The 56,191-nt window shown below is 73.0% G+C and carries 49 protein-coding genes (1 of these 49 only partly in view); 15 read left to right on the top strand and 34 right to left on the bottom strand.

Annotated features, from left to right (window positions below; translation table 11 throughout):
• Positions 1-800, top strand: partial view of an Mrp/NBP35 family ATP-binding protein gene (locus tag ACZ7RU_RS04545; protein ID WP_387694902.1) — the 3' portion only. It extends 361 nt beyond the left edge of the window; 800 of the gene's 1,161 nt are visible here — the last part of the coding sequence; the start codon falls outside the window, past its left edge; its stop codon occupies positions 798-800.
• A gap of 93 nt (positions 801-893) precedes the next feature.
• Here the strand turns inward: ACZ7RU_RS04545 and ACZ7RU_RS04540 are convergent, their stop codons facing one another.
• The 4 genes from ACZ7RU_RS04540 to sigE form a co-directional block, all read right to left on the bottom strand.
• A complete protein-coding gene (locus ACZ7RU_RS04540) occupies positions 894-1,562 on the bottom strand; it encodes a hypothetical protein (RefSeq protein ID WP_470339466.1) in 669 nt (222 codons plus the stop codon).
• Positions 1,563-1,794: 232 nt separating this feature from the next.
• Positions 1,795-2,229, bottom strand: coding sequence for a sec-independent translocase (locus ACZ7RU_RS04535; protein ID WP_470339465.1), 435 nt, complete (start codon positions 2,227-2,229; stop codon positions 1,795-1,797).
• A 125-nt stretch (positions 2,230-2,354) separates the two neighbouring features.
• Complete coding sequence (locus tag ACZ7RU_RS04530) at positions 2,355-3,245, bottom strand: zf-HC2 domain-containing protein (RefSeq protein ID WP_470339464.1); 891 nt, start codon at positions 3,243-3,245, stop codon at positions 2,355-2,357.
• A gap of 122 nt (positions 3,246-3,367) precedes the next feature.
• Complete coding sequence (sigE, locus tag ACZ7RU_RS04525; protein ID WP_470339756.1) at positions 3,368-4,099, bottom strand: RNA polymerase sigma factor SigE; 732 nt, start codon at positions 4,097-4,099, stop codon at positions 3,368-3,370.
• Positions 4,100-4,387: 288 nt separating this feature from the next.
• Here sigE and ACZ7RU_RS04520 point away from each other — a divergent pair, with 288 nt between their 5' ends.
• The gene (locus ACZ7RU_RS04520; RefSeq protein ID WP_207809516.1) at positions 4,388-5,020 is read left to right on the top strand and encodes an O-methyltransferase; all 633 of its coding nucleotides are present in this window, start codon (positions 4,388-4,390) and stop codon (positions 5,018-5,020) included.
• Positions 5,021-5,155: 135 nt separating this feature from the next.
• Here ACZ7RU_RS04520 and ACZ7RU_RS04515 read toward each other — a convergent pair whose 3' ends face one another.
• Entirely contained in the window at positions 5,156-5,323 is a 168-nt protein-coding gene (locus tag ACZ7RU_RS04515) for a DUF3117 domain-containing protein (RefSeq protein ID WP_014137929.1), read from the bottom strand.
• 297 nt (positions 5,324-5,620) lie between these two features.
• Here ACZ7RU_RS04515 and ACZ7RU_RS04510 point away from each other — a divergent pair, with 297 nt between their 5' ends.
• Positions 5,621-6,421, top strand: a complete 801-nt coding sequence (locus ACZ7RU_RS04510) for an enoyl-CoA hydratase-related protein (protein ID WP_470339463.1) — start codon at positions 5,621-5,623, stop codon at positions 6,419-6,421.
• On the opposite strand, the gene ACZ7RU_RS04505 is transcribed toward ACZ7RU_RS04510, so the two are convergent.
• Both ACZ7RU_RS04505 and ACZ7RU_RS04500 read right to left on the bottom strand, forming a co-directional pair.
• The gene (locus ACZ7RU_RS04505) at positions 6,418-7,017 is read right to left on the bottom strand and encodes a DNA-3-methyladenine glycosylase I (protein WP_470339462.1); all 600 of its coding nucleotides are present in this window, start codon (positions 7,015-7,017) and stop codon (positions 6,418-6,420) included. The two genes, ACZ7RU_RS04510 and ACZ7RU_RS04505, sit on opposite strands and share 4 nt — an antisense overlap.
• Positions 7,014-7,454, bottom strand: a complete 441-nt coding sequence (locus ACZ7RU_RS04500; RefSeq protein WP_470339461.1) for a DivIVA domain-containing protein — start codon at positions 7,452-7,454, stop codon at positions 7,014-7,016. The genes ACZ7RU_RS04505 and ACZ7RU_RS04500 overlap by 4 nt, the downstream gene beginning before the upstream one ends.
• A gap of 181 nt (positions 7,455-7,635) precedes the next feature.
• On the opposite strand from ACZ7RU_RS04500, the gene folP reads away from it, so the two are divergent.
• Positions 7,636-8,448: a dihydropteroate synthase gene (gene folP, locus ACZ7RU_RS04495; RefSeq protein ID WP_470339755.1), complete on the top strand. Its 813-nt coding sequence runs from the start codon at positions 7,636-7,638 to the stop codon at positions 8,446-8,448.
• A gap of 19 nt (positions 8,449-8,467) precedes the next feature.
• Here folP and ACZ7RU_RS04490 read toward each other — a convergent pair whose 3' ends face one another.
• Both ACZ7RU_RS04490 and dapE read right to left on the bottom strand, forming a co-directional pair.
• Positions 8,468-9,277: an LOG family protein gene (locus ACZ7RU_RS04490; RefSeq protein WP_401114092.1), complete on the bottom strand. Its 810-nt coding sequence runs from the start codon at positions 9,275-9,277 to the stop codon at positions 8,468-8,470.
• 111 nt (positions 9,278-9,388) lie between these two features.
• The gene (gene dapE / locus ACZ7RU_RS04485) at positions 9,389-10,465 is read right to left on the bottom strand and encodes a succinyl-diaminopimelate desuccinylase (protein ID WP_470339460.1); all 1,077 of its coding nucleotides are present in this window, start codon (positions 10,463-10,465) and stop codon (positions 9,389-9,391) included.
• Positions 10,466-10,680: 215 nt separating this feature from the next.
• Between dapE and ACZ7RU_RS04480 the strand changes: the two genes are divergently transcribed.
• The gene (locus tag ACZ7RU_RS04480; protein WP_470339459.1) at positions 10,681-11,718 is read left to right on the top strand and encodes a VldE C-terminal domain-containing protein; all 1,038 of its coding nucleotides are present in this window, start codon (positions 10,681-10,683) and stop codon (positions 11,716-11,718) included.
• 304 nt (positions 11,719-12,022) lie between these two features.
• Positions 12,023-12,829 (top strand): hypothetical protein, encoded by an 807-nt coding sequence (locus ACZ7RU_RS04475; protein ID WP_470339458.1) that lies wholly within the window; start codon positions 12,023-12,025, stop codon positions 12,827-12,829.
• 81 nt (positions 12,830-12,910) lie between these two features.
• On the opposite strand, the gene dapC is transcribed toward ACZ7RU_RS04475, so the two are convergent.
• Together dapC and fdxA are read right to left on the bottom strand one after the other, a co-directional pair.
• Entirely contained in the window at positions 12,911-14,059 is a 1,149-nt protein-coding gene (gene dapC / locus ACZ7RU_RS04470; RefSeq protein ID WP_470339457.1) for a succinyldiaminopimelate transaminase, read from the bottom strand.
• 20 nt (positions 14,060-14,079) lie between these two features.
• Positions 14,080-14,406, bottom strand: a complete 327-nt coding sequence (gene fdxA / locus ACZ7RU_RS04465; protein WP_030061559.1) for a ferredoxin — start codon at positions 14,404-14,406, stop codon at positions 14,080-14,082.
• Between the two features lie 130 nt (positions 14,407-14,536).
• Between fdxA and ACZ7RU_RS04460 the strand changes: the two genes are divergently transcribed.
• Together ACZ7RU_RS04460 and ACZ7RU_RS04455 are read left to right on the top strand one after the other, a co-directional pair.
• Complete coding sequence (locus tag ACZ7RU_RS04460; protein WP_470339456.1) at positions 14,537-15,550, top strand: GNAT family N-acetyltransferase; 1,014 nt, start codon at positions 14,537-14,539, stop codon at positions 15,548-15,550.
• 125 nt (positions 15,551-15,675) lie between these two features.
• Complete coding sequence (locus tag ACZ7RU_RS04455) at positions 15,676-16,548, top strand: transglutaminase family protein (RefSeq protein WP_401114076.1); 873 nt, start codon at positions 15,676-15,678, stop codon at positions 16,546-16,548.
• Between the two features lie 52 nt (positions 16,549-16,600).
• Here ACZ7RU_RS04455 and ACZ7RU_RS04450 read toward each other — a convergent pair whose 3' ends face one another.
• Positions 16,601-17,230 (bottom strand): response regulator, encoded by a 630-nt coding sequence (locus ACZ7RU_RS04450; RefSeq protein WP_470339455.1) that lies wholly within the window; start codon positions 17,228-17,230, stop codon positions 16,601-16,603.
• Positions 17,231-17,313: 83 nt separating this feature from the next.
• Between ACZ7RU_RS04450 and ACZ7RU_RS04445 the strand changes: the two genes are divergently transcribed.
• The gene (locus ACZ7RU_RS04445) at positions 17,314-18,258 is read left to right on the top strand and encodes a MerR family transcriptional regulator (RefSeq protein WP_470339454.1); all 945 of its coding nucleotides are present in this window, start codon (positions 17,314-17,316) and stop codon (positions 18,256-18,258) included.
• Complete coding sequence (locus tag ACZ7RU_RS04440) at positions 18,252-18,743, top strand: GNAT family N-acetyltransferase (protein WP_470339453.1); 492 nt, start codon at positions 18,252-18,254, stop codon at positions 18,741-18,743. Before ACZ7RU_RS04445 ends, ACZ7RU_RS04440 begins: the two co-directional genes overlap by 7 nt.
• 129 nt (positions 18,744-18,872) lie before the next feature.
• On the opposite strand, the gene ACZ7RU_RS04435 is transcribed toward ACZ7RU_RS04440, so the two are convergent.
• From ACZ7RU_RS04435 to ACZ7RU_RS04420, 4 genes are all read right to left on the bottom strand, one after another.
• Positions 18,873-20,123 carry a sensor histidine kinase gene (locus ACZ7RU_RS04435; RefSeq protein ID WP_470339452.1) on the bottom strand — a complete coding sequence of 417 codons (1,251 nt, stop codon included), beginning with the start codon at positions 20,121-20,123 and terminating at the stop codon, positions 18,873-18,875.
• An 8-nt stretch (positions 20,124-20,131) separates the two neighbouring features.
• Complete coding sequence (locus tag ACZ7RU_RS04430; protein WP_470339451.1) at positions 20,132-20,854, bottom strand: ABC transporter permease; 723 nt, start codon at positions 20,852-20,854, stop codon at positions 20,132-20,134.
• Positions 20,851-21,801 (bottom strand): ABC transporter ATP-binding protein, encoded by a 951-nt coding sequence (locus ACZ7RU_RS04425; protein WP_470339450.1) that lies wholly within the window; start codon positions 21,799-21,801, stop codon positions 20,851-20,853. Before ACZ7RU_RS04425 ends, ACZ7RU_RS04430 begins: the two co-directional genes overlap by 4 nt.
• A 210-nt stretch (positions 21,802-22,011) precedes the next feature.
• Positions 22,012-24,165, bottom strand: a complete 2,154-nt coding sequence (locus tag ACZ7RU_RS04420; protein WP_470339449.1) for a S9 family peptidase — start codon at positions 24,163-24,165, stop codon at positions 22,012-22,014.
• A gap of 314 nt (positions 24,166-24,479) precedes the next feature.
• Between ACZ7RU_RS04420 and ACZ7RU_RS04415 the strand changes: the two genes are divergently transcribed.
• The 5 genes from ACZ7RU_RS04415 (at position 24,480) to ACZ7RU_RS04395 (ending at position 30,515) form a co-directional block, all read left to right on the top strand.
• Positions 24,480-24,674 carry a DUF2304 family protein gene (locus ACZ7RU_RS04415; protein ID WP_188296382.1) on the top strand — a complete coding sequence of 65 codons (195 nt, stop codon included), beginning with the start codon at positions 24,480-24,482 and terminating at the stop codon, positions 24,672-24,674.
• Positions 24,675-24,702: 28 nt separating this feature from the next.
• Positions 24,703-25,611, top strand: a complete 909-nt coding sequence (gene mshB, locus ACZ7RU_RS04410) for an N-acetyl-1-D-myo-inositol-2-amino-2-deoxy-alpha-D-glucopyranoside deacetylase (protein WP_470339448.1) — start codon at positions 24,703-24,705, stop codon at positions 25,609-25,611.
• The gene (locus ACZ7RU_RS04405; RefSeq protein WP_470339447.1) at positions 25,608-26,066 is read left to right on the top strand and encodes a DUF6113 family protein; all 459 of its coding nucleotides are present in this window, start codon (positions 25,608-25,610) and stop codon (positions 26,064-26,066) included. Before mshB ends, ACZ7RU_RS04405 begins: the two co-directional genes overlap by 4 nt.
• Before the next feature lie 244 nt (positions 26,067-26,310).
• Positions 26,311-28,677 (top strand): peptidoglycan binding domain-containing protein, encoded by a 2,367-nt coding sequence (locus tag ACZ7RU_RS04400; protein ID WP_470339446.1) that lies wholly within the window; start codon positions 26,311-26,313, stop codon positions 28,675-28,677.
• 119 nt (positions 28,678-28,796) lie between these two features.
• Positions 28,797-30,515 (top strand): ABC transporter family substrate-binding protein, encoded by a 1,719-nt coding sequence (locus ACZ7RU_RS04395; RefSeq protein WP_470339445.1) that lies wholly within the window; start codon positions 28,797-28,799, stop codon positions 30,513-30,515.
• Positions 30,516-30,544: 29 nt separating this feature from the next.
• Here the strand turns inward: ACZ7RU_RS04395 and ACZ7RU_RS04390 are convergent, their stop codons facing one another.
• The 18 genes from ACZ7RU_RS04390 to ACZ7RU_RS04305 form a co-directional block, all read right to left on the bottom strand.
• On the bottom strand, positions 30,545-31,594 hold the full coding sequence (locus tag ACZ7RU_RS04390) for an ABC transporter ATP-binding protein (RefSeq protein WP_470339444.1): 1,050 nt from the start codon (positions 31,592-31,594) through the stop codon (positions 30,545-30,547).
• A 155-nt stretch (positions 31,595-31,749) separates the two neighbouring features.
• A complete protein-coding gene (locus ACZ7RU_RS04385) occupies positions 31,750-32,835 on the bottom strand; it encodes an ABC transporter ATP-binding protein (RefSeq protein ID WP_470339754.1) in 1,086 nt (361 codons plus the stop codon).
• Positions 32,836-32,860: 25 nt separating this feature from the next.
• The gene (locus ACZ7RU_RS04380; protein WP_470339443.1) at positions 32,861-33,913 is read right to left on the bottom strand and encodes an ABC transporter ATP-binding protein; all 1,053 of its coding nucleotides are present in this window, start codon (positions 33,911-33,913) and stop codon (positions 32,861-32,863) included.
• A gap of 16 nt (positions 33,914-33,929) precedes the next feature.
• A complete protein-coding gene (locus ACZ7RU_RS04375) occupies positions 33,930-34,844 on the bottom strand; it encodes an ABC transporter permease (RefSeq protein WP_470339753.1) in 915 nt (304 codons plus the stop codon).
• A gap of 76 nt (positions 34,845-34,920) precedes the next feature.
• Positions 34,921-35,847 (bottom strand): ABC transporter permease, encoded by a 927-nt coding sequence (locus ACZ7RU_RS04370; RefSeq protein ID WP_470339442.1) that lies wholly within the window; start codon positions 35,845-35,847, stop codon positions 34,921-34,923.
• A 115-nt stretch (positions 35,848-35,962) separates the two neighbouring features.
• Positions 35,963-37,588, bottom strand: coding sequence for a peptide ABC transporter substrate-binding protein (locus ACZ7RU_RS04365; RefSeq protein WP_470339441.1), 1,626 nt, complete (start codon positions 37,586-37,588; stop codon positions 35,963-35,965).
• A gap of 200 nt (positions 37,589-37,788) precedes the next feature.
• The gene (locus ACZ7RU_RS04360; RefSeq protein WP_470339440.1) at positions 37,789-38,805 is read right to left on the bottom strand and encodes an ABC transporter ATP-binding protein; all 1,017 of its coding nucleotides are present in this window, start codon (positions 38,803-38,805) and stop codon (positions 37,789-37,791) included.
• Entirely contained in the window at positions 38,798-39,847 is a 1,050-nt protein-coding gene (locus ACZ7RU_RS04355) for an ABC transporter ATP-binding protein (protein WP_470339439.1), read from the bottom strand. Before ACZ7RU_RS04355 ends, ACZ7RU_RS04360 begins: the two co-directional genes overlap by 8 nt.
• Positions 39,848-39,866: 19 nt before the next feature.
• Complete coding sequence (locus tag ACZ7RU_RS04350) at positions 39,867-40,811, bottom strand: ABC transporter permease (protein ID WP_470339438.1); 945 nt, start codon at positions 40,809-40,811, stop codon at positions 39,867-39,869.
• Entirely contained in the window at positions 40,804-41,730 is a 927-nt protein-coding gene (locus ACZ7RU_RS04345; protein ID WP_387749811.1) for an ABC transporter permease, read from the bottom strand. The genes ACZ7RU_RS04350 and ACZ7RU_RS04345 overlap by 8 nt, the downstream gene beginning before the upstream one ends.
• A 140-nt stretch (positions 41,731-41,870) precedes the next feature.
• A complete protein-coding gene (locus tag ACZ7RU_RS04340; RefSeq protein ID WP_470339437.1) occupies positions 41,871-43,517 on the bottom strand; it encodes a peptide ABC transporter substrate-binding protein in 1,647 nt (548 codons plus the stop codon).
• A 432-nt stretch (positions 43,518-43,949) separates the two neighbouring features.
• On the bottom strand, positions 43,950-45,854 hold the full coding sequence (typA, locus tag ACZ7RU_RS04335; RefSeq protein WP_470339436.1) for a translational GTPase TypA: 1,905 nt from the start codon (positions 45,852-45,854) through the stop codon (positions 43,950-43,952).
• Between the two features lie 334 nt (positions 45,855-46,188).
• Positions 46,189-47,997: an ABC transporter family substrate-binding protein gene (locus ACZ7RU_RS04330; protein WP_470339435.1), complete on the bottom strand. Its 1,809-nt coding sequence runs from the start codon at positions 47,995-47,997 to the stop codon at positions 46,189-46,191.
• A 93-nt stretch (positions 47,998-48,090) separates the two neighbouring features.
• Positions 48,091-50,691: a SpoIIE family protein phosphatase gene (locus tag ACZ7RU_RS04325; protein WP_470339434.1), complete on the bottom strand. Its 2,601-nt coding sequence runs from the start codon at positions 50,689-50,691 to the stop codon at positions 48,091-48,093.
• 228 nt (positions 50,692-50,919) lie between these two features.
• A complete protein-coding gene (locus ACZ7RU_RS04320) occupies positions 50,920-53,667 on the bottom strand; it encodes a SpoIIE family protein phosphatase (RefSeq protein WP_470339433.1) in 2,748 nt (915 codons plus the stop codon).
• Positions 53,668-53,806: 139 nt separating this feature from the next.
• Positions 53,807-54,400 (bottom strand): NUDIX domain-containing protein, encoded by a 594-nt coding sequence (locus tag ACZ7RU_RS04315; protein WP_470339432.1) that lies wholly within the window; start codon positions 54,398-54,400, stop codon positions 53,807-53,809.
• A gap of 32 nt (positions 54,401-54,432) precedes the next feature.
• Entirely contained in the window at positions 54,433-54,624 is a 192-nt protein-coding gene (locus ACZ7RU_RS04310; RefSeq protein ID WP_470339431.1) for an SPOR domain-containing protein, read from the bottom strand.
• Between the two features lie 168 nt (positions 54,625-54,792).
• Positions 54,793-56,169 carry a DUF4190 domain-containing protein gene (locus ACZ7RU_RS04305; protein WP_470339430.1) on the bottom strand — a complete coding sequence of 459 codons (1,377 nt, stop codon included), beginning with the start codon at positions 56,167-56,169 and terminating at the stop codon, positions 54,793-54,795.
• Positions 56,170-56,191: the final 22 nt, after the last annotated feature.

Raw genomic sequence — 56,191 nt, 5'->3', positions numbered from 1 at the left:
GGGTCTACGCCGTCGCCTCCGGCAAGGGCGGCGTCGGCAAGTCCTCGGTGACCGTCAACCTGGCGGCCGCGATGGCCGCCGACGGCCTGAAGGTCGCCGTGGTGGACGCCGACATCTACGGCCACAGCGTGCCGCGCATGCTGGGCGTCGAGGGCCGGCCGACCCAGGTCCAGGACATGATCATGCCGCCGCAGGCGAACGGCGTGAAGGTCATCTCGATCGGCATGTTCACCCCGGGCAACGCCCCGGTCGTGTGGCGCGGCCCGATGCTGCACCGCGCGCTCCAGCAGTTCCTCGCCGACGTGTACTGGGGCGACCTGGACGTGCTGCTGCTGGACCTGCCGCCCGGCACCGGCGACATCGCGATCTCGGTGGCCCAGCTGGTCCCCAACGCGGAGATCCTGATCGTCACCACCCCGCAGATGGCCGCCGCCGAGGTGGCCGAGCGGGCCGGCACCATCGCGGTGCAGACCCACCAGAAGATCGTCGGCGTGATCGAGAACATGTCCGGCATGCCGTGCCCGCACTGCGACGAGATGATCGACGTCTTCGGCACCGGCGGCGGCCAGACCGTCGCGGACGCGCTCACCCGCACCGTCGGCGCGACCGTCCCGGTCCTCGGCTCGATCCCGATCGACGTGCGGCTGCGCGAGGGCGGCGACGACGGCCGCCCGGTCGTGCTCGCCGCGCCCGACTCCCCGGCCGGCGCCGCCCTGCGAGCGGTGGCCGGCAAGCTCGGAGGCCGCCAGCGCGGACTGTCCGGGATGTCGCTGGGCCTGACGCCCAGGAACAAGTTCTGAGGCCGTGACCTGTCGGAGGGCCGGGTGGGCGACCACCCGGCCCTCCGCCGTACCGTCACGGCCCGTACCGCCGCGGGCCGTCCGCCTCGGGCGCTACGGCCGGGTGTAGGCGGCCAGGTCGGGGACGGTGGAGAAGCCGATGCCGTAGGCGCTGACGCCGCGGCCGTAGGCGCCGAGCAGGACGCCGGGGGCCTCGCCGGCCAGCACCCAGCCGTACTCGGACTCGCGGTAGCGGAAGGGCTGCGGCAGGCCGTTGACCGGCAGGCTGAGCGTGGACCAGCCGGGGCCCGCCAGGTCGTCGGCGAGGTCCCAGGCGAGGCTGCTCTGCTGGTCCAGCCAGTCCTGGCGCAGCGCCCGGTCCAGCTGACCGGGCCAGGTCCCGGCGAGCAGGCCGGAACCGGCCAGCCAGGCGGCGGAGGAGGCGGAGGTCGCCTCCAGGGTGCCGGTGTTGTCGGCGCTGCGGCGGCTGTCCCGGCGGGCCACGGTGACCACGACGGCGAACTTCCGCACGTCGCGCGGCTCGTACCGCTGGGCCGGCTCCTCGCCGTGGCCGAGCGAGCCGTAGTCGACGCTGCCCGCGGTGCGGGGGCCGGCGCCGGCCTGCACCAGGTAGCGACGGCCGGTCCAGCCCTCGTCCAGCCCGTACCAGGGGAAGTCGGCGGACAGGTAGGGCACCAGCGGGTCCGCCGGGCCGGCCTGTCCGCCGACCACCGGGCCGCCGGCCGTGGCCGTCGCCCCTCCCGTCTGACTCGTCGCGTCCATCCCCGGGCCTCCTCAAACACACGTTTGCCTGCCGTGGCGCGCTCCCATGGTGGCGCACCGCGGCGCTCCCCGGGGCCGTTCCCGGTCCGCGACGGGCGCGGAGTGACGGACGGCTCAGCGGGAGCAATCAGCACAATAGCGGCGCACACGCCGCCGCCCCGCTCAGCCGGGTGGCCGGGCGGGGCGGTGGCGCGGCGCCGGGACGCCGAACGCGGTACGGACCGGACGCGGATCAGGTGGCGTCGGGGTCGAACGGGGGACGCTCGCCGGGCGCCAGCGGGGCGCCGGTGGAGGCGGGGGCCGGGTCGGACTTCTCGAAGCTGACGCTGCCGCTGCGGCCGTTGACCGGCCCCGTCGGCTTGTCGTCCAGGACGGAGCGGAGGTCCAGCGAGTCCTTCATCTCCTTGAGGCCCAGCGGGTCCTCCTGGCCGCCCATCAGCTGCTTGCGGACGAAGGTCTTGGGGTTGAGGTCCTCGAACTCGAAGTCCTGGAACTCGGGGCCCAGCTCGCTGCGGATGTCCTCCTTCGCGTTGTCGGCGAAGGAGCGGATCTTCCTGATGAAGCCCATGGTGTCCTGGATCAGCTTCGGCAGCTTGTCCGGACCGAAGATGATGATCGCCATGATGACGAGGGTCAGGAGCTCCAGCCCACCTACGTCGCTGAACACCTTTGCTCCCTAGCTCGTCGGACGACGGTTCCTACAGGGTAATGGCCACCGGCGAGTCCCTGGTCCACGCTGGGATGAAGCCGTGGTAAAGACCTGCCGGTGGCCGAGGACCGTCGAGGGCGGCTCTAGCGGATCTGCTGGCGCAGTGCGGCGACGCCCCCGGGGAAGCGCTCCGGGGAGCCCGACGGGGCCGCGTCACGGGTCACGGCGACCGGGCGGCCCGGGAAGTCCACCGGGACCTGCGCGTTCATCGGGACGAGGCCGCCGCGGCCGGTGCCGGGACCGGTGCCGGGGCCGGGCGGGCTGACGGTGGTGCCGTGGCGCTCCTCGCCCTGCGTGCTGAGCCCGCCGACGCCGCCGAGCGTCACCGCGGCGACGGAGAAGGCGCCCGCGGCGGCGAACACCAGCCGGCGGCCCCGCGCGGCGGGGCGGAGGGCGGCCGCGGACGGCTGCGGCCGGGCCGGGACGGCGGGCTCGGGGCGGGCGGTGCGCCGGCCCATCAGCGGCCGCAGCACCGCGCCGCGCCCGAAGGCGCGCGGGTCGACCCCGGGCAGCGGGGCGCCGGCGCCGAGCGCGCCCGCGCCGAAGGAGGCCCCGGCGCCGCGGCCGAAGGAGCCGCCGTCGAGCCGGCTGCCGCCGAGCGTGCCGGCGGCCGCGACCCCGCCGCCGGGCAGGTCGTCGTCGTCATCGCGGCGCCCGCGACCGGCCGGCCGGTCGCGGTCCGCCGGGGCGTCGTCGGGGAGGTTGCCGACGGCCATCAGGCGGGCCATCAGCGCGGAGGACGGGCCGGGGGTGCCGGTGCCGCTCAGCAGGTGCTTGACGGCGCGGCCCTCGTCGGCCTCGGCGAGGCACTGCGGACAGGTCGCCAGGTGGGCCTGGACGCGGTCGCGCGAGTCGTGGCCGAGTTCGCCGTCCAGGAAGGCGGAGAGGCGCTCGCCGAGGTGGTGCTCCTCGGCGGCGGGCGCGGCGGGACGGACGGGAAGCGCGTGCAGCGCCGTGTCCGCGGGCAGTGCCACCGCGGAAAGCACGGGCTCACCGGGTTCGTCGCCTCCGCGACGGCCCGGCAGGGCCCAGCCCCGTCGGCTCGGAGGCCGGTCGGACGCGTCCGACCGGTCCGAACCGGACCGGCTGGTTCCGCTCACGATCGCCTCCGTCCGCGCCCACCGGGCGCGACCGCGGCCTCGACCGCGCCGACGCCCACCGGCACCGGCTCCTCCGAGCCGCCGCGGCGCTCACGGCCGGGGGCCGAGCCGGGGGCGCGGTGCTTGAGCGCGGCGCGCAGGTGCGAGCGGCCGCGGTGGATGCGGCTGCGGACGGTGCCGAGCTTGACGCCCAGCGTGGCGGCGATCTCCTCGTAGGACAGGCCCTCGATGTCGCAGAGCACCACGGCGGCACGGAACTCCGGCGCGAGGGTGTCCAGGGCCTGCTGCACGTCGGCGTCGAAGTGGGTGTCGCTGAAGTGCTGGGCCGGGCTGGGCTCGCGGGAGGCGAGCCGCTCGGCCGCGTCCTCGCCGAGCGCGTCGAAGCGGATGCGCTGGCGGCGGCGGACCATGTCCAGGAAGAGGTTGGTGGTGATCCGGTGCAGCCAGCCCTCGAACGTGCCGGGGGTGTAGGTGGACAGCGAGCGGAACACCCGGACGAAGACCTCCTGGGTGAGGTCCTCGGCGTCGTGCTGGTTGCCCGTCAGGCGGTAGGCCAGCCGGTAGACCCGGGCGCTGTGCGCCTCGACGATCTCCTCCCAGGTGGGCGGAGTCCAGGTCTGCGCGTCGGGACCCTCGGTGAAGGTCGCGAGGGCGGGGGCCTCGGTGGCACCGGCGGCCGGCGTGGCGGCCCCGGGCTGGTCCAGGTCGGAGTGCGCAGGCTGGTTCATCACGGGCTTCGGCGTACGGGCCGACGAGGTGCCGCGGAAGTGCCGCCGCACGGGGACGTCGCCCTCGGCCACACCTCCTCGGTCGGCTCTTCTGCCCAGCAGGGCCACCACCATATCCACCTCACCCGTCAAGCCCGGATAAAAGTGCCCGGGAGGTCTTCCGTACCCGGTCCGACATGACAACGGCCCGCCGCCGTACGCGGTTCCCGGTCGGCCAGTAATCTGTGCCAGGAAATATCGACATCCCTCGGCACCGGGCCGTCGCCCGGGGCTCCGAAAGAGGCAGCCATCAGCGAGTTCGGGCCCGCACGCGCGGCCCTCGCCGACACCTACGTGGGCGAGGACGCCGTGCTGACCTACGCCCGGGCACAGTCCGCGCGGACCGGGATACGGGCGATCGGGCCCAGCGGCGGGGCCTGCCTGCGCCTGCTGGCGGCCGCGCTGGACGCCAAGGCGGTGGCCGAGATCGGCACCGGCACCGGGGTGTCCGGGGTCTACCTGCTGCGCGGGATGCGGCCGGACGGCGTGCTCACCACGGTGGACTCGGAGCCGGTGCGCCAGCAACTGGCCCGCGAGGCGTACCAGGCGGCCGGGTTCGCGGCCAACCGCTCCCGGTTCATACCGGGCCGGGCACTGGAGGTGCTGCCCCGGCTCGCCGACGGCCAGTACGACCTGGTGTTCTGCGACGGCGACCCGGCCGAGTCCCGCGAGTACCTGCTGGAGTCGCTGCGACTGCTGCGGCCCGGCGGGATGGTCTGCTTCGAGGGGGTCTTCCAGGAGGGCCGACTGGCCGAGCCGGAGCTCCAGGACCCGCAGACCGGAGCGGTCCGGGACCTGGTCAGGGACGTGCGGGAGAGCGAGGCTCTGCTGCCGGCGCTGCTGCCGGTGTCGGACGGGCTGCTCTGCGCCGTCAAGCGCTGAACCCGGCGCCCCTCGGGGCCCCGGGCCGCCGGCCCGCGGACCCGGGCCGGGAAAACGTGCGGACCCGGGCCGACAGGACGTCGTACCCGGGCCCGGCAGCGCATCTCCAGGAGATGGCGCGAGCACCTGCTGCGGTCAGCCGCAGGCCTTCTTCAGGGCCTCGCCGAGGGCGTCGGCCTCGTCAGGCGTGAGCTCCACCACAAGGCGTCCGCCGCCTTCGAGCGGAACGCGCATGATGATGCCCCGCCCCTCTTTGGTGACTTCGAGCGGGCCGTCACCCGTCCGCGGCTTCATGGCCGCCATGCTCGTTCCCCTTCCTGCAACCGCTCAGCTACGCACCGGCAGTCCGTCCACCGCCGGTATCGAACGCATTGATCGGAAGCCATTATCCCGCATGCCACGGGCTGATGACCAACATCACTCTCGGTGCAACCACGACCGGACCGCCCCCAACCGCCGCAATTCATGTCATAAGCCCCGGCGTGGCGGCAGCGCGGAGACCACCGGAAGGTGCGATACCTCACACTCCCCAGGTCCCCGTGTGCTCCGGCATCCTGACACACACGACCGACACCGCCTCGACCCCGGGAGCCCTCACCCATGTCCGATTCCGTGCTGTACGACCTGGACGGCGGCCTCGCCGTCATCACCATCAACCGCCCGGAGGCGATGAACGCCCTCGACGTGGCCACCAAGGTCGCGCTGCGCGACACCGTGGCCGCCGCGGCCGAGGACCCGGCGGTGCGGGCCGTACTGCTGACCGGGGCGGGCGAGCGGGCGTTCTGCGTCGGGCAGGACCTGAACGAGCACCTGGCCATGCTGAAGCGGGCCGAGGAGACCGGCGAGGGCGCGCTGCGCACCGTCGCCGAGCACTACAACCCGCTGGTGCGGGCGCTGGCCGGGATGCGCAAGCCGACCGTCGCCGCGGTCGGCGGGGTGGCGGCCGGCGCCGGCGCCTCGCTCGCCCTCGCCTGCGACTTCCGCATCCTGTCCGACCGGGCCGGCTTCAACACCGCCTTCGCCGGGATCGGGCTGACCGCCGACTCGGGCGCCTCCTGGACGCTGCCCCGACTGGTCGGGCACGCCAAGGCGACCGAGCTGCTGATGCTGCCGCGGACGGTGAAGGCCGCCGAGGCGATGGAGCTGGGCCTGGCCACCAAGGTGGTGCCGGCCGGGGAACTCGCCGCCACCGCACGGGTCTTCGCCCGCGAGCTGGCCGAGGGCCCGACCGTCGCCTACGGCGCGATCAAGGAGTCGCTGGCGTACGGCGCCTCCCACTCGCTGGACGAACTCCTCGACAAGGAGGACGAGTTGCAGACGCTGGCGGGCGAGAGCGAGGACCACCGGATCGCGGTGCGCGCCTTCATCGCCAAGGAGAAGCCGAAGTACCTGGGCCGCTAGGGCAGTTGCCCGGCGGCGGAGCGGACGTGGCAGTCCGCCAGGTGGTCGTCGACCAGTCCGCAGGCCTGCATCAGGGCGTAGGCGGTGGTCGGGCCGACGAAGCGGAAGCCCGCCTTCTTCAGCGCCTGAGCCAGCGCCGTCGACTCCGGCGTGACGGCCGGCACCTCGCTCAGCGCGCGGGGGGCCGGCCGGCCCGGCTCGGCGGCGAAGCGCCAGATCAGCGCGTCCAGGCCGCCCTCCAGATCGCGGGCGACCCGGGCGTTGGCGATCGCCGCGTCGATCTTGGCCCGGTTGCGGATGATGCCGGTGTCGGCGAGCAGGCGCTCCCGGTCCGCCTCGCCGAACTCGGCGACCCTGGCGATCTCGAAGCCCGCGAAAGCGGCCCGGAAGCCCTCGCGGCGGCGCAGGATGGTCAGCCAGGACAGGCCGGACTGGAAGGCCTCCAGGCAGACCCGCTCGAACAGCGCGTCGTCGCCGTGCACCGGGCGGCCCCACTCGGTGTCGTGGTAGACCCGGTAGTCGGCGGTGGAGTCGCCCCAGCCGCAGCGGCGCAGGCCGTCCGCGCCGAGCACGGCGCCCTCGACGGCGTCCGTCACTTCTCCGTCCCCGGCTTCGCGTCCTCGGGGGCCCGGTCCGCGGCCGGCTGGGCGGCGGGCACCACGGCCGGCTCGACCACCTGGGCGAACTCCTCCAGGCCGGGCAGCGGTTCGGCCGCCGGGTCGGGGGCGCTGGTCGCCTCGACCGCGCCGCGCAGGTGGGCGGCGGCCTCCAGCTCGGCGATCCGCGCGTCCCGGTAGGCGAGTTCGGCGCCGAGGCGGTCCAGGACGTCGTCCACCTCGTCCATCCGGTAGCCGCGCAGCGCCATCGGCAGGCGCAGTTCGTCCACGTCCGCCTTGCCCAGCGGGCGGTCCTGCGGCAGTCGCGCGGAGATGCGGTCCGGTGCCGCCTCCGGCATCGAGCCGCCCCCGCCGAGCGCCACCAGGGCGGCACCGCCGACCACCACGGCCATGGCGACCACGATCACCCAGAACACGAGCTGTCCTCCCGAACTCCCGGCCGGTCCGCTATGTGGTGGCAGGTAACCACACTGATCATGACAGCATGGTCCCTTAGTGAGGCCGGGGGCCATCATCGCACCCGTAGGAGCTGTGGAGGAGACATCGGTGGCACTGCGCCTGGGACCGCGGGAATTCGGTGACGACGAGCTGGTGATCATGGCGATCGTCAACCGGACGCCGGACTCGTTCTTCGACAGGGGCGCGACCTTCGCCGACGAGGCCGCCTTCGCCGCCGCGGACCGGGCGATGGCCGAGGGCGCGGCGATCCTGGACATCGGCGGGGTGAAGGCCGGGCCGGGCGACGAGGTCACGGTCGAGGAGGAGCTGCGGCGCACCGTGCCCTTCGTGGCCGAGCTGCGCAAGCGCCACCCCGGGGCGGTGATCAGCGTGGACACCTGGCGGCACGAGGTCGGCGAGGCGGTCTGCGAGGTGGGCGCGGACCTGCTGAACGACGCCTGGGGCGGGGTGGACCCGAAGCTCGCCGAGGTGGCCGCCCGGTACGACGCCGGGCTGGTCTGCACCCACGCGGGCGGCGCCGAGCCCCGTACCCGGCCGCACCGGGTCGGGTACGAGGACGTGATGGCGGACATCCTGCGGGTGACGGTCGGCCTGGCCGAGCGCGCGGTGGAGCTGGGCGTGCGGCGGGACGCGGTGGTCATCGACCCGGGGCACGACTTCGGCAAGAACACCCGGCACTCGCTGGAGGCCACCCGGCGGCTGCCGGAGATGACCGCGACCGGCTTCCCGGTGCTGGTCTCGCTCTCCAACAAGGACTTCGTCGGCGAGACCCTGGACAGGCCGGTGAACGAGCGGCTGCTCGGCACCCTGGCCACCACCGCGGTCTCGGCCTGGCTGGGCGCCCGGGTCTACCGGGTGCACCAGGTCGCGGAGACCCGCCAGGTGCTGGACATGGTCGCCTCGATCCGGGGCACCCGCCCCCCGGCGGTCGCCCGCCGGGGGCTGGCGTAAGGCCCGGGGGCCTCTGGCCTTAGATCTCGCCGGCGGGCCGGCGGGCGTCGGCGAGGATCTTCATGACCTCGTCGATCTCGTCGGTGATGTGGAACAGCTCCAGGTCGTGCGGGGCCGCCTTGCCCTGCTCGACCAGGGTGTTCTTCAGCCACTCGTAGAGCCCGCCCCAGTAGGCGCTGCCGTAGAGGATCACCGGGAAGCGGGTGACCTTCTTCGTCTGGACCAGGGTGAGCGCCTCGAACAGCTCGTCCAGCGTGCCGAGGCCGCCGGGCAGGACCACGAAGCCCTGCGCGTACTTCACGAACATCGTCTTGCGGACGAAGAAGTAGCGGAAGTTCAGTCCGAGGTCGACGAACTCGTTGAGGCCCTGCTCGAAGGGCAGCTCGATGCCGAGCCCGACGCTGAGGCCGCCGGCCTCGGAGGCGCCGCGGTTGGCGGCCTCCATCGCGCCGGGGCCGCCGCCGGTGATCACCGCGTAGCCGGCCTCGGCGAGGGCCCGGCCGATGGCCACGCCCGCCTGGTACTCGGGTGAGTCGGCCGGGGTCCGCGCGGAGCCGAACACGCTGATGGCGGGCGGGAGTTCGGCGAGGGCGCCGAAGCCCTCGACGAACTCGGAGGTGATCCGCAGCACCCGCCACGGGTCGGTGTGCAGCCAGTCGGTGGGACCGGTGGTGTCCAGCAGGCGCTGGTCGGTGGTGCTGGTACCGACCTGGTCCCGGCGCACCAGCACCGGGCCCTGCTGCTTCTCGGGCCAGGCCTTCTTCTTCCGCGGCACCCCGACCTGCTCGGGACCGTGACCGTAGTGCTTCTCGTCTCCTGTGCCTGTCATGACGAAACCCTACGCCCGCCCTCCCCCGTTTTCAGGCAACGGGGGAAGGTCGGTTGAGCAACCGGAAGGTGGCGTTCGGCCGTTGATCGGACGATCGGCGCGGTGCCCGGCTCAGCTGGTCAGCCAGGCGCGTAGCCGCTCCTCGACCTCGGCGATGGCGCTCAGCGAGCAGTGCTCCTCGCGCTTGTGCGCCAGGTTCGGGTCGCCGGGGCCGTAGTTGACCGCCGGGACGCCGAGCGCGCTGAACCGGGCGACGTCGGTCCAGCCGAACTTGGCCCGGGCCTGGCCGCCGGTGGCCGCCAGGAAGGCCTGGGCGGCCGGCTGGGCGAGCCCGGGCAGGGCGCCGGCGGCGAAGTCGGTGACGGTCAGCTCGAAGCCGTCGAAGACCTCGCGCACGTGCTTCTCCGCGTCCGCCTCGCTGCGGTCCGGCGCGTAGCGGAAGTTGACGGTGACGACGCACTCGTCCGGGATCACGTTGCCCGCCACGCCGCCGTCGATGCGGACCGCGTTCAGGCCCTCGCGGTACTCCAGGCCGTCGATCTCCACCCGGCGCGGCCGGTAGTCCGCGAGCCGGGCGAGCACCTCGGCGGCGTGGTGGATGGCGTTGTCGCCGAGCCAGCTGCGGGCCGCGTGGGCGCGCACGCCGGTGAGCCGCACCTGGGCCCGCAGGGTGCCCTGGCAGCCGCCCTCGACCATGCCCCCGCTGGGCTCCATCAGCACCGCGAAGTCGCCGGTCAGCCACTCCGGGCGGTCCTTGGCGAGGTGGCCCAGGCCGTTGCGGTGGGCCTCCACCTCCTCGCAGTCGTAGAAGACGAAGGTGAGGTCGCGGTTGGGCTCGGGGAGCGTGGCGGCGAGGCGCAGCTGGACGGCGACGCCGGACTTCATGTCCGAGGTGCCGCAGCCGTAGAGCAGGTCGCCCTCGACGTACGAGGGGAGGTTGTCGGCGATCGGCACGGTGTCCAGGTGGCCGGCCAGGACGACGCGCTCGGACCGGCCCAGGTTCGTCCGGGCGACCACGTTGTTGCCGTGGCGGTCCACGGTGAGGTGCGGGTAGCCGCGCAGCGCGGCCTCGACGGCGTCGGCGAGGGCCTGCTCGTCGCCGCTCACCGAGGGGAAGTCGACGAGCCGGGCGGTCAGCGTCCCGCCGTCGAGAGTGAGGTCCAGGGGCGTCGGATTCGGGCTGCTCATGGGGCCAGCCTAGGGCCTGTCCTCGGACTCCCGCCGTCCGTCCGGTGGGCTCGCCCGGCGCCCGGGCCGGACTCGCCGGCCCGGGCGCCGGGAGGCGCGTGGACGGACATCGGCAACCGGAGGGCGCCGCACATCCGTCCGAGTGGGTACGGTGTCGCATTCAGGGAGCAGGCGCGAGAGGGGCGACGGTGGCCAGGAGAAGGAGCAGCGAGGAGTTGGGCGACGAAGAGGAGCCCACTCGCCGCCGCGGGCCGCTGCGCGCCCTGCTGATGGTGATCGTCGGGCTGCTCGGCCTGGCCCTGGTCGCCGGTCTGGCCGTGGTCGGGATCTGGTGGTTCGGCTTCAAGCCGGGCGCGTCCGAGGAGTGCTCGGTGAAGACCGCGGCCGGCAACGGCACCCTGGAGCTGCCGCAGGCCGCCAACGCCGCGACGATCGCCGCGGTGGCGCGCTCGCGCGGGCTGCCGGACCGGGCCACCACGATCTCGCTGGCGACCGCCATGCAGGAGTCCAAGCTGCGCAACCTCGCGGGCGGCGACCGGGACTCGATCGGACTCTTCCAGCAGCGGCCGTCGATGGGCTGGGGCACCCCGGCGCAGATCGCGGACCCGGTGTACGCGACCAACAAGTTCCTGGACGGCCTGGTCAAGGTCCCCGGCTACACCCGGATGCCGCTGACCGACGCCGCACAGACGGTGCAGAAGAGCGGCTACCCGCAGGCCTACGCCAAGCACGAGACCAAGGCGACGCTGCTCACCACGGCGCTGGCCGGGCGGGAGCCCGCCTCGTTCTCCTGCGTGGTGCACGACTACGCCAAGCCGGATCCGGCGGACTCCGCCTCCGCCTCCGCCGCCCCGGGCGCCACGGCGACCCCGGCCGCGGCGCCGGACCGGGCCCAGGTGCTGTCCGAGCGGGTGCGCCGGGAGTTCGGCCGCACGGTGACCCCGGCGACCGGCTACGCCTCGACCATCAAGGGCGCCGAGAACGCCGTCTCACTGACCCCGGACCCGGCCACCGCCGCGCTGACCTCCTCCTCCGAGTCGGGGGCGGACGGCGGGGTGGGCGCCGAGCGGGCGAGTGGCTGGGAGGTCGCCCACTGGGCGGTCGCCCAGGCCCAGCAGCTGGGCATCGCGACGGTCGCCTACGACGGGAAGATCTGGCGCAAGTCCAAGTCCGAGGACGGCTGGCAGACCCAGACCTCGGGGACCTCGACCAAGCTCGTCCAGGTCACGCTGGCCCCGGCCGACAAGGGCTGACGCACTGGTGTTCGGGTTGCCGCCGGTCGGGTGATTCCGGTCAACCCCGGTGGACCGGCCTCCCCCTCCGGCGAACCGGGGTGGAGAACCGTCACTCCCCTTGGCCGGGGCCGGTTCGACGACGTCCGACCGGGCCCGGCGGACGGCCCCACTGCGGTCGTACGATCCGATGGTCGGTCAGGAAGTTTCCTTGCACCGGCCGAAACCTTCTGGCTTCTCAAGCGGTAACAACGTCGTCCGCCCGGTCGTCCACTCCCGGTCCCTAGGGCGGACGGGACGGACCCAGACCCCTTCGAGGAGCCCCATGTCTCACCCCCTCACGCGCCGGATCGCCCAGGCCGCGCTCATCGTGGCCGCCGGAGCGACCCCGCTGGTCGCGGCCGGCTCCGCGTCCGCCCTGGGCGGGGACGCCCTGCTGCCCAAGAGCGACCTCGCGGCACCACTGGGCCAGCTGACCAACAACGACACCGGTTCCACCCTCCAGCACACCACCCACCAGCTCGGCCAGGCCGCCGGCACCACCGGCGCGGCCACCGTCGCCGCGGGTGTACCGGCCTCCGCCGATGCCGCGGGCAACATCGTCGCCCAGCAGCTTCCCGAGGCGAACGAGAAGGCCGGCTCGCTGACCGCTCCGGTCGACCAGACCGCCGCGACCGCGGGCCAGCTCTCCTCGGTCACCCCGAAGGTCGCCTCGGCCCTGGCCGGCAAGCTCGGCGAGGCCGTCACCGGCCAGAGCACCGGCACCCGCAGCGCCACCGCCGACAGCGGCCCGCTCGGCGGGCTCACCCAGGCCGGCTCGGTCACCCAGGCCGTGCCGGGCGCCGAGACGCTCACCGGCGCCGTCCCCGGCGGCACCGCCGTTGCCGACGCCCTGCCGGTCGGCGCGGTGCAGCGTGCGCTGCCGCTCGGCTCGGTCGAGCGCGCCCTGCCGGCCGACCTGCCCGCCACCGACGTGCTCGGCCTCGCCGAGCACGGGTCGGCCAACCGCCTCGGCGGCGCCGACCTCGGCTCGAACAACCCGCTGTCCGGCCTCACCGGCGCGCTCGGCCCGCTCGGCGGCCTGCTGGGCGGCCTCAACGGCGGCAACCTCACCGGCGGCCTGCCGCTGTAACCCCCGCCTCCCCGGAGAAGCCCGAAGGGGGCCGGTGTCCGTGACACCGGCCCCCTTCGCCGTACGGTCCCCCGGGTGCGGTCAGCGCGCCGCGCCCAGCCGCTCCACGGCCGCGGCGACCCGCTCGTCGGTCGCCGTGAACGCCACCCGCACGAAGCGGTCGCCGGCCGGCCCGTAGAAGTCGCCGGGCGCCACCAGGATGCCCAGGCCGGCCAGTTCGGCCACGGTCTCCCAGCACGGACGGTCCTGGGTCGCCCACAGGTAGAGGCTCGCCTCGGAGTGCTCGATCCGGAAGCCGTACGCCTCCAGCGCCGCCCGCAGCGCCGAGCGCCGGGCCGCGTACCGCTCGCGCTGCTCGGCCACGTGCGCGTCGTCCGCGAGCGCGGCGACCGTCGCCGCCTGCACCGGCGCCGGCACGATCATGCCGCCGTGCTTGCGCACCTCCAGCAGCTCCCTGACCACCACCGGGTCGCCCGCCACGAAGGAGGCGCGGTAGCCGGCCAGGTTGGAGCGCTTGGAGAGCGAGTGGACGGCCAGCAGGCCCTCGTGGCCGTCGCCGCAGACCTCCGGGGCCAGGACCGACACCGGGTCGGCCTCCCAGCCCAGCTCCAGGTAGCACTCGTCGCTGACCAGCAGCGCCCGATGCTCCCGGGCCCACTCGACGGCACGGCGCAGCTCGTCCGCGCCCAGCACCCGGCCGGTCGGGTTGGACGGCGAGTTCACCCAGAGCAGGCGCACCCGGGAGCCGTCCAGCTCGTCCACCGAGTCGTACTCGACCGGCTCGGCGCCGCACAGCCGGGCGCCCACCTCGTAGGTCGGGTAGGCCAGCCGCGGGTAGGCGACCTGGTCCCCGGGGCCGAGGCCGAGCTGGGTCGGCAGCCAGGCCACCAGCTCCTTGGAGCCGACGGTCGGCAGCACGGCCTGCGGGCCGATCCGCGCGCCGAGCCGGCGGTGCAGCCAGCCGGCGATCGCCTCGCGCAGCTCCAGCGGGCCCCAGACGGTCGGGTAGCCGGGGGTGTCGGTGTGCCCGGCCAGCGCCTTCTGGATCACCTCGGGGACCGGGTCCACCGGGGTGCCGACGGAGAAGTCGCAGAGTCCGCCGGAGTGGGCCAGGGCGGTCTTCTTGTACGGCTCCAGCTTGTCCCAGGGGAAGACCGGAAGCTTGTCCGAAACGCGGCGCGCCGCCCCCGGGTGGCCCGGGAACGGCGCGCGCGTGCTGTTGGTGCTCACAGCTGAATTGCCACCGATCGTCAGTGGTCGGCGTTCTGCGGCGGCAGAGCGGCGATGAACGGGTGGTCACGCTCGATCAGGCCGAGCTTCGAGGCACCACCGGGCGAACCCAGGTCGTCGAAGAACTCGACGTTCGCCTTGTAGTAGTCCTTCCACTCCTCCGGAGTGTCGTCCTCGTAGAAGATCGCCTCGACCGGGCAGACCGGCTCGCACGCGCCACAGTCGACACACTCATCCGGGTGGATGTAGAGCGATCGCTCGCCCTCGTAGATGCAGTCAACCGGGCACTCTTCGATGCACGCCTTGTCCTTCACGTCGACACAAGGCTGCGCGATGACGTAGGTCACGCTGTCGTTCCTCCTCGGAAGGGCCTGGTGGCCCGTTCTGTTCTGCTGCCGTGCGCGGTGAGCGCGGCGTCGTCGATGCCCGCCCCTAGTATCGCGGGTCGGAGACCGCGAATGCACAGGAGGTGGCCAGATGGCGACGGAGAACCCGGTCGGCGACCGTCCGGAGGTCCGGATAGATCGCTCTGACGTGGGACGACGCGTGTCCGTCCGCCGCCTTGCGGAGTTCGTGGACGACCGGCCGGTGTTCCGCGATTCGATCGGCGTGCTCACATCGTGGGACGATCATGGGTTGACGATCGCCCCGCGCTCCGGCGACCCGGTGTTCCTGCCGGAGAAGCTGCTGGTCGCGGGCAAGGTCGTACCGCCGTTTCCGGCCCGGCGGGTCCCCCGGCCGGTCACCACTCCGATCGAGTTGCAGCGGATCGCCGGTCGCGGCTGGCCCGCCGTCGAGCAGGAGCGGCTCGGCGAGTGGACGCTGCGCGCGGCGGCCGGTTTCACCCGGCGGGCCAACTCCGTCCAGGCCCTCGGGGACCCGGGGCTGCCGCTGCCTCAGGCGCTGGCGGCGGTCCGCGCCTGGTACGCGGCGCGCGGGCTGCCCGCGTACGTCGAGGTGGTCTCCCCCGGCTCGCCGGAGACGCTGGTCGCCGAGCTCGACCGGCTCGGGGCCGCGTACGCGCCCACCCTGGTCCTCACCGCCCCGCTGGCCGGGCTCGCCCGGGCCGGCAGCGGGCCGGAGCGGGTGCGGCTGGCGCGCACCGCGGACGACCGGTGGCTGTCGGTGTACCGGCGGGTGAGCGGCGACCCGGCGGTGGAGGAGGCGGCCCGGCGGGTGCTGCACGGCGGCCCCTCGGTCTGGTTCGCCACCGTGCCGGGCGCCCCCGGGCAGCCGCCGCTGGCGATCGGACGCTGCGTCATCGAGGGGGACTGGGCCTGCTTCGGCGCGATCGAGGTCCAGCCGTACGCCCGGCGGGCCGGGCTGGCCACGGCGGTCATGGCGGTGCTCGCCTCGCGCGCGGCCGAGGAGGGGGCGAGCGGCGGGTACCTCCAGGTCGAGGCGGAGAACGCGGGGGCGATCGCGCTCTATGCCGGGCTCGGGTTCACGACCAGTCACACTTACCACTACGCCCTGCTTCCCCAGGGGTAGCCGCCAGGCCGTACCGTTCGGCCGTCCGCCGGTTCGTCCGTCCGTCCGTTCGTCCGCCCGCCCGTCCGCCAGTTCGCCCGTCCGCCGTCTTGTCCGTCCGCCGTACGAAAGCCGTCGCCGTCACCGTGACCGAGCAGAGCAGAGACCGCTTCCGGACCGCCGCCCGTTCCGAGCAGCCCGACCCGGTGCTGCTGTGCCTGCTCGCCGCCGCCGAGCACGGCATGGTGCCCGACCCCGGCGACCCCGGTGAGCCGCCGGGGGTGGACGCGCTGCTCGCCGCCTGCGAGGCCGCGCTGGAACGGCACGCGGCGGCGGTCCGGCAGGCGGTCGCCGAGCGGGCGCCCACCGGGCCGGAGGAGACCGCCGCCCTGCTCGCCGCGGTCCTCGGCGGGCGGGAACGCTTCCACGGGCGGCAGTCGGACTACCGGCGGCTGGAGTCCTCACTGCTGCCCGAGGTGCTGCGGCGGCGGCGCGGACTGCCGATCACCCTCTCCCTGGTCTGGATGGCGGTCGGCCGGCGGGCCGGGCTGGCCGTCCACGGCATCGCGCTGCCCGGCCACTTCATCGTCGCGGTCGGCGGCCCGGCGGGCGGCGAGGAGTACGTCCTGGCCGACCCGTTCCACGGCGGGCGGCTGCTCGACCAGGAGGACGTCGAGCGGCTGGTCGCCGCCGCCGGGGAGGAGTTCACCCCCGCCCTGCTCACCCCGGCCCAGCCGCTGGAGATCGTGCTGCGGGTGCTCGGCAACATCCGGGTCTGGGCCGCCGACCGCCCCGAGCACGCCCGCACCCAGCTCTGGGCCACCGAACTCGCCCTGCTGCTGCCCCGGCACCCCGCCCAGCTGCGCCTGGAACGGGCCGAACTCCTCGTCCGCACCGGGGACTTCCTCGGCGGCTCGGCGGAGATGGACGCCTACGCGCAGATCCTGGACGCCTTCGACCCGGACACCGCCGCCAAGGTCCGGCAGGAGGCCCGGGCGGCCCGGCACCGGCTCAACTGAACCGGGCGGCGCTTCCCGAGCCGGTACCCGGCGCCGGTGCCCCGGGGCCGCTCTAGAGCCAGCCCTTCTCGCGGGCGATCCGGACCGCCTCGGTGCGGTTGCGGGCCTCGGTCTTCTGGATCGCCATCGACAGGTAGTTGCGCACCGTCCCCTCGGACAGGTGCAGCCGCCGGGCGATGTCCGCGTTCACCGCGCCGTCGGCGGCCGCGCCCAGCACGTCCCGCTCACGCGGCGTCAGCGGGTTGGCACCCTCGGCCAGCGCGGCGGCGGCCAGCACCGGGTCGATCACCCGCTCGCCGCGCAGCACCCGGCGGATCGCCTCCGCCAGCTCGGCGGCCGGCGCGTCCTTCACCAGGAAGGCGTCCGCACCCGACTCCATCGCCCGGCGCAGGTAGCCGGGCCGGCCGAAGGTCGTCGCGATGACCACCTTCGTCCCGGGCGCCCGGTCCCGCAGCTCGGCGGCCGCCTCGATGCCCGTCATCCCCGGCATCTCGATGTCCAGCACGGCGACCTGCACGTCGTTCGCGAGCACCGCCGCCACCACCTCGTCCCCGCGCCCGACCTGCGCGACGACGTCGATGTCCCCCTCCAGCCCGAGCAGCGCGGCCAGCGCCTCCCGGACCATCCCCTGATCCTCGGCGAGCAGCACGCGGATCGAGGCCCCGTTGTCAGTGTCGTTCATGGCCACGACCTTAGGGCCCTGGCTCCACCCCCCGGGCCGACGGGCTTGCGTCTCCGGTAAGGGGAGAGTCCAGAGTGGGCCCCATGGACGGCAGCGACACGCTCTACTCGATCGGCGACCTGGCCCGCCGCACCGGACTCACCGTCAAGGCCATCCGGTTCTACGCCGACACCGGCCTGGTGCCGCCCACCGACCGCAGCGCCGCCGGCTACCGGCGGTACGACGTCCACGCCCTCGCCCGGCTGGACCTCGTCCGCACCCTGCGCGAGCTCGGGCTCGACCTGCCCGCGATCCGCCGGGTACTGGAGCGGGAGGCCCCGCTGCACGAGGTCGCCGCCGCGCACGCCGAAGCGCTGGAGGTGCAGATCCGCACGCTCCGGCTGCGCCGGGCGGTGCTGCTCGCCGTCGCCCAACGCGGTTCCACACCCGAGGAGATGAGACTCATGCACAAGCTCGCCAAGCTCTCCGACGCCGAACGCCGGCGCCTGGTCCACGACTTCATCGACGAGGCATTCGGCGGCCTGGACGCCAACCCGGAGTTCGTCGCCCTGATGCGCTCCGCCATGCCCGAACTGCCCGACGAGCCGACGGCCGAGCAGGTCGAGGCCTGGGTCGAGCTGGGCGAACTCGTCCAGGACCCGGACTTCCGGGCGGCGGTGCGCCGGATGGCCGAACAGCAGGCTGCCGAGCGCGCCGACGGGGACCGCACCGGCCTGCACACCGAGCTCACCCGGACGGTGACCTCCCAGGTCCGGGCCGCGCTGGCGGCCGGCATCGCCCCCGCCTCCCCCGCCGCCGACCCGGTGGTCGCCACCCTCACCGCCGCCTACGCCGAGGTCTTCGCCCGCCCGGACGACGCCGGCCTGCGGCAGTGGCTGTTCGACCGCCTCGCGACCGCCGACGACCCCCGGGCCGAGCGCTACTGGCAGCTGATGGCGACCATCAACGGCTGGCCGGTCCAGGAGAGCCTGCGGGACGTATTCGAGTGGTTCACCGAGGCCCTTCGGGCCAGACTGGCGGAATGCTGACCCTGGAACCGCTGCGCCCCGACCACGCCGAGGCCCTGCTCGATTTCGAGCGCACCAACCGCGCCTTCTTCGCCCGCAGCGTCCCGGACCGCGGCGACGACTACTTCGCCCGGTTCGCGGACCGCCATGCCGACCTCCTCGCCGAACAGGCCGAGGGCGTCTGCCGGTTCCACGTGGTCCGCGACGCGGCCGGCGTCCTGGTCGGCCGCGTCAACCTCGTCGACCTCGCCGACGGCGGCGCCGAACTCGGCTACCGCATCGCCGAATCCGCCACCGGCCGGGGCATCGCCGGCGCCGCCGTCGCCGAGGTCTGCCGGCTCGCCGCCACCGCCTACGGCCTCCGTTTCCTGACCGCCGTCACCACCGTCGACAACCCCGCCTCCCAGGCCGTCCTCACCCGCAACGGCTTCGAGCGCGAACACGAGTTCCTCCTCGGCGACCGCCCCGCCCTCGTCTACCGCCGCGACCTGGCCGGCCTCGGCTGAGGGCACACCCTTCCGTTCCGCAACGGCCACCCACCGCCCGGGAGTGCGGGAACCCGCCGCGGTGGGAAGTCGGCCGGGCCGGCTTCCCACCGCGCGCGGCGCCCGTTCCGTGCCGGAACCGCCGCCGCCCTAGGGGGTCTTCGACACGGGCGCGGCCACCGTCCGCAGCGGCACCGACGCCCGCAGCCGGAAGCCCCGTCCGCGCTCTCCCGGCCCGGTCTCCAGCCGCCCGCCGACCAGCGCCAGCCGCTCCTCCAGCCCGGACAGGCCGTTGCCCGGCTGGGACTTGCCCGGCCCGCGCCCGTTGTCGGTGACCTCCAGGACGGCGTAGCGCTCGCCGCTCGCCTCCCAGCTCTCGTCCGCCGTCACCGTGCAGACGGTGGCGTCCTCGCCGTGCCGGACGACGTTGGTGACGGCCTCGCGCAGCGCCCAGGCCAGCGCGCCGGTCTCCTCGTCGGCCAGCGACGGCCAGGCGTCCACCAGTTCCGGCGAGGCCTCCAACCGGACCTGCGCGGCTGCCAGCGCGGTACGGGCGGCGGCCAGTTCGACCGGCAGGGTCGGGCGGCGGAATCCGGTCACCGCCTCCCGGACGTCGATCAGCGACTGCCGGGCGACCTGCTCGATGTCGGCGACCTGTGCCCGCGCCGCCTCGTCCTTGCCGGCGTCCATGAACCGCCCGGCCAGCTCGCTCTTCAGGGTGATCAGCGACAGCGAGTGCCCGAGCAGGTCGTGCAGGTCGCGGGCCAGCCGCAGCCGCTCCTCGGAAGCGGCCAGGTGGGCGACCGCGGCCCGGGCCTCGCGCAGTTCCTTCATGGTGGCGACCAGCCGCTGAAGCCCGGTCATCGCGACGCCGGAGAGGAAGGCGCTGAGCGCGAAGGTGGCGACGTTGTCGATACTGGCCCCGATGCCCGTCCCGACCGCGGCGGTGAGCACGCCCATGGCGACCAGGGCGCGCACCGCGTACCGGCCCGGCACGATGATCGCGACGCACACCGAGGCGTAGATGAACAGGGTCAGGAAGGCGGGGCCGAGCCCGACGGAGGCGGCGACGGCGAGCCCGACCATCGTCGTGACGATCACCAGGCAGGCCCGCGGCCGCATCCCGGCCTGGGAGCGGAAGACCACCAGCAGGACGTAGGCGACCACGAACCCGGCCAGGCAGCACCAGCCGAGCACCGTCCCGGCCGTGCTGTGACCGCCGCCCAGCAGGTCGCCGGCCGGGTACGCCAGGTAGAGCATCCACAGCATCATCCAGGCGACCTTGACCAGCAGCTGCCGCCTGCTCTCCACCGGGGAGCCGGGCACGTTCATGAACGACGCGCGCGCCACGCCCGCCTCCGGCGGTTCGTCGGAGCGGTGGGCCTGGCGCGCGTCAGTCATGTCGATCATCATGCCTGGCGGGTGTCGCGGCGGTACAGCACGGCCGCGGCGGTGGCGAACACGGCGAGGAAGGCGGCCAGCCCGGCGACCGCGCCGGTGTCCAGGGAGTGCCCGGGCTGGGTGAAGCCGGCCAGGTGGTTGTACAGGTACACCGGGTCGAACCGGGCGAACCTCTCCAGCGAGCCGGTCACCGGGAACCACGTCCCGCCGAACAGCGCCATCACCATGTAGGTGACCATCACGATGGTCTGCACCGAGTCCGGCGCCGCCGCGTAGCCGAGCGCCACCCCGAGCGCCGCGAACACGAAGCTGCCCAGCCACAGGGCCGCCAGCAGGCCGAGCCACTGCGTCGCGCTCAGCGAGACGCCCTGGGTCGCGCCGATCGCGAAGACCACCAGGATCGCCGGCAGCGTGGTCACCGAGCTCGCGGCGATCTTGCCGAGGGTGTACGCCCGGCCGGGCAGCGCGGTCAGCCGCAGCTGGCGCGTCCAGCCGCTCTTGCGCTCCAGCGAGATCCGCTGCGCGCTGCCGCTCAGCACGCCGCCGACCGCGCCGAAGGTGGCCATCGAGACCATGAAGTACGTCTTCACCGGCAGGCCGCCGGCCAGCTTGGAGGAGTCGTAGGCGTGGATGAAGAAGAAGTACATCAGCGCCGGGTAGGCGATGGTGAAGAGCAGGTAGCGCCGGTTGCGGAGGGTCCGCAGGATCTCCAGCCATATCAGCGTGGTCATCGCGCACCCTCCAGGGCGGCCTCGTAGCGGTCCTGTTCCCCGGTGATGGTCAGGAAGGCCTGTTCCAGGCCCACGCCGGTCACCTCCAGCCCGCGCGGGTAGAGCCCCGCCCGGTAGATCCCGGCCACGCAGGCGTCGGCGTCCGCGGTCCGGATCCGCACCGTCCGCACCCCCGGGACCCTCGCGGTGACGTCCAGCGACTCGACGCCCGGCAGCGTGCGCAGCACCGTCTCGTCGAGGGACCGCCCGTCCGCGTCGTGGAGTTCGAAGGCGACCCGGCGGGCGCCGGCCCGCGCCTTGATCTCCGCCGAGCTGCCGTCGGCGATCAGCCGGCCCCGGTGCAGCACCAGGACGCGGTCGGCGATCGAGTCGGCCTCCTCCAGGTAGTGGGTGGCGAACAGCACCGTGCGCCCGGCGTCGGCCTGGGCGCGCATGCTCGCCCAGAACGACTGCCGCACACTGACGTCCATGCCGGTGGTGGGCTCGTCCAGCACGATCAGGTCGCTGTCGCCGGCGATGGCCAGGGCGAAGCGGACCCGCTGCTCCTGGCCTCCGGACAGCTTGTCGACCCGTCGTTCCGCCAGCTCGGTGATCCCGGCGTCGGTCAGCACCCCCGTGACCGACCGACCGCGCGGGTGCACGTCGCAGGCGAGCCGTACCAGCTCGCGCACCTTGACGTCGGACATCAGCCCGCCGCTCTGCAGCATCGCGCCGACCCGGCCGGCCTCGATCGCCGCCCGCGGGGCGCCGCCGAACAGGGTCACACTGCCCTGGTCGGGTTCGCGCAGGCCGAGCAGCAGGTCCAGGCTGGTGGACTTCCCGGCGCCGTTCGGCCCGAGCAGGGCGACGGTCTCGCCCGGCCTGAGCACCAGGTCCAGTCCGTCCACGGCGCGCACCCGCCCGTAGCTCTTGCCCGCGTCGCGGAAGGCGGCCACCTCGGTCACCATCGTCCCGCTCCTCTCCCCTGGGGGTGTCACGCCCGTGGTGTCACGGTCGGTGCTGTTCGCACCACCTCAGAGTCCCGCGCGGGCGGGTGGCGGCGGCAGTGTCCGCCGTCGTGCCTTCGGCATGACGGATGTCATGCCGGCGGCCGGTACCCGTGTCAGGCCGATCGGCCCGGACGGGTACCGGCCGCCGAAGCGCCGGTCAGGCGGGTGTCACAGGCCCAGCGAGCGCTTCACGAAGTCGACCTGGAGCAGCAGCAGGTTCTCCGCGACCTCCTCCTGCGGGGTCATGTGGGTGACGCCGGACAGCGGCAGCACGGTGTGCGGGCGCCCGGCGGCGAGCAGCGCCGAGGACAGCCGCAGGGTGTGCGCGGCCACCACGTTGTCGTCCGCCAGCCCGTGGATGATCATCAGCGGGCGCTCCAGGCCCGCCGCGTACCCGCTCAGCGAGTTGGCGGCGTACACCTCGGGCCGCTCGGCCGGGTCGCCCAGGTAGCGCTCGGTGTAGTGGGTGTCGTACAGCTCCCAGTCGGTGACCGGCGCCCCGGCCACCGCCGCGTGGAAGACGTCCGGGCGGCGCAGCACCGCGAGCGCGGAGAGGTAGCCGCCGTACGACCAGCCGCGGATGGCGACCCGGTCGAGGTCCAGCGGGAACTCCCCGGCGAGCGCCCGCAACGCGTCCACCTGGTCGTCCAGGGTGGCGCCGGCGAAGTCGAGGGCGATCGACTTCTCCCAGGCCGGCCCGCGTCCGGGGGTGCCGCGCCCGTCGGCGACGACCACGGCGAAGCCCTGGTCGGCGAACCACTGCGACTGGAGGTGCGGGTTGTGCGCCTGGTAGACGCGCTGGCCGCCGGGGCCGCCGTACGGGTCCATCAGGACGGGCAGCAGGCCGTCCCGTTCGCGGTCGTAGCCGGTGGGCAGGAAGACGGCGGCCGGGATGCGGCGCTCGCCGGCGAAGCGGAAGACCGGGCGGGCGGTGATGACCGGGGTCTCGGCGTACGAGGCGACGGTGGCGACGTCGTCGACCACCACGCCCTCGGGCAGGTCCCGGGCGACCTGCACCAGGGTGCCGGGCAGGTCGGGCTCGGCGGTGGCGCGCACGGTGATCCCGCCGCCGTGCACCGCGCTGGTGACGGAGGTGAACGGCCGTCCGTTGGCGGACTCCCAGGCCAGCCGGGTGCCGTCGTGGCTGATCCGGCCGACGCCGACCCAGCCCGGCTCGGGGTCGGCCTCCTCGGCGCCGCCGGAGGCGCTGAAGAACACCTCCCGCTCGGTGACCGCGACGACCGAGCGGACGTGCAGGTCGGCCCCGGTCACGGCGCGGTCGCCGATCACCAGCGCCCGCACTCCGCCCTCGTCGGAGATCCGGACCAGCTTGCCGTCCGGGGTCCAGGCCGGCGCGCCCGAGAACAGCTCCAGCCAGGCGCCGTCCTTCTCCTCGTGCAGCACCTCGGTGGCGCCGGTGGCGGTGTCCAGGCCGAGGATCCGCTGGCCGCGCTGGTCGCGGGTCTGGACCTGGAGCAGCGGTACGCCTCCCTTCGACCAGTGCACCCGGCCCAGGTACGGGTAGGCCTCGCGGTCCCAGAGCACCTCGGTGCGGCCGCCGTGCAGGTCGAGCAGCCAGAGCCCGACCTCGGCGTTGGCGCTGCCGGCCGCCGGGTAGGCGATCTCGGCGGGCTCGCGGTCCGGGTTCGCCGGGTCGGCGATCCACCAGCGGCGCACCGGGCTGTCGTCGGCGCGCTCGACCAGCAGCCGGTCGCCGTCCGGGGACCACCAGAAGCCGCGGTCGCGGCCCATCTCCTCCTGGGCGATGAACTCGGCCTGGCCCCAGGTGACGTTCGGGCCGTCCGGCTCGGCGAGCACCCGGTCGCCGCCGCCGTCGGCGCGGGTCAGCCGCAGTTCGCCGGCGGTGTTGGCGTACGCGACGTGGGTGCCGTCCGGGGACGGCCGCGGGTCCAGCAGCGGCCCTTCGGCGGGCAGTTCGGTGGTGGCGCCGGTGGCCAGGTCGGCGGTGAACAGGCGGCCGGAGAGGGCGAAGGCGGCCAGTCGGCCGGCCGCGTCCAGGGCGTAGCCGACGATGCCGGCCGAGCCCTCGCGGCTGCGCTCGCGGCGGGCCTTCTCGGCCGGCGAGAGGTCCTCCTCGCCGCCGCCGAGCAGTGCGGCCGGGTCGGCGGCGATCCGCTCCTCGCCGGTGGCGGTGTCGAGGGTCCAGAGCAGGTTGGCCCGGTCGCGGCCCGAGCGCGAGCGGAGGAAGACGACCCGCGAGCCGTCGGGCGCGACGGAGAAGGAGCGGGGCGCGCCGACGGTGTACCGCAGGGTCCGCGCGTACTGCCGGGGAAAGGTGTCGGCAGAGGTGTGGGAGGTCATGGCACCAGACCTTATGACGCCGGACCACCACCCCCGGACGCACGTTGATCACTCGTTCGGAGCATCGTCCGCAAGTGCACCCCAAAGGGGTCGAAACCGCCTCCGACCGGCCCATGCGCCCCTCGGATGCCCCCGCACCCCGGCGCACACGGCCTCACCGAAGGTAATGGCACCCTCACCCATCGGGTATGACTTGACCGGCGGGTGACCGTCGGGCCCCGTCCCGGACCGCGGTCGCCCGCAGCCCCCAGTCCCGCACCGTCCCTCGCCGCCCTCCCCCGGGGCGGCGTGCCCGAGAAGGGGTGTGAGCCGACATGGCCATGAACATCTCCGCCGCCGTGCTGATGCTGGTCATCGTGGTGGTGCTGATCCGCCGCTCCGGCCTGAAGCTGGCGCACGCCATCGTCTGCGCGCTGCTCGGCTTCTACCTGGCCTCCAGCTCGATCGCCCCGTCGATCAGCCAGGTCACCAGCAACCTCGCCGGAATGATCAACGGCCTGCGGCTCTGACCCTCGTGGCGGTCGTTAGGCTTCCCCCATGACCGCGACTACCGGACGCCGCCTCCTCCTGGTGCACGCGCACCCCGACGACGAGTCGATCGGCAACGGCGCCACCATGGCCCGGTACGTCGCCGAGGGCGCCCGGGTCACACTGGTGACCTGCACCCTCGGCGAGGGCGGCGAGGTGATCCCCCCGGAGCTGGCCCACCTGACGGCCGATCGGGACGACACCCTCGGCGCGTACCGGATCGGCGAGCTGACCGAGGCGATGCGCGCCCTCGGCGTGACCGACTTCCGCTTCCTCGGCGGCCCGGGGCGCTACCGCGACTCCGGGATGATGGGCGTGCCCGAGAACGACGTGCCCGGCTGCTTCTGGCGGGCGGACGTCGAGCAGGCGGCCGGCCACCTGGTCGCGGTGGTCCGCGAGGTGCGCCCGCAGGTGCTGGTCACGTACGACCCGGACGGCGGCTACGGGCACCCGGACCACATCCAGGCGCACCGGGTCGCGATGCGCGCGTACGAGCTGGCCGCCGATCCGGCGTACCGCCCGGAGCTGGGCCCGGCCTGGCGGATCGCCAAGGTGTACTGGAACCGGATGCCCCGCTCGGTGCTCGAGGCCGGGCTGGCCGAGGCCGCGGCCAAGGCGTCCTTCCCGGGTGTCGCGCGGCCCGCCGACATCCCCGGCGTGGTCGACGACGAGGTGGTCACCACCGTGCTCGACGGCGCCGCGTACGTGGGGCGCAAGCACGCCGCGATGGCCGCCCACGCCACCCAGATCACCGTGGACGGCGCCTTCTTCGCGCTCTCCAACGACCTCGCCCAGCCGCTGTTCGCCACCGAGTACTACCAGTTGGTGCACGGCCAGGCCGGGCCGGGCGAGCCGGAGGACGACCTGTTCGCCGGCCTCGCGTCCGACGCCCCGCAGCCCGAGGAGGGCGCCCGATGAGCAGGTCCGCCGCCCCGTCGCCGCGCCGCCCGCTGCCCGCCGTCGTCCTCGGCACCCGCGAGGAGCGGCTGGCCGAGGCCCAGCCCCCGCGCGTCGCCCGGATCGCGGCCTATGTCCTGTTCTTCCTGCTGGGCGTCGCGGTGTCGGTCTGCGGATCCTTTGTGCAGGCCCTGTGGCCGCCGGTGGGGGTCCTGCTGGCGCTCGCCGCGACCGCCGCCACCTTCTACGGGGGTCTGCGGGTCACCGGCACCCGGCTCGGCGCGGGCGTGCCCGCGGCCGGCTGGTTCCTGGCGATGCTGCTGCTGATCGTGCCCCGGGCCGAGGGCGACAACGTGCTGTGGTCCAACGCCACCTCGCTGGCCTGGCTGTTCGCCGGCTCGGTACTGGGCGTGATCTGCGCCACCCTGCCCACCCGCGCCAGCTGGTTCCCGGGGGCGCCCGGCCCCACCCGCTGACCCGGGTCGTGCGCGGCGTACGGTACCGCGTACGACGAGCAGTCAGGAGCTTGCGGCCTTACTCTCATACCGGAGGAACCGGACGTATCAGGATCTGTCCGAAGCCGTTCGCCGCTCAGTTCTTCCCAGTATGGTGGTCCCGCAGAACGCCGTACCCGACCGCCGCCCGCCCCCGTCAAGGCCCGGCGACCACGAACCGCGGTCGCGCCGCACGGCCCGCCCGCGAACCCGGAGCAGAGCAGCATTGAGCAGCCGCGAATCTGACAACGCCCACCCGACGCCCCGGCGCACGGGCCCGGACGCCTACCCGTCGGGCACCCCGCCCTACGGCACACCGGGGCTCCCCGGCGGCGACCGGGCCGACGCCGGACCGGGCGCCGCGTCGGGCGGCGAGGACGACGGTCCGAAGACCGAGACCACCCTGACCACCCGGGTCCGGATCAACATCCCGGGCTCGCGCCCGATCCCGCCGGTCGTCGTCCGCAGCACCGTCAAGAACGAGGACGGCCCGGGCGATGACGCCCCGGCCGCCGCCGCCGAGCCGGGTGGCCCGCGGCACCGCTCCGCGCCGGCCTCGCCCGTCCTCGGCGTGATGGACGACGGCGGCCAGCAGGCCGCCCAGCCGAACCTGCCGCCGGAGTGGCAGATCCCGCCGATCCCGCCGGCCACCTCCGAGTCGGAGTCCACCGGCGCCTGGTTCCGGCCGCGCCAGAAGAAGGCCCCGGCCGCCGAGCCCGCCCCGGCCACCGTGCCGGCCGGCGCCGCGAGCCTGACGGAGGCCCCGGCCGCGCCCGGCACCGCCGCCGAGCCGCGCCCGCGGGGTGCCCGCCCGGCCGCCGCGCAGGCCGCCCGCGCCAACGGCGCCCCGAACGGCCGCCCGGTGCCCGCCCAGGGCAAGCAGCCGAACCCGGCCGCGCCCGCCGCGCCGTTCCGCGCCGAGGCGCCGATGGAGGAGCCCGGCGTGTACGAGGCCGCCGACCCCTTCGCGCCGGTCGCCGACCCGTTCGGCACCTCCGTACCCGACGCCGGCCTCCCGCAGCGCAACCGCGGGCAGCAGAACGGGCAGCAGCAGAACCGTCGGCAGCACAACGGGCAGCGGCGCGACGAGCGCCCGGCCGGCCCGCAGCGGCCCGGCCCGCAGAACGGCTTCCAGCCGAACGGCCACCCGGCGCCCGCTCCGCACCCGCAGACCGGGCCGGCCGCCGAGCCGAACCCGGAGGACACCTCGGTCGACGGCTTCGCGCCGATCCGCGACCACGCCCCGCCGCCCGCCGCGATATCCGGCCTGCCCCGGAACGGTGCCCCGCACGGCGCCGACGGCCGTCCGCAGCCGGGCCTGTTCGCCTCGGCGCCGACCGGCACCGACCCGTTCGCCGCCCAGCGCCCGACGCCCCCCGGCCAGGACGTCCCCGCCGCCCCGGCGGGCCCCGGCGCCCTCTTCCCGGGCGCGCCCGGCGGCACCCCCCAGCCCGGCGGCGCGCAGCTGCCCGGCGACCCGGAGGCCACCGCCGTCACCCCGATGCCGGCCCCGGCCCCCGGCCTCCGGCCCGAGGACGACAGGACCGCCGAGGGCGACCAGGGCGACGGATCCGTCCCCGCTCCGGCCCCCGCCAAGGCGAAGGCCGAGCCCGCCGCCCCTGCCAAGGCCAAGCGCGGCGGAGCCGGCAAGAAGCTGGTCAAGCTGGGCGTCTACGGCGCCGTCGCGGTGCTCTTCCTCGGCGCCGCCGCGTACGGCACCGGCCTGATGCTCAACCAGTCCGACGTCCCCAAGGGCACCGTGGTGCTCGGCACCGAGATCGGCGGCAGCAGCCGCGACCAGGCGATCCACCAGCTGGACGAGTCGGTCGGCAAGGCCGGCCAGCAGCCGATCAAGCTGAAGATCGGCGACCAGACCGTGGACCTCGACCCGACGGTCGCCGGGCTGAGCTTCGACACCACCGCCACCGTGGACGGCCTGGCCCAGCACAGCTACAACCCGGTCGACGTCATCAAGTCGCTCAAGGGCGGCACCAAGGCCGTCGCCCCGGAGGTCAAGGTCGACAAGGCCAAGCTCAGGGCCGCCCTGGACACCCTCGCGGCCGGCTCCGGCCAGGGCCTCCAGGAGGGCTACGTCAAGTTCGGCGACGTCAACGGCGAGCCGATCGTCGTGCCCGGCCGGGCCGGCCAGGCGGTGGACTCGGCGGGCGCCCTGGACGTGATCGCGCAGGCCTACCGCGACCGCGCCGACGGCAAGCCCGAGCAGCCGATCGCCCTCGCCGTCACGGCCGCCCAGCCGAAGAACTCCACCCAGGCCCTCCAGGCCGCCGCCGACAGCCTCGGCAAGCAGGTGGCCTCCGGCAAGGTGCACGTCGTGGCCGGTACCAAGTCCTGGGACTTCGGCCCGAAGACCGCCGCCAAGGTGCTCACCCTCGTCCCGGACGCCTCCGGGAAGATCGTGCCCAAGTGGGACCTCGACGCGCTCTCCGCCCAGCTGGGCAACGTGTTCGACAAGGTGAAGGTCAAGAAGAACGGCCAGCTCGTCGCGATCACCCCGCAGGACGTCGCGGACGGCATCAGCTCGGTCCTCGACAAGACCGGCGACAAGGACCGCACCTTCAAGTTCGCGGTCTGACGAACCCGCGCTCCCGGGGGGCGGGCCCGCATCCGGGCCCGCCCCTCGACAACGCCCCCTCCCGGTCAGCAAGATGTGACGCCACACCATCCGTCACATCCACCCCGGGGAGCACGCCGATGCGCCGCCGCCTCCAGCACCACGGGACGGCCCTGCTCGCCGGTCTCACCGCCCTCACGCTCTCGCTGGCGCTCTGCTCCTGCACGTCCGGGAAGGACGGCTCCGGCGCCGACGCCCTGCCGTCCGCCCCCGCGACGCCCAAGCTCACCTCGGTCGACACCAACCCGCACGACCGGGCCCAGCTGCGCCAGGGCGGCACCCTGAACCTGGCGATCACCCAGTTCTCCCGCCAGTGGTCGCCGATCCACACCGACGGCAGCGAGTCCTCGACCATCGCGGTCACCAAGCCGCTGCTGCCGACCTTCTTCCGCTCGGACGCGGCCGGCACCCAGACCCCCAACCCGGCCTACCTGCAGGAGGCGCACGCCGAGCTCAGGGACGGCCGGCAGGTGGTCACCTGGACCCTCAACCCGAAGGCCCACTGGTCGGACGGCACCCCGATCACCTGGCGCGACATCGAGGCCAACTGGCGTGCCCTGAACGGGAAGGACCCGGCCTACAAGTCCTCCAGCAGCACCGGCTTCGAGCTGGTCTCCGCGGTCGAGCGCGGCAAGGACGACTTCCAGGCCGTGATGACCTTCGACCGCCCGTTCTCCGAGTGGCAGTCGATGTTCAACAGCGCCGGCAACGCCCCGCTGCTGCCCGCCGGCCGGATCTCCACCCCGGAGCTGTTCAACAGCTCCTACGTCGACGCCGTCCCGGTCACCGCCGGCCCGTTCAGGGTCGAGCAGCTGGACCGCGCCGCCCAGACCGTCACCCTGGTCGCCGACCCCTCCTGGTGGGGCGACAAGCCGATGCTGGACCGGATCGTCTTCCACGCGATGCTCCCCGACGCGATGCCCGCCGCCTTCGCCAAGGGGCAGCTCGACCTCGTCAACATCGGCCCGGACGTGGCCGGTTACCAGGCAGTCAAGAACACCAGGGGCGCGGTGGTGCGCCGGGCCGGCGGGCCGGACTTCCGCCAGTTCACCCTGAACGCCCGCTCCCCCGCGCTCAGCGACGCGACCGTGCGCCAGGCCGTCTTCCAGGCGATCAACCGCGACGTGGTGATCCGCGCCGACCTCAGCGGCCTGGACTGGCCGGCCGTCCCGCTCAACAACCACCTGCTGGTCACCAACCAGAGCGGCTACCGGGACAACTCCCTCGGCCTGGCCCGCTACGACCCCGCCGAGGCCGCCCGCAAGCTGGACTCGGCCGGCTGGAAGCTGGAGGGCGACGTGCGCAGGAAGGACGGCCACGAGCTCAACCTGCGGATGGTCGTCCCGGCCGGCGTCACCCCGGCCCAGACCGAGGCCGCCAACACCACCAGGATGCTCAAGGACGTCGGCATCAAGGTCACCACGGTGACCGCCCCCGCCAACGAGTTCTTCGACCGGTACGTCAACCGCAACGAATTCGACATCGCCGCCTACTCGCTGCTCGGCACCCCCTTCCCGGCCAGCGGCAACCGCGCCAACTTCGTCCAGAGCGGCGGTACCAACCACGTCGGCGCGGGCAGCCCGGCGGTGGACGCCGCGCTCGACCGGGCCGCCGCCGCGCCGGACGCGGCCACCGCCTCCGAGGCGATCAACCAGGCCGACGGCGAGCTCTGGAAGGTGGCCGGCGTCCTGCCGCTCTACCAGCGCCCGCAGCTGTTCGGGGCCAAGGCCGACCTCGCCAACATCGGCGCTCAGGGCCTGTCCGACATCGTCTGGGAGAACGTCGGCTTCGTGAAGTAGCCGCCGTCCGGGGCGGGGCGGGGCGGGCCTCAGCCGTGCAGCGTCTCGCGCCAGTAGTGGCAGGCGCTGCGGCGGCCCGCCAGCTCCGTCCCGTGCTCACCGGTCACCGGTGTCAGCGACGGCGGTTCGGTCCGGCAGCGGTCCTGGGCGCGGTCGCAGCGGGGGTTGAAGGCGCAGCCCTCCGGGAGGCTCAGCAGGCTCGGCGGCAGGCCCTTGATGGCGTGCAGGTTCCGGCCCTTCTGGTCCAGCCGGGGGATCGAGTCCAGCAGCCCCCGGGTGTACGGGTGCGCGGGCCGGGCGTACAGCTCGTGAACCGGCGCCGTCTCCACGATCCGGCCCGCGTACATCACCGCGATCTTGTCGGCGACGTCGGCGACCACGCCGAGGTCGTGGGTGATCAGGATCAGGCCCATGTTGTACTCGGCCTGGAGGTCCGCGAGCAGGTCCATCACCTGGGCCTGCACGGTCACGTCCAGGGCCGTGGTCGGCTCGTCCGCGATGATCAGGTCCGGCTCCAGGGCCAGCGCCATCGCGATCATGATGCGCTGACGCATCCCGCCGGAGAACTGGTGCGGATAGTCGCCGGCTCGCTGCCTGGCCGCCGGGATGCGCACCCGCTCCATCAGCTCGACGGCCTTCTCCCTCGCCTCCCTGCGGGAGACCCCGCGGTGCGCCCGGAACATCTCGCCCAGCTGGTAGCCCACGCTGAGCACCGGGTTCAGCGCGGACAGCGCGTCCTGGAAGATCATCGCGATGTGCCCGCCCCGGATGGACCGCCGGGCGTTGGCACCCATGGTCAGCAGGTCCTCGCCGCGGAACAGGATCCGCCCCGCGGTGATCCGTCCCGGCGGCATGTCCAGGATGCCCATGACCGCCTGCGCCGTCACCGACTTGCCGGAGCCGGACTCCCCCAGCACCGCCAGCGTCTCCCCGGCCGCGACGGAGTAGCTCACCCCGTTGACCGCCCTGGCGACACCGTCCCGGGTGTGGAACTCCACGTGCAGGTCATCGACCTCCAGCAGCGGCGTCCCGGGCTCCACGCTCCCCCGGCCACCGCCGATCACCTCCACCGCGTCCATCAGAGCAGCCCTCCTCAGCACCACGGCGTCCACCACTGGGCGCAGAGCAACTATCAAGGAGCGGACCGCACTTGGCGAGCCTGCGGCAGATCTCTTTTCCGTCACGGGACAGGGCGCGCCCCCACCTGCGAGGACGCGCCCTGGTCGTGGGACCCTCAGCCGTCACCCGGCCCGTCACCCCGCTCCGCCGCCCCCCGCCCGGTCCCGCGCTCCGCCGCGAAGTGGCACGCCGAGTCGTGCCGCGCCGCCCCGTCCAGCCAGGACGGCGCGGCCAACAGCGGCTCCTCGACCGCGCACCGCTGCTGCGCCTTCCAGCAGCGGGTGCGGAAGCGGCAGCCGGACGGCGGGTTGGCCGGCGAGGGCACGTCGCCGGTGAGCACGATCCGGTCCCGCGCCTCCCGCGCGGTCGGGTCCGGCACCGGCACCGCGGAGAGCAGCGCCTGGGTGTACGGGTGCGTCGCGTGGTCGTAGATCTCCGCGTCGCTGCCGATCTCGACCATCTTCCCCAGGTACATCACCCCGACCCGGTCCGAGATGTGCCGGACGATGGAGAGGTCGTGCGCGATGAACATGTACGACAGGTCGAAGTCGCCCTGCAGCTGCTCCAGCAGGTTGATCACCTGCGCCTGTACCGAGACGTCCAGCGCGGAGACCGGCTCGTCGCAGATGATGATCTCCGGCTTGAGCGCCAACCCCCGTGCGATGCCGATGCGTTGGCGCTGCCCGCCGGAGAACTGGTGCGGATAGCGGTTGATGTACTCGGGGTTGAGCCCGACCACGTCCAGCAGGTCCTGGACGGCCTTGCGGCGGTCCCCCTTGGGCGCCACCTCGGGGTGGATCTCGAACGGTTCGCCGATGATGTCGCCGACCGTCATCCGCGGGTTGAGCGAGGTGTACGGGTCCTGGAACACCATCTGGATGTTCCGCCGGACGGCCTTCAGCCCCGCACCGGAGAGCCGGGAGATCTCCTCCCCCTTGTAGCGGACCGATCCCGCGGTGGCCGGCTCCAGGTTCATCAGCACCTTGGCCAGCGTGGACTTCCCGCAGCCGGACTCGCCGACGATCCCGAGCGTCTCGCCCTGCATCAGGTCGAAGGTGATCCCGTCGACCGCCTTCACCGCGCCGACCTGCCGCCTGAGCAGGATGCCCTTGGTCAGCGGGAAGTGCTTGACCAGGTCCCGGACTTCGAGGATCGGCTCGCCGCGTGGCACCTCCTGTTCGAAGACGACCTCCTCCGGCATCGCCGCGCCCAGTGCGCTGGCCCCGTCAACGGTCATGGAGGGTCTCCTTCCAGAAGAAGCAGGCGCTGCCGCGCCCCTCCAGCGGCGTCCCGTCCTCCTCGGTGACCGGGAACAGCTCCGGCACCTCGGCCCGGCAGACGTCCCGGGCGCGCGGGCAGCGGGGGTTGAAGGCGCAGCCCGGGGGGATGCGCAGCAGGTTGGGCGGCAGGCCCTTGATCGCGTAGAGCTCCTGGCCCTTCTGGTCCAGCCGGGGGATCGAGTCCAGCAGCCCCCGGGTGTACGGGTGCGCGGGCCGGGCGTACAGCTCGTGCACCGGCGCCGTCTCGACGATCCGGCCCGCGTACATCACCGCGATCTTGTCGGCGACGTCCGCCACGACACCCAGGTCGTGGGTGATCAGGATCAGCCCCATGTTGTACTCGGCCTGGAGCTCGGCCAGCAGGTCCATCACCTGGGCCTGCACGGTCACGTCCAGGGCCGTGGTCGGCTCGTCCGCGATGATCAGGTCCGGCTCCAGGGCCAGCGCCATCGCGATCATGATGCGCTGGCGCATCCCGCCGGAGAACTGGTGCGGATAGTCGTTCACCCGCTGCTTGGCCGCCGGGATGCGCACCCGCTCCATCAGCTCGACGGCCTTCTCCCCGGCCTCCTTGCGGGAGACCCCGCGGTGCGCCCGGAACATCTCGCCCAGCTGGTAGCCCACGCTGAGCACCGGGTTCAGCGCGGACAGCGCGTCCTGGAAGATCATCGCGATCTTCCGGCCGCGGATCCGCCGCCGCTCCTCCTTGCCCATCCTGAGCATGTCCTGGCCCCGGTAGAGGATCTCGCCGCGCGGGATCCTGGCCGGCGGCATGTCCAGGATGCCCATGACCGCCTGCGCCGTCACCGACTTGCCGGAGCCGGACTCCCCCAGTACCGCCAGCGTCTCCCCGGCCGCGACGGAGTAGTTGACGCCGTTCACGGCCCTGGCGACACCGTCCCGGGTGACGAACTCGACGTGCAGGTCCCGGACGTCGAGCAGCGGCCCCTGGTACGGCGCCTCCTGCCCGCGCCCGGTGCTGTTCACCGCTGTACTCACGATGCGCTCCCCTCGCTCAGCGAAGCTTCGGATCGAGGGCGTCGCGCACCGCGTCGCCCAGCATGATGAAGGCCAGCACGGTGATCGACAGCGCCACGGCCGGGAAGAACAGCACGTACGGCGCGGTCCGGATCACCTTCTGGGCGGAGGAGATGTCGATGCCCCAGGAGATGGTCGGGTCCTGCAGACCGATGCCGAGGAAGCTCAGCGTCGCCTCGGTGGCGATGTAGCCGCCGAGCGCGATCGTCGCCACCACGATCACCGGGGCGATCGCGTTCGGCAGGATGTGCCGGAACATCAGCCGGCCCGTCCCGGCGCCGAGCGCCCGGCCGGCCACCACGTAGTCGGACTGCTTGACGGTCAGCACCGCCCCGCGCATCACGCGGGCGATCTGGGTCCAGCCGAGCACGCCCAGCGCGATGACCACGCTCCACACCGTGCGGGTGGCGAAGGCGTTCAGCAGCACCAGCGCGCCGAGCAGCAGCGGGATGCCGAAGAAGATGTCGGTGATCCGGGAGAGCACCGCGTCGACCCAGCCGCCGAAGTAGCCGGCCACCATCCCGGTCAGCCCGCCGAGCACGGTGACGGCGGCGGTGACGAAGATGCCGACGGTGATCGAGGCCCGGGCCCCGTACACCACCCGGGCGAAGATGGACCGGCCCTGCGCGTCGTAGCCGAACCAGCCGGCCCCGAAGACGTCGCCCCAGTCCGGCCGCCTGAGGTAGTTGTTCACCAGGTCGGCCTTGCGCGGGTCGGCGTCGGTGAACGCCCAGGGGAAGACCGCCATCACCACCAGCAGCAGGATCAGCACCGCCGAGATCAGGAAGATCGGCCGCCCGCGCAGGTCCCGCCAGGCGTCGCCCCACAGGCTGCGGGCCTCCTCCCGCTTCACCACGTCGGGTTCGACTAACGTCTCCTGCTCGACCGCCATGCCCTGTTCGCCCGCGTAGTCGAGGCGCGAGACCCCGGGCTTGGGGTGCGGCTCGTACGAGTCCTCGTCGTGGATGTCAGGCATAGCGGATCCTCGGGTCCAGGACCGCGTAGAGCAGGTCGACGAGCAGGCTGGCGACCAGGTAGACGATCACCAGGACGGTCACGATGCCGACCACGGTGGGGCCCTCCTTCTGGTTGATCGCCCGGTACAGGACGTTGCCGATGCCCTGCACGTTGAAGATCCCCTCGGTGACGATCGCCCCGCCCATCAGCGCGCCGAGGTCGGTGCCGAGGAAGGTGACCACCGGGATCAGCGAGTTGCGCAGCAGGTGGCGGGAGATGATGGTGCGCCGGGGCAGGCCCTTGGCGACCGCGGTGCGCATGTAGTCGGCCCGCAGGTTCTCGCCGATCGACGTCCGGGCGAGCCGGGCGACGTACGCGAGCGAGAGCGAGCCCAGCACGATCGCCGGCAGCACCAGCTGGGACAGGTCGTAGCTGTCCTGCACCGTCGGGGTGACCCAGCCCAGGTTGGTGGCGATCACCGTCTGCGCGATGTAGGCCAGCACGAAGACCGGGATCGAGATCACCACCAGGGTCAGCACGAGCACCAGGGTGTCCACCACGCTGCCGCGCCACAGGCCGGAGAGGAGGCCGAGGACGAGGCCCGCGATCATCTCGAAGACGAAGGCCAGCAGGGCGAGCCGGATGGTGACCGGGAAGGCGTCCGCCATGATGTCGGCGACCGGCCGGCCGGTGAAGCTGGTGCCGAAGTCCCCCTGGAAGAGGTTCCCCATGTAGTGCAGGTACTGCTTCCAGAGCGGCTGGTCCAGGTAGTACGTGTGCTTGATGCTGGCGACCACGGCCGGGTCGGCGGCCTTCTCGCCGAACAGCGCCGAGACCGGGTCGCCGGGCAGCGTGTAGACCATCAGGAAGATCAACAGCGTGGTGCCGAAGAACACCGGGATCATCTGCAGCACCCGCCGCAGCACGTAACTGCCCATCCGAGCCTCCTTCCTAGGTTCCGACTGGGCGTCCGGCCGACCGGTCCGGTCGGCCGAGAGACCGCGCCCCGCCCTCCGTGCGGGGAGGGCGGGGCCGGAGCGGGGGCCCGGAGGCTCAGCCCTTGACCTCGACCTCGGTCCAGGCCGGGTTTCCGAAGGAGTCGAACTTCACGTTCTTCACCTTGGTCGAGTAGCCCGAGGTGGTGCGGTAGTACCAGAGCGGGATGGCGGGCATCCCGCTCGGCAGCACCGCCTCGGCCTGCTGGTAGCCGGCCACCGTCTCGGCGACGCCGGCGGCCTCGTCGGCCTTGGTCGCCGCCTCGTCGAACTGCGGGTTGCTGTAGCCGAAGTCGTTGGACGCGGCACCGGTGCGGTACACGTCGGCCAGGAAGTTGGCGTTCAGCGGGTAGTCCTGCACCCAGCCGGTGCGGAAGGCGCCGTTGAGCGTGTGCCCGGTGATCGCGGCCCGCGCGGTCTTGAAGTCGGGCTTCGGGTCGCCCAGGCAGTCGACCCCGGTGCTCTGCCGGATCGAGTTGCAGACCGCGTCGACCCACTCCTTGTGGCCGCCGTCCGCGTTGTAGGTGATCAGCAGCTTGTTGCCGGGGGCTCCACCGCCCTCCTGGATCAGCTGCTTGGCCTTGGCCGGGTCGAACTTGCAGAAGTCGCCGCAGGCGCCGTCCTTGTAGCCCTCGACGCCCTCGGCCACCCAGGCGGTGGCGGGCTTGCGGGAGCCCTGGAGCACCGTCTTGGTGATGGTGTCGCGGTCGATCGCCATCGACAGGCCCTGGCGCACCTTGGCCTTGTCCGGCGAGGCCCAGTCGGCCTGGTAGAGCGTGAAGCCGATGTTCTGGATGGCGCCCTGCGGGGCGTCCACCGCGCGGTCACCGAGGTCGTTCTTGTAGGTGGCCAGGGCGGACGGCGGCACCTGGTCCATCACGTCCAGGTTGTTGGACTGGAGGTCCGCGTAGGCGGCCTCCGACGTGGTGTACATCTTGAAGACGATGCCGCCGTTCTTCGGCTTGTTCACGCCCTGGTAGTCCGGGAAGGCCTTGGTCACCAGGTTGCTGTTGTGCGACCAGCTGACGAACTGGTACGGGCCGTTGCCCACCGGCTTCTGCCCGTACCCGGCCGGGTCCTTGAAGAAGCCGTCCGGCAGCGGCGAGAAGGCGATGTAGCCGAGCTTGTACTCGAAGTACGAGACCGGGTGGTTCAGCTTGACGGTGAAGTGCAGGTCGTCCGTGACGGTCAGGCCGGACATCTTGTCCGTGGTCGGCTGGCCGGAGGTCGGGTGGACGTCCTGGTAGCCCTCGATGTCGGAGAACCAGGAGCTGTTGATCTGGTTGTTGGCGGGGTTGGCGCCCCAGTTCCAGGCGTCGACGAAGTTCCGGGCGTGCACCGGGGTGCCGTCGTGGAACTTCCAGCCGTCCTTCAGCGTGATGTTGAAGGTCAGCGAGTCGCTGGTCTCGATCTTGTCGGCGACCTGCATCCGGATCTTGGCGTTGCTCGGGTCGTAGTCGACCAGGCCCTTGAAGAGGTTCTGGATGATGCGACCGCCGCCGGTCTCGTTCGCGTTGGCGGGCTGCAACGGGTTCTGCGGCTCGTTGCTCTGGTAGCTGAAGGTCTTGCTGGCGTCCGACGAACCGCTGCCTCCTCCGCTGTCGTTGCTGCTGCACCCGGTGGCCACCAGGACCACGGACGTCGCAACGGCGAGGACCCAACGAGCACGGGCGGCTACGGGCATGGAGGTCCCTCCTCAGGGTGTGTGTCGCATCACACCCCATGAGAAGCGCGCCCCGGCGACGGCGCGAGTCAGGAGCACCCGGACGGGTGCCGTGACCCGCTGCGGAGTTGACGCGGCGCCGGACCCGCGCGCCGGACCCGCCGAACGCCGGAAGGGCCCGCGGCGCGAACGCCACGGGCCCTTCCTGGGAACAGCGGGGATCAGGCCGCGGCCTGCTCCCGGACCTCGGGGAAGTGGCAGGCCGACTCGTGCGCGGCCGCGCCCTTCAGCACCGAGGGGACCGCGAGCAGCGGGACCTCCTCGGAGCACCGGTCCTCCGCCTTCCAGCAGCGGGTGCGGAAGCGGCAGCCGGACGGCGGGTTGGCCGGCGAGGGGATGTCCCCGGTCAGGATGATCCGCTCGCGGGACTCGCGCGCCGCCGGGTCCGGCACCGGCACCGCGGAGAGCAGCGCCTGGGTGTACGGGTGGGTGGCGTTCTCGTAGATCTCCTCGTCCGAGCCGATCTCGACCATCTTGCCCAGGTACATCACGCCGACGCGGTCGGAGATGTGCCGGACGATGGAGAGGTCGTGCGCGATGAACATGTAGGAGAGGCCGAACTCGCCCTGCAGCTGCTCCAGCAGGTTGATCACCTGCGCCTGGACGGACACGTCCAGCGCGGAGACCGGCTCGTCGCAGATGATGATCTCGGGCTTGAGCGCGAGACCGCGGGCGATGCCGATGCGCTGGCGCTGACCGCCGGAGAACTGGTGCGGGTACCGGTTGATGTACTCCGGGTTCAGACCCACGACGTCCAGCAGGTCCTGGACGGCCTTGCGGCGGTCGCCCTTGGGCGCCACCTCGGGGTGGATCTCGAACGGCTCGCCGATGATGTCGCCGACCGTCATGCGCGGGTTGAGCGAGGTGTACGGGTCCTGGAACACCATCTGGATGTTGCGGCGGACGGCCTTGAGGGCCGCCCCCTGCAGCGTGGAGATGTCCTCGCCCTTGAAGAGCACCTGGCCGGAGGTGGCCCGCTCCAGGTTCATCAGCACCTTGGCCAGCGTGGACTTGCCACAGCCGGACTCGCCGACGATCCCGAGCGTCTCGCCCTTCTTCAGCTCGAAGGAGATGCCGTCGACCGCCTTGACCGCGCCGACGTGCTTCTTCAAGAGGATGCCCTGGGTCAGCGGGTAGTGCTTGACCAGGTCCTTGACCTCCAGGATGTTCTCAGCCATGGAGGGTCTCCTTCCAGAGGTGGCACGCGCTGCGGCGGCCGGTGAGCTCCTTGCCGTCCTTGTCCGTCACGTGGTGCAGCGCCGGGGTCTCGGTGCGGCACAGGTCGGTGGCGACGTCGCAGCGGGGGTTGAACGCGCAGCCCGTGGGGACCTTGAGCAGGTTCGGGGGCAGGCCCTTGATCGCGTAGAGCTCCTGGCCCTTCTGGTCCAGGCGCGGGATGGAGCGGAGCAGGCCCTTGGTGTACGGGTGCGCGGGGTTCGCGTACAGGTCGTGCACCGGGGCGGTCTCCACGATCCGGCCCGCGTACATCACGGCGATCTTGTCCGCGACGTCGGCGACCACGCCGAGGTCGTGGGTGATCAGGATCAGGCCCATGTTGTACTCGCCCTGGAGCTCGGCCAGCAGGTCCATCACCTGGGCCTGGACGGTGACGTCCAGGGCGGTGGTGGGCTCGTCCGCGATGATCAGGTCGGGCTCCAGGGAGAGCGCCATCGCAATCATGATGCGCTGGCGCATGCCGCCGGAGAACTGGTGCGGGAAGTCGTTCACCCGCTGGCGGGCGGCCGGGATGCGCACCCGCTCCATCAGCTCGATGGCCTTCTCCTTCGCCTCCTTCCGGGAGGCGCCCTGGTGCACGCGGAACATCTCGCCGAGCTGGTAGCCGACGCTGAGCACCGGGTTCAGCGCGGAGAGCGCGTCCTGGAAGATCATCGCGATCTTCCGACCGCGGATCTTCCGCCGCTCCTCGTTGCTCATCTTGAGCATGTCCTGGCCGCGGTACAGGATCTCGCCCTGGGTCACCTTGCCCGGGGGCATGTCCAGGATGCCCATGATGGTCTGCGCCGTCACGGACTTGCCGGAGCCGGACTCGCCGAGCACGGCGAGGGTCTCGCCGGCCGCGACGGAGTAGTTGACGCCGTTCACGGCCTTGGCGACGCCGTCCCGGGTGTGGAACTCCACGTGGAGGTCCTTCACCTCCAGGAGAGGCGTGCCCACTTCGAGCCGCTCGTTCTTCTGGTTGTTCTCGATCACGGTGGTCATCGGGTCGTCACCTCTTCTCTCAGCGGAGCTTCGGGTCGAGGGCGTCGCGCACCGCGTCGCCGAGCATGATGAACGCAAGAACGGTGAGGCTCAGCATTCCGGCGGGGAAGAACAGGGCGAACGGAGCCGTACGGATCACCTTCTGGGCCGAGTTGATGTCGATGCCCCAGGAGATGGTCGGGTCCTGCAGACCGATGCCGAGGAAGCTCAGCGTCGCCTCGGTGGCGATGTAGCCGCCGAGCGCGATGGTGGCGACGACGATCACCGGGGCGATCGCGTTCGGCAGGATGTGCTTGAACATGATCCGGCCGGTGCCGGCGCCGAGCGCCTTGGCGGCCGTCACGAAGTCGGCCTGCTTGACCGTGATCACCGAGCCGCGCATGACACGGGTCATCTGGGTCCAGCCCAGGGCGACCAGCGCGAAGACCACGCTCCAGACGGTGCGCGAGGTGAAGGCGTTCAGGACCACCAGCGAACCGAGCAGCAGCGGGATGCCGAAGAAGATGTCGGTGATGCGGGAGATGATCGTGTCGACCCAGCCGCCGAAGTAGCCGGCCACCATGCCGGCGAGGCCGCCGAGGATGGTCACGCCCAGGGTGACGCAGATGCCGACCACGACCGAGGCGCGGGCGCCGTAGACGACGCGGGCGTAGATGCTGCGGCCCTGGAGGTCGTAACCGAACCAGTCCGCCTGGAAGAGGTGGCTGTAGTTCGGCTTCGTCAGGTAGTGGTTGCGCAGGTCGCCGGCCCGCGGGTCCACCGAGGTGAACAGGCCGGGGGCGATGGCGATGACGATCAGCAGCAGGATCAGCAGCGCGGAGATCACGAAGATCGGCTTGCGGCGCAGGTCGTGCCAGGCGTCCGAGCCGAGGCTGCGGGCCTTCTCCTGCTTCGGCGCCGGGGTCTCCGCCGCGCGCTGGGCCGGGATGTCCCCGGCGGTCTTCTTCTCGGTCAGGTCAGGCATAACGGATCCTCGGGTCCAGGACCGCGTAAAGCAGGTCGACGATCAGGCCGGCGGCCAGGTAGACGATCACCAGGAAGGCCACGAAGCCGGAGACCGTCGCGCCCTCCTTCATGTTGATCGCTTGGTAGAGCGCGTGGCCCACGCCCTGGACGTTGAAGATGCCTTCGGTCACGATCGCGCCGCCCATCAGGGCGCCGAGGTCGGTACCGAGGAAGGTGACCACCGGGATCATCGAGTTGCGGAGCAGGTGGGTGCCGATCACCTTGCGCCGGGGCAGACCCTTGGCCACCGCGGTGCGGACGTAGTCGGCCTTGATGTTCTCGGCTATGGAAGTACGGGTGAGGCGCGCGACGTAGGCCAGCGAGAGCGAGCCGAGCACCACGGCCGGCAGCACCAGCTGGGTGATGTCGTTGCTGTCCTGGACGGTCGGGGTGACCCACTTCAGGTTCTGCCCGAAGACCGTCTGGAAGATGAAGCCCAGCACCGGGACCGGGATCGAGATCAGCAGCAGGGTGAGGACCAGGGCGCCCTTGTCGAACACCTTGCCGCGGCGCAGACCGGCGTACAGGCCGATGCCGATGCCCAGCACGATCTCGATGGCGAACGCGAACAGCGCCAGCCGGACCGTGACCGGCAGCGCCTCGGTGATCTTGTCGATGACCGGACGCTGGTCCAGGCCGGTGCCGAAGTCACCGGTGAACAGCTTGCCCATGTAGTCGAAGTACTGCTGGATCAGCGGCTTGTCGAAGCCCTGCTGGTGCTTCAGCGCGGCGAGCTGCACCGGGTCCGGTGCCTTGTCGCCCCACAGTGCTGCCACCGGGTCACCAGGCAGCAAGTGCACCATGAAAAAGATGAGTGCGGTCGTTCCGAGGAACACCGGGATCATCTGGAGCAGTCGCCTCGCGACAAAGCGCCCCATCGTGCCTCCATGTATGACTCTGCCGAGCCCGTCAACTCGGCAAGAGATAAGTCGGCGTGCCAACGGCCGGTGCCAGTCCTCGCCCTTGTGGGGATGGACGGGCACCGGCCGTTGTCACCGGGTCAGGCGGTGCCGACCGATTACTTCTTCTTCTTGACCTCGACGTCGGTGTAGACCGGGTCGCCGAAGGAGTTGAACTTCACGTTCTGGACGTTCTTGGAGTAGCCGGAGCTGGTCTTGTAGTACCAGAGCGGGATGGCCGGCATGTCCTTGGCCAGAACGGCCTCGGCCTGCTGGTAGAGCTCGGCGGTCTTCTCGACCGTGGTGGCGGAGTCCGCCTCCTTCGACAGCTTGTCGAACTCGGGGCTGGAGTAGCCACCGTCGTTGGCCGCGGCACCGGTGCCGTAGACGTCGCGCAGGAAGTTGGCGTTCAGCGGGTAGTCCTGGACCCAGCCGGTGCGCATCATGCTCGGGACCTGCTTGTTGGTGATCAGGTCACGCGAGGTCTTGAAGTCCGGCTTCGGGTCACCGAGGCACTCGACGCCGGTGCTCTGGCGGATCGAGTTGCAGACCGCGTCCACCCACTCCTTGTGGCCGCCGTCGGAGTTGTAGACGATGCCGATCTTGCCGCCGGGGACGCCGCCGCCCTCGGTGATCAGCTGCTTGGCCTTCTCCGGGTTGAACTTGCAGGCGTCGCCGCAGGTGCCGGCCTTGTAGCCCATGACGCCGGGCGCCACGAACGAGTCGGCGGGCAGGCGGTTGCCGTTCAGCACGGTCTTGGTGATCGTCTCGCGGTCGATCGCCATCGAGAGGCCCTGACGGACCTTCTCCTTGCCCGGGGTGTCCCAGCCGCCCTGGTACAGCGCGAAGCCGATGTTCTGGATGGCGCCCTGCGGCTGGTCGACCGCGCGCTTGCCCAGGTCGTCCTTGTACTTCGGCAGGTCGGTCGGGTCGACCTGGTCCAGCACGTCCAGCGTGTCGGACATCAGGTCCTTGTACGCGGCCTCGCCGGCGGTGTAGTTGCGGAAGACGACGCCGCCGTTCTTCGGCTTGTCGATGCCCGTGTACTTGTCGTACGCGGCCAGCGTGATCGCCTTGTTGTGCTCCCACGAGACGAACTTGTAGGGGCCGTTGCCGACCGGCTTCTGGCCGTAGCCGGCCGGGTCGGCGAAGAAGCCCTCGGGGAGCGGGAAGAAGGCCGAGTAGCCGAGCTTGTACGTGAAGTACGAGACCGGGCTGGTCAGTTCGATGGTGAAGTGGGTGTCGTCGACGACCTTCAGACCGGACATCTCGGTGGCGGTGGGCTCGCCCTTGTCCTTGTCCGGGTGGACGGCGTCGTAGCCGACGATGTCCGAGAACCAGTCCGAGTTGATCTGGTTGTTCTTCGGGTTGGCCGACCAGTTCCAGGAGCTCACGAAGGACTTGGCGGTGACCGGGGTGCCGTCGTGGAAGGTCCAGCCGGACTTCAGCGTGACGGTGTAGTTCTTGGCATCGGTGGTCTCGATCTTGTCGGCCACCTGGTTGCGCAGGGCACCGGTCGCGGGGTCGTAGTCGACGAGGCCCTTGAAGAGCTGCTTGACGATACGGCCGCCCTGGTTCTCCATGGCGTTCGCCGGCTGGAGCGGGCGCTGCGGCTCCGCGCTCTGGTAGCTGAAGCTGGCACCGGGGTCGACCGCACCGCCCTCGGAGCTACCCCCGGAGGAGTCGCTGCCGCTGCTGCACGCAGTCGCAGCGAGGGCGACAGCAACAGCTGCGACAACCCACTTGGCCTGGCTCGCACCGCGCATCGGTGTGCCTCCTGAATTCGACGTTGCAACGAGGAGGGCATCGCGGAACGGTTGTTCACCGGGCCCGCTGTGCCGTCCGCGCTCGTGGTTTCGGCGCGCACCCCTGCGCGTTCACCCTTGACCCGAGCCTGACTGCACCCACTATCCGTCACGCACGGACACGAAAGTGACCAGTGACGATCTCAATTAGGTCACATGAACAGTCGGTAAGTTTCGAAAACCGGACATTTGAGACATAGCCAGACAGGCACCAAACGGACAGTCGTCACGGATGACGAACTGTCACGTCCGCTCAGCGGACACTCGGGTGTGATGAGCGCTATTCCGTTAATAGCGGCCCCGACAACTTGGAGTAGTTGAAAAAGTTCGCCCCCCTCTCCATGGGAAAGGGGGGCGAATCATTCCGGCCAATGGCCGTTCAGTGCGTCCGGATCACGCCTTCTTGGCGCGCGAGGCAGTGCGTCCGCGGTCCTTCTGGTCAAGGACGACCTTACGGATGCGAACCGTCTCCGGGGTCACCTCGATGCACTCGTCCTCGCGGCAGAACTCGAGCGACTGCTCCAGCGAGAGCTTGCGCGGCGGGACGATCGACTCGGCCACGTCGGCGGTCGAGGACCGCATGTTGGTGAGCTTCTTCTCCTTGGTGATGTTCACGTCCATGTCGTCGGAGCGCGAGTTCTCACCGACGATCATGCCCTCGTACACCTCGGTGCCCGGCTCGCAGAAGAGCACGCCGCGCTCCTGGAGGTTGGTCATCGCGAAGGCGGTGACCACGCCGGCGCGGTCGGCGACCAGCGAGCCGTTGTTGCGGGTGGTCAGGGTGCCGAACCACGGCTCGTGGCCCTCGTGGATCGAGTGCGCGATGCCGGTGCCGCGGGTGTTGGTGAGGAACTCGGTCCGGAAGCCGATCAGGCCGCGGGACGGGACGACGAACTCCATCCGGACCCAGCCCGAGCCGTGGTTGGACATGTTGTCCATCCGGCCCTTGCGGATGCCCATGAGCTGGGTGACGGCACCCATGTGCTCCTCGGGCACGTCCACGGTGAGGCGCTCGACCGGCTCGTGGGTCTTGCCGTTGACCTCCTTGGTGACCACCTGCGGCTTGCCGACGGTCAGCTCGAAGCCCTCGCGGCGCATGGTCTCGATGAGGATGGCCAGCGCCAGCTCACCGCGGCCCTGCACCTCCCAGGCGTCCGGGCGCTCGGTGTCCAGCACGCGCAGCGAGACGTTACCGATCAGCTCGCGGTCCAGGCGGTCCTTCACCTGGCGGGCGGTGACCTTGCGGTCCACCTTGGCGCCGGACTTGGCGTCCGCGCCCTTGCCGCTGCCGCCACGGCCGACCAGCGGCGAGGTGTTGGTGCCGATGGTCATCGAGATGGCCGGCTCGTCCACCGTGATCAGCGGCAGCGCGATCGGGTTCTCCGGGTCGGCCAGGGTCTCGCCGATCATGATGTCGGAGATGCCGGCGACGGCGCAGATGTCACCCGGGCCGGCCACCTCGGCCGGCTTGCGGGTGAGCGCCTCGGTCATCAGCAGCTCGGAGATGCGGACGTTCGAGATGCTGCCGTCGCGCTTGATCCAGGCCACGGTCTGGCCCTTGCGCAGCTCGCCCTGCTCGACGCGGAGCAGCGCGATGCGGCCGAGGAAGTTGTCGGCGTCCAGGTTGGTGACGTGGGCCTGGAGCGGGGCCTCCTCGTCGTAGCTAGGGGCCGGGACGTGCTCCAGCAGGGTGGAGAAGAACGGCTCCAGGTTGGTGCTGTCGGCCGGGACGGTGCCGTTCTCCGGCTTGGTCAGCGAGGCGACGCCGTCACGGGCGCAGGCGTAGACGATCGGGAACTCGATCTGGTCCTCGTCCGCGTCCAGGTCCAGGAACAGGTCGTAGGTCTCGTTGATGACCTCGTCGATCCGGGAGTCCGGACGGTCGGTCTTGTTGATGCAGAGGATGACGGGCAGACGGGCCGAGAGCGCCTTGCGGAGCACGAAGCGGGTCTGCGGCAGCGGGCCTTCGGAGGCGTCGACCAGCAGGACGACGGCGTCCACCATCGACAGACCGCGCTCGACCTCGCCACCGAAGTCGGCGTGGCCCGGGGTGTCGATGATGTTGATGGTGATCGGAGCGCCACCATCCTTGGGGTGGTACTTGACCGCGGTGTTCTTCGCGAGAATGGTGATGCCCTTCTCGCGCTCCAGGTCGTTGGAGTCCATCATCCGGTCGTCGAGCTGCTGGTGGGCGGCGAAGGCGCCGGCCTGCTTCAGCATGGCGTCGACCAGCGTGGTCTTGCCGTGGTCGACGTGGGCGACGATGGCGACGTTACGGATGTCGTTGCGCGTGGGCATGCCTAGCGGATTCTCCCGGAATCGTGGGTTGCGGCGCCCGGCTGCGTGACGCGCACTTGCGATCCCTCTGGATCGCCGCCGCCCGTTCCGCCTGCTACTACCGGTCCACCCGCCGGGCACATGGCCATGCCTCGGCTTCCTCCTATCGTACGGGGAAGCACGGAGGTGGGCAGAAACGAGCAGGTCGGGCGGGATCAAGATCACAGGCGGATCACGCGCCCTTCACCTCACGGCCGGGCCCCGGCACCCTTCCGTTCGTGATCCGACGGCTCCGTGCCCCGTTGCCCCGGACCTGCCGTCCCGGCGTCGAACGCCGCCTCTCGGGACAGGGCGGCTAGCCGCTCCAGCCCACGTCCTGGAAGCGCGGCCACCCGAAGCCGTACGCACCCGCGCCGACCACCCCGGTGCGGACCCCGACCAGCTCCGGCCGCTGGTAGAGCGGCACCGAGTGCCCGAGCTGCCAGATCCGTACGTCCGCCTCCTGGAGCAGGTCCAGCCGGGCCGCCGGGTCCGGTTCGGCGGCGGCCCGGTCGAACAGCCGGTCGATCTCCTCGGTGCCGCCGCGGCCGAAGTTGCCGCCCGGGTCGGGCACCCCGTCGGGGTCCGGCCGGGGCTTGGCGTAGGCGGGACGCTGTTCGCCCGCCGGGCTGGGGCCGACCGGCCAGGAGAGGAGCGCCAGGTCGTAGTCCCCGGCCGTCAGGTGCTCCCCGACGAAGGACTCGGCGGGCGCGGGCACCTGCCGCACCGCGATCCCGGCCTCCGCGAGGCCGGCGGTGAGCGCGTCGGCGGTGCGCCGGGCGGTCGCCGAACCGGCCGGGACGAGCAGCGAGAGGGCGAGCGGCTTGCCGTCCCTGGTCCGGGCGCCCCCGCCGACGGGCCGCATCCAGCCCGCGCCGTCCAGCAGCCGTCCCGGGTCCTCCTGGCCGGCGGCGCCGCTGTTGTCCCGGTAGCCCTCCTGGTCGCCCGCGAGCAGGTGGTTGCCCAGCGGCGCGGCGGGCAGGCCGAGCGGGGTGAGCGCGGCGTCGGCGACCCGCCGCCGGTCGACGGCCCGGGTGAGGGCGCGGCGCACCAGCGGGTCGGTCAGCGGGCCGCGCGCGGTGTTGAGGGTGAGCTGGGTGAGCGAGGCCGCGGCGGCCCGGTGCACGGTGACGCCGGGCAGCGACTCGGCCCGCCGCAGCGCCAGTGCCGCCGCCTCGGGCGCGGCCGCGGGAGGCGGCGCGGCGGATCCGGAGGCGGAGGCGGCAGCCGAAGCGGGGGCGGGGGAGGCGGCCGGCACCGCGCGGTCCACCGCCGCGGTGAGCGGGGCGACGTCCAGCCGGCCCTGGTCCAGCGCGTCCAGCCGCCGGTCGGGCGGCACGGCGAGGAAGTCGATCCGGTCGGCCTTCGGCCGGTCGCCCCACCAGAGCGGGCTGCGCGCCAGGGTGACCGCCCCGCCCTCGGCGTCGTACCGGGAGACGGTGTACGGCCCGGCGGTCGTCCGGCCGCCGGTCAGCGGCCGTTCGAAGGCGGCCGGGGTGGCCGTCTCGGCGGCCGGGTAGAGCGGCCCGAACAGCGAGCGCCACTCGGCGTACGGCCGCCGGAAGGTCACCCGCACCTCGTGCGGGTCGGCGCCCTGGACGACCGACTCGACGGCGTCGTACCCGGCCGTCCTCCTGCCCCGGTAGGCCGGGTCCAGGCCGGACAGCGCGGTCCGCTGGGCGTCGAGGTCGGCGGCCGAGATCGGGGTGCCGTCGCTCCAGACGGCGCGCGGGTTGAGCCGGTAGGTCACCACCTGCGGCAGCTGCCCGGGCGGGGTGGACTCGGCGCCCGCCAGGTAGTCCGGGTCGGGGACGAGCCGGCCGTGCTCGTCGGGCCGGAACAGCGAGGGGTACAGCGCGTGGGCGAGCAGGGCCGAGTCGGCGGTCGCCGTGACCTGGTAGGCGTTCAGCGTGGCCGGGACGCCGTCCACCGCCCAGCGCAGCGTGCCGCCGTCCTGGACGGTGCCCCGGTCGGCGCCCCGGACGTCCCCGGTGGTGGCGGTGGGCTCGGCCGGGACGGGCGCGGGGGCGGGGGTGCGGGCGGGCCCCGGGTCGCCGGAGCAGCCGCCGAGGCCGGCGGCGAGCAGCAGCGCGGCGGCTGCGGTGGTGAGCTGGCGGACGCGCATGGCGGCCATCGAACGCCGCCCCGGGCGCCGGGCCGGGGCCGACACGGCGGGCCGCCGGGCGACTGCACCCGACCGGCCCACCACCGCGATCGGCTACAGCCCCAGCTCGAACCAGACGATCTTGCCCTTGGGGGTGCGCCGGCTGCCCCAGCGCTCCGCCAGCAGGCTGACCAGCTGCAGGCCGCGCCCGCCCTCGTCGGTCTCCTGGGCGCGCCGCTGCCGGGGCTGCGCGTAGCCGTCGTCCCACACCTCGCAGACCAGGCTGCGCTCGCGCAGCAACCGCAGCCGGATCTCGCCCCGCCCGTGCTTGAGCGCGTTGGTGACCAGCTCGCTGACCAGCAGCTCGGTGGTGTCGACCAGTTCCTCGAGCCCCCGGGAGAGCAGCCAGCTGCACGCCAGCTCGCGGGCCTTGGCCACCGAGGTGGGCTCGGGCGGCAGGAACCAGTTGCCCACGGCGTCGTCCGGGAAGGCGTGCACCTTGGCCATCAGCAGGGCGATGTCGTCCTCGCCGTGGTGCGGGTTGAGCTCGCCGAGCACGTGGTCGCAGAGGTCCTCCAGCCCCTTGCCCTGGTCGGAGAGCGCCGAGCGGAAGGCCCGCAGGCCCTCGTCCAGCGGGTGCTTGCGGCTCTCCACCAGACCGTCGGTGTAGAGGGCGAGCACGGCGCCGTCCGGGAGGTCGATCTCGACCTCCTCGAAGGGCTCGCCGCCGACGCCGAGCGGCAGGCCGGGCGGCACGTCGAGCATCCGGGAGCCCTCGCCGGGGCTGAGCAGCACGGGCGGCAGGTGGCCGGCGTTGGCGAAGATGCAGCGCCGGGTGACGGCGTCGTAGACCGCGTAGACGCAGGTGGCCAGGTAGACCTCGCGGGCCTCCTCGTCGGCCGTCGAGGTGAGCCGCCCGTACTGGGTGGGCGGGCCGGCCGGCACCGAGTCGTCGCCGAGGCCGCGGGCGATCTCGTCCAGGGCGCCGAGCACCTCGGCGGGGTCGAGGTCGAGCATCGCCAGGGTGCGCACGGCGGTGCGCAGCTGGCCCATCGCGACGGCGGCGCGCAGGCCGCGCCCCATCACGTCGCCGATGACCAGCGCGGTGCGGTTGCCGGGCAGCGGGATGACGTCGAACCAGTCGCCGCCGACCTCGGTGTTGTTGTTGCTGGGCAGGTAGCGGCAGGCGATCTCCAGGCCGCTGGCGGCCGGGTTGCCCGGGGGCAGCAGGCTGCGCTGGAGGATCAGCGCCCGCTCGTGCTCGCGCCGGTAGAGCCGGGCGTTGTCGATGCAGACGGCGGCGCGGGCGACGAGTTCCTCGGCGATCGCCACGTCACGGGCGTCGAAGGGCTCGCTGCCGATCGCCCGGGAGAGCTGGACGAGGCCGAGCACCTGGTCGCGGGCGACCAGCGGGACGATCAGGGTGGAGCGCAGCAGCGGGTCGGGCCCGGGCTCGGGGACGACGCTGCGGCCGGTGCGCAGCGCCCGGGCGTGCGGGGAGCGGCGCGGGTAGCAGAGGGTGCCGCCGGCCTCGGCGATCGGCAGGCCGGTGACCGAGCCGAGCACCGAGGAGGCGCCGCCGACCACGCTGGAGACGGCGACCCGGCGCAGTTCGCCGCTGCCGTCGGTGAGCACGGTGTCGCCGAGCCGCCCGGCGCTGGGCACCGTCTCGCCGGAGAGCAGCGCGGTGTAGAGGTCGACGGTGGCGAGGTCGCAGAACGGCGGGACGACGACGTCCAGCAGTTCCTTGGCGGTGGTCTCCAGGTCCAGCGTGGAGCCGATGTGGGCGCTGGCCTCGTTGAGCAGCGCCAGGTTGCGGCGCACGCCGTCGGCCTCGCGCTCGGCGACGTGCCGGCTGGTGACGTCGGAGACCTGCCCGGCCACGCCCGTGGTCTGCCCGGCGGAGCCGTTCAGGCGGTACAGCGAGACGGCCCAGAGCCGGTTGCCCTCGCGGGTCGGGACGGCGCCGTGGAAGCGCAGGTCGAAGACGGGCTCGCCGGTGGCCAGGACCTTGCGCAGGGCGGCGGTGAGCCGGTCGGCCTCGGACGGCGCGAAGAGGTCGTGCGGGGTGAGGCCCTCCAGATCGGTGGGGACCAGGCCCATGCCGGAGGCGAAGGCGTCGTTGACCCGTTGCAGCCGCAGCCGGTCGTCGAACAGCACGAAGCCGGTGGGCGTCTGCCCGAAGACGGCCTCGGAGGCGGCGAGGTCGGTCTCGATCCGGCGCAGCCGCCCGAGGTCGACGGCCAGACAGGTGGCGCCCGCGGTGGGCAGGGAGCTGTCGGGCATCAGGTAGAGCTCGGCGAGGCCCTCGCCGCCGTCGGCGTCCCGGTACGGGGTGGTGCCGACCCACTCCTCGCCCGCCAGGGTGCGCTCCAGCCGGGCGCGGCCGCGCTGCCAGAGCTCGCGGGGGACGAAGGTGGTGATCGGGTCGGAGCCGACGGCCTCGGCGGCCGGGACGCCGAAGAACTCGGCGGCGCGCTCGCTCCACTGGCTGATCCGCCCGTCGGGGCCGATCGCGAAGGTGGCGACCCGGATGTAGTCGTAGATCGAGCCCGGCTCGCCGCCGCCCCACGCCCGGTCCTCGGGGACGGGGCGGTGGCCGCGGCCGGTGACCGCGCCGTCCGCCACGGGCAGGTGCACGGAACCGGCCTGCCCGGGTACGGCGGCATGACCGCTGCTGCTCGGCGACGCGCTCCGCGCCGGAGTGCTGTTCAACGGACCGACCCCTCCAACCCGCGACCGTCCGGATGTCGAGAAGACCGAGTATTCATCATCGAGGGGTGCGTTCACACGCCCTCAACATCACAACATCAGATCGGGCGAAGGTTTTTGTCCTACCGCCCGCGCAACCACAATGCCACGCTCGCGCCCCCTTCCGGAGCGCGCGCTCCCCCTGAGCGCCCGATGGCATATGCGGCACCGCTCCCCTGCTGTTCGCTCCGCTCACGATCCGTCGGACTCATTACCCGGCAGCGCCTGCTCGAACCAGACCACCTTGCCGATGCCCTCGGCCCGGGCGCCCCAGCGCAGCGCCAGCCGGTGGACCAGCTCCAGACCGCGCCCGCCCTCGTCGGCCTCGGCCGCGTGCCGCTCCCGGGGCGGGTCGGGCAGCGGGTCGGAGACCTCGACCAGCAGCGTCTCGCCGAGCGTCAGCCGTACCCCGATGGGGGCGCTGGCGTACCGGACGGCGTTCGTGACCAGCTCGCTGACCAGCAGTTCGGCGGTGTCGGTGAGCTCCTCGACGCCCCACTCGACGAGCGTGGCGCGGACCAGCCGACGGGCCCGGGAGACGGCAGTGGGCTCGGCCGGCAGGGTCCAGCCCGCCGTCGGGGTGCCGGCCTGGCCGTGGCCGAGCCGGGCCAGCAGCAGTGCGACGTCGTCCGGCTCCCGGCCCTGCTCCATGGTGTCCAGCACCGCCTCGCAGGCGGCCTGGATGGAGGCGTGCGGCTCCTGGAGCACGGTGACCAGTCGGCCGAGGCCGACGTCCAGGTCCTTGTCCCGGGACTCGACCAGGCCGTCGGTGCACAGCGCCAGCAGGCTGCCCTCGGGGATCTTCAGTTCGACCGATTCGAACGGAACTCCGCCCACGCCGAGCGGGGCACCGGAGGGCAGGTCGAGGATGCGGCCGGTGCCGCCCGGCAGCCGGCCACCGGTGCGGGTCGGCTCCCCGGCGTCCTTGCCCGGCACCACCAGCACCGGCGGGATGTGCCCGGCCTTGGCGACGGTGAGCCGGGCCGTCGCCGGGTCGAAGACCGCGTAGACGCAGGTGGCCAGCAGCGCCTCATCCGGGCCCTGGGCGAGGTCGTCGGCCAGCTCGTGGACGTGCCGCAGCAGGACGTCCGGCGGCAGGTCGAGGGCGGCCAGCACCCGGACGGCGGTGCGCAGCCGCCCCATGGTGGCGGCGGCCCGCAGGCCGTGGCCCATCACGTCGCCGACCACCAGCGCGGTGCGGTCGCCGGGCAGCGGGATGACGTCGAACCAGTCGCCGCCGACCTCGGTGCCGCTGCTGCCCGGGACGTACCGGTAGGCGACCTCGACGCCAGTGGGCTGCGGGACCTGCTGCGGGAGCAGGGTGCGCTGGAGGGTGAGCGCGGCGGTGCGCTCGCGGGCGTAGAGGCGGGCGTTGTCCAGCGAGCTGCCGGCCCGGTCGGCCAGCTCGACGGTGAAGGCCAGGTCGTCCCGGTCGAAGCCCTCGCGGTAGCCGGCCCGGCTGACCAGCAGCAGGCCGATCACGATGCCGCGGGCGCGCAGCGGCACGACCAGCGTCGAGTGCACGCCGAGGTCCCGGGCGGCCTGCATCTTCGGGTCGCCGGGGTAGGTGACGTCGTCCAGCTGCTCGGCACCGGAGAGCAGCTCGGGCACGCCGGTGCGCAGCACCCGGCCGCAGACCGACTCCTCGGCGAAGGTGATCCGGGCGCCGCGGCGCAGCATCACCTCCACCTCGGGGCCGTCCTGGACGGAGGCGGTGCCGAGCTGGAGCAGCGAGGTGCGCCGGTCGTGGCCGTGCCGGGGCAGGTCGTCACCGTGCGCGACGGCCTGGAGCAGGATCACCGCCGAGTGGTCGGTCAGCCGGGGGACGACCGAGCCGGCCAGCTCCTGGGCGATCCGGGAGGCGTCCAGCAGGTCGCCGACCCGGGAGCCGAACTCGTTGAGCAGCGAGAGCCGGCGCCGGGCGTGCTCGACCTTGGCGACCGCCCGGTAGCGCTCGGTCACGTCCATCACGGTGCCGGAGATGCCGAGGACCCGGCCGGAGCGGTCGGTCATCCGGCTGTAGGAGATCGAGCGGTAGCCGGCCCGGGTGGTGACCGGGGAGGCCAGGGTGACGTCGATGACCGGCTCGCCGGTGGCCAGCACCTGGCGCTGGATGGCGGTGATCTCGTCGGCGGCCCGCTCCGGCAGGGTCTCCCCCGTGGTGCGGCCGACGTGGTCCTCCGGGGCGACGCCGTTCATCTCGGCGAGGGTCCGGTTGACGGCGGTGTAGCGCAGCTCGGTGTCCATGATGGCGATGCCCAGCGGGGACTGCTCGAACAGCGCGTCGCGCACCGCGAGGTCCCGCTCGACGGCCCGGACGGCGGCCGCCTCGGCCATGTTGACCTGAAGGAACGGGGTGCCGTCGCCGTCCACCAGGAGGGAGATCCGGGCGTCCACGGCGACCGGCAGGCCGTCCCGGTCGCGCAGCTCGGTGTAGCCGGCCCAGCGGCCGTGCCGCAGGGTGTCCTGGATCGCGGCCCTGATCCGGGCGACCTGCTCCCGGTCGGGGATCAGTTCGTCGATCCGGCGGCCGACCAGCAGCTCGTTCGGCCAGCCGAGCAGTTCCTCGGCGGCCGGGCTCCAGAGCACCACCCGGCCCGCGGTGTCCAGGATCGCGATGGCGACCTTGAGCATGTCCAGCAGGCTGCCCTCGGCGGCCGTGCCGTGGCCGCCCTGGGCGTCGGCGGGCCCGCCGGGGAACGGCCGGGCGGGGCGGCTGCGCAGGCCGGACCGGGCGCCGGGGTCGGCCACCGCCAGGGTCGGCGCGGGATGGTCGGGCCGCACGGTGTCGGGGGCCTCGACGGTGCCGCCGCGGCGACGGCCGACGGACGGCTGGGGGGCGGCCGGACGGGCGGCGCGGCGCAGTCGGGCGCGGGCGGCGGCGCTCCCCGCGGATCCTGGCCGCCGCTCTCCCCCGCCGCCGTTCCCGGTACTCGACACCGACGGGGCCTCCGGCTCTGGTCGGGATCGGCGTCGCCGGCTGGGGACGGCTCACCGATGGTGACGAATAGTGCCGAAAAGTGACATACCCAGCAGCACCCAGGCTATCCCGGGCCCTGGGTCGTCTTGTCCGATTGACCTACCCGGCGGACGGCGCGTCGCCCGCCGTCGGCACGCCGTCCGGGGCCCCTGTCCGGGCGTCCGCGCGGGCGCCTGCCCGGGGGGCGGTCCGGGCCCCTGCCCGGGCGTCCGTCCTCAGCAGGCGGGCGACGTGCGGCAGCACGTCACGGTCGTGGTCGATCCAGTCCACGGCGTCCAGCTCGTCCGGGCCGAGCCAGCGCAGCGCGTCGTGGTCCTCAAGTGCGCGCGGCTCGCCGGCCAGCAGTTCCGCGGCCCAGAAGCGCAGCTCCAGGCCGGGGCGCACGGCCCACGCGCCCGGCAGCCGGGTCAGCGCGCGCGCCCGGACGCCCAGTTCCTCCAGCAGCTCCCGCTCCAGTGCCTGCGCCTCGGTCTCGCCGGGCTCGGCCTTCCCGCCGGGGAACTCCCACCGGCCGGCCACCGACTCGGGCGCGCTGCGCCGGGCGGCGAGCACCCGGCCGTCGCGGACCAGCGCGCCGCCGACCACGATCCGGGGGGCGGGGGTCTCGGGGGCGGCGGGGGTCGTGGGACTGGCGGGAGCGGCGGGGCTGCCGGGTGTCCCGGGCGTGGGGTGGCTGGCGTGGGTCGCGTCCATGGCCCCGACCCTACGACCTGTCGCGGTGCGGCTCAGGCGTTGCGGACCGTCCCGTCCGCCGCCTCCGGCCGGGCCTCCCCGTCCGCCTCGACCCAGTACATCTGCTTGTGGCCGCGGGCCTCGAACTCGGCGGCCAGCCGCCGGGCCCCGGCCCGGTCGAGGTCCCTGGCGACCAGGAAGCGGTTGCCGTTGTCGTCCTGCCGCATCACCCGGTAGGTCCCCATGGCGGGAGCGTACCGGGGGGCTCCGCGGGCCGTGCTGCTCCGGGACCGGCCGAGCTGGTCCCCGGCTCGCGTGGGGGTCGGGCCGGGGACGTGCCCACGACCGTACGGCCGGCGGGTTACCGGCAGGTACGGGCGCGGTCAACGGCCGGTAACCGGGTGCACGGCCGCTCAGACCCGCAGGTCGGGCGCCTGCTCGCCGGTGGACAGCCCCAGCCCCCGGCGGACCTCCAGGTTCGTCGGCGCCGTCCTGGCCACCAGCGCCCTGGCCCGGCGGACGTCGCCCGCCACGTCGTCGCCGGAGGCCGCGGCGTCCCAGGCGGCGGCCGCCTGGGACTGGGCTTCGACCAGCTTGGCGATGTTCGGCTGGACGGCGGCCGGCCAGGGCACCGACAGCCCGCCCAGCACCGCCGCCTCGGTCCGGGAGGCCACGGCCACCCGCCGGGCCCACGCCCGGTACTCGGCCTCGGCCCCGGCGGGGTCCCCGTCCGGCGGGTCCAGGTAGACGTCGTTGAAGCTGCGGACGGCCTCCAGGTAGGCCAGCTGGGGCGCGGTCAGGCGGCTCCGGTCGGTGCGGACCGTCCCCTGGTGCCGGTCGTCGCGGTCCTCGAAGGCGCAGGTGACGGACCGCGCGCCGGACTCCCAGTTCCGGGCGGTCGGGTAGAGGTAGACGTCGTCCATGCCGTCCGGGACGACCCACTGGTCGAGCGCGTAGCCGTCCAGCACCGTGCGGCACAGCCGGCCGGCCGACTCACGGGCCTCGCTCTCCCCCGGATAGAGGCCGGTGCCGCTCGGGATCTCGGCGGTGCCCGCCACCTCGCCGTGGTGCGGCTCGGCGCAGGCCACCCGGTGCACCCAGTACACCGTCGCGTCGCCGTTGCCGTCCGCCGTCGACCCGCCCTCGGGGGAGTCGTAGCAGTCGCCGGCCCTGAGATCGGACCAGTGCACCGAACCGGCCGGCGCCTTCGGGGCCTGGCCGAAGCGGCCGGCCCGCGGCGAGCTGAAGTCGGCCGCGCCCAGCAGGAGGGCCAGTAGCACCGTGCCGATCGTGCCGAGCACCAGGCCGGTCACCGCCATGCCGGAGCCGCGCTCCCGGCGGCGCTTGATCTGGACCAGCGCGAGGATGCCGAACACCAGGGCCACCGGGGCGACCAGGAGCAGCCCGGTGACCAGGGAGCCGACCGCGAAGCCGTTGGTGGGGGCGGGGCCGGGGAGGTACCCGGGGAAGGGGGCGGCGGCCGGGCCCTGGCCGGGGCCCGCGCCCGCACCTGGGACCGGGGCGTAGGGGTGGGCGGGCTGGAAGCCGGACTGGGCGGCGGGGATGACGGAGGCCCAGCCGCCGGCGGGCAGCGGGTGCGGCGGCTGGGGCGGGGCGGCCGACGGCGGGACGGCGGCGGGCGGGGCCGGGGCCGGGGCGGCGGACGGACCGGCGGAGAAGTCGGGTGCGGCCCAGGGGTCGACGGGGGCGGGCTGCCCGGGCTCGGGCTCGACGGGGACGGGCTCGACGGGGCTCGGGGCAGGCTCGGCAGCGTCCTTGCGGAAGTCCACCCGGGGGTCCTGACCGGCCGTC

The sequence above is a fragment of the Kitasatospora sp. NPDC114501 genome (assembly GCF_055633695.1).
This window is presented reverse-complemented; position numbering and strand designations above follow the sequence as displayed.

What these genes read in the sequence shown, in the direction of transcription:
- ACZ7RU_RS04540 (WP_470339466.1), bottom strand. Translation starts at nt 1,562, where the DNA reads ATGGACGCGACGAGTCAGACGGGAGGGGCGACGGCCACGGCCGGCGGC.
- sigE (WP_470339756.1), bottom strand. Translation starts at nt 4,099, where the DNA reads ATGAACCAGCCTGCGCACTCCGACCTGGACCAGCCCGGGGCCGCCACG.
- ACZ7RU_RS04515 (WP_014137929.1), bottom strand. Translation starts at nt 5,323, where the DNA reads ATGGCGGCCATGAAGCCGCGGACGGGTGACGGCCCGCTCGAAGTCACC.
- ACZ7RU_RS04510 (WP_470339463.1), top strand. Translation starts at nt 5,621, where the DNA reads ATGTCCGATTCCGTGCTGTACGACCTGGACGGCGGCCTCGCCGTCATC.
- folP (WP_470339755.1), top strand. Translation starts at nt 7,636, where the DNA reads ATGGCGATCGTCAACCGGACGCCGGACTCGTTCTTCGACAGGGGCGCG.
- ACZ7RU_RS04490 (WP_401114092.1), bottom strand. Translation starts at nt 9,277, where the DNA reads ATGACAGGCACAGGAGACGAGAAGCACTACGGTCACGGTCCCGAGCAG.
- dapE (WP_470339460.1), bottom strand. Translation starts at nt 10,465, where the DNA reads ATGAGCAGCCCGAATCCGACGCCCCTGGACCTCACTCTCGACGGCGGG.
- ACZ7RU_RS04475 (WP_470339458.1), top strand. Translation starts at nt 12,023, where the DNA reads ATGTCTCACCCCCTCACGCGCCGGATCGCCCAGGCCGCGCTCATCGTG.
- ACZ7RU_RS04460 (WP_470339456.1), top strand. Translation starts at nt 14,537, where the DNA reads ATGGCGACGGAGAACCCGGTCGGCGACCGTCCGGAGGTCCGGATAGAT.
- ACZ7RU_RS04450 (WP_470339455.1), bottom strand. Translation starts at nt 17,230, where the DNA reads ATGAACGACACTGACAACGGGGCCTCGATCCGCGTGCTGCTCGCCGAG.
- ACZ7RU_RS04445 (WP_470339454.1), top strand. Translation starts at nt 17,314, where the DNA reads ATGGACGGCAGCGACACGCTCTACTCGATCGGCGACCTGGCCCGCCGC.
- ACZ7RU_RS04440 (WP_470339453.1), top strand. Translation starts at nt 18,252, where the DNA reads ATGCTGACCCTGGAACCGCTGCGCCCCGACCACGCCGAGGCCCTGCTC.
- ACZ7RU_RS04435 (WP_470339452.1), bottom strand. Translation starts at nt 20,123, where the DNA reads ATGACTGACGCGCGCCAGGCCCACCGCTCCGACGAACCGCCGGAGGCG.
- ACZ7RU_RS04430 (WP_470339451.1), bottom strand. Translation starts at nt 20,854, where the DNA reads ATGACCACGCTGATATGGCTGGAGATCCTGCGGACCCTCCGCAACCGG.
- ACZ7RU_RS04425 (WP_470339450.1), bottom strand. Translation starts at nt 21,801, where the DNA reads ATGGTGACCGAGGTGGCCGCCTTCCGCGACGCGGGCAAGAGCTACGGG.
- ACZ7RU_RS04420 (WP_470339449.1), bottom strand. Translation starts at nt 24,165, where the DNA reads ATGACCTCCCACACCTCTGCCGACACCTTTCCCCGGCAGTACGCGCGG.
- ACZ7RU_RS04415 (WP_188296382.1), top strand. Translation starts at nt 24,480, where the DNA reads ATGGCCATGAACATCTCCGCCGCCGTGCTGATGCTGGTCATCGTGGTG.
- mshB (WP_470339448.1), top strand. Translation starts at nt 24,703, where the DNA reads ATGACCGCGACTACCGGACGCCGCCTCCTCCTGGTGCACGCGCACCCC.
- ACZ7RU_RS04405 (WP_470339447.1), top strand. Translation starts at nt 25,608, where the DNA reads ATGAGCAGGTCCGCCGCCCCGTCGCCGCGCCGCCCGCTGCCCGCCGTC.
- ACZ7RU_RS04395 (WP_470339445.1), top strand. Translation starts at nt 28,797, where the DNA reads ATGCGCCGCCGCCTCCAGCACCACGGGACGGCCCTGCTCGCCGGTCTC.
- ACZ7RU_RS04390 (WP_470339444.1), bottom strand. Translation starts at nt 31,594, where the DNA reads ATGGACGCGGTGGAGGTGATCGGCGGTGGCCGGGGGAGCGTGGAGCCC.
- ACZ7RU_RS04385 (WP_470339754.1), bottom strand. Translation starts at nt 32,835, where the DNA reads ATGCCGGAGGAGGTCGTCTTCGAACAGGAGGTGCCACGCGGCGAGCCG.
- ACZ7RU_RS04375 (WP_470339753.1), bottom strand. Translation starts at nt 34,844, where the DNA reads ATGGCGGTCGAGCAGGAGACGTTAGTCGAACCCGACGTGGTGAAGCGG.
- ACZ7RU_RS04370 (WP_470339442.1), bottom strand. Translation starts at nt 35,847, where the DNA reads ATGGGCAGTTACGTGCTGCGGCGGGTGCTGCAGATGATCCCGGTGTTC.
- ACZ7RU_RS04365 (WP_470339441.1), bottom strand. Translation starts at nt 37,588, where the DNA reads ATGCCCGTAGCCGCCCGTGCTCGTTGGGTCCTCGCCGTTGCGACGTCC.
- ACZ7RU_RS04360 (WP_470339440.1), bottom strand. Translation starts at nt 38,805, where the DNA reads ATGGCTGAGAACATCCTGGAGGTCAAGGACCTGGTCAAGCACTACCCG.
- ACZ7RU_RS04355 (WP_470339439.1), bottom strand. Translation starts at nt 39,847, where the DNA reads ATGACCACCGTGATCGAGAACAACCAGAAGAACGAGCGGCTCGAAGTG.
- ACZ7RU_RS04350 (WP_470339438.1), bottom strand. Translation starts at nt 40,811, where the DNA reads ATGCCTGACCTGACCGAGAAGAAGACCGCCGGGGACATCCCGGCCCAG.
- ACZ7RU_RS04345 (WP_387749811.1), bottom strand. Translation starts at nt 41,730, where the DNA reads ATGGGGCGCTTTGTCGCGAGGCGACTGCTCCAGATGATCCCGGTGTTC.
- ACZ7RU_RS04340 (WP_470339437.1), bottom strand. Translation starts at nt 43,517, where the DNA reads ATGCGCGGTGCGAGCCAGGCCAAGTGGGTTGTCGCAGCTGTTGCTGTC.
- typA (WP_470339436.1), bottom strand. Translation starts at nt 45,854, where the DNA reads ATGCCCACGCGCAACGACATCCGTAACGTCGCCATCGTCGCCCACGTC.
- ACZ7RU_RS04330 (WP_470339435.1), bottom strand. Translation starts at nt 47,997, where the DNA reads ATGCGCGTCCGCCAGCTCACCACCGCAGCCGCCGCGCTGCTGCTCGCC.
- ACZ7RU_RS04315 (WP_470339432.1), bottom strand. Translation starts at nt 54,400, where the DNA reads ATGGACGCGACCCACGCCAGCCACCCCACGCCCGGGACACCCGGCAGC.
- ACZ7RU_RS04310 (WP_470339431.1), bottom strand. Translation starts at nt 54,624, where the DNA reads ATGGGGACCTACCGGGTGATGCGGCAGGACGACAACGGCAACCGCTTC.